43 protein-coding genes, 1 tRNA gene and 2 pseudogenes are annotated in these 43,106 nt (G+C 66.6%); 29 read left to right on the top strand and 17 right to left on the bottom strand.

The window, feature by feature from the left end; all coding sequences use genetic code 11:
• A pseudogene (locus tag ACTIMF_RS09430) lies at positions 1-382 on the top strand (dihydrolipoyl dehydrogenase); the annotation flags it as partial.
• Positions 383-573: 191 nt separating this feature from the next.
• Here the strand turns inward: ACTIMF_RS09430 and ACTIMF_RS09425 are convergent.
• Positions 574-1,812, bottom strand: a complete 1,239-nt coding sequence (locus ACTIMF_RS09425; protein WP_442350025.1) for an amidohydrolase family protein — start codon at positions 1,810-1,812, stop codon at positions 574-576.
• Between the two features lie 162 nt (positions 1,813-1,974).
• On the opposite strand from ACTIMF_RS09425, the gene ACTIMF_RS09420 reads away from it, so the two are divergent.
• The gene (locus ACTIMF_RS09420; RefSeq protein WP_442350024.1) at positions 1,975-2,808 is read left to right on the top strand and encodes a DNA-3-methyladenine glycosylase family protein; all 834 of its coding nucleotides are present in this window, start codon (positions 1,975-1,977) and stop codon (positions 2,806-2,808) included.
• Positions 2,809-2,833: 25 nt separating this feature from the next.
• Here the strand turns inward: ACTIMF_RS09420 and ACTIMF_RS09415 are convergent, their stop codons facing one another.
• Genes ACTIMF_RS09415 through ramB form a run of 3 tightly spaced genes read right to left on the bottom strand, consistent with a single transcriptional unit; the run spans position 2,834 to position 5,495 of the window.
• Complete coding sequence (locus ACTIMF_RS09415) at positions 2,834-3,460, bottom strand: class I SAM-dependent methyltransferase (protein ID WP_442350029.1); 627 nt, start codon at positions 3,458-3,460, stop codon at positions 2,834-2,836.
• A 23-nt stretch (positions 3,461-3,483) separates the two neighbouring features.
• Entirely contained in the window at positions 3,484-4,029 is a 546-nt protein-coding gene (locus tag ACTIMF_RS09410; RefSeq protein ID WP_442350023.1) for a carboxymuconolactone decarboxylase family protein, read from the bottom strand.
• 41 nt (positions 4,030-4,070) lie between these two features.
• Entirely contained in the window at positions 4,071-5,495 is a 1,425-nt protein-coding gene (ramB, locus tag ACTIMF_RS09405; protein WP_442350022.1) for an acetate metabolism transcriptional regulator RamB, read from the bottom strand.
• A 99-nt stretch (positions 5,496-5,594) separates the two neighbouring features.
• Here ramB and ACTIMF_RS09400 point away from each other — a divergent pair, with 99 nt between their 5' ends.
• The 4 genes from ACTIMF_RS09400 to ACTIMF_RS09385 all read left to right on the top strand — a co-directional run bounded on the left by ACTIMF_RS09400 (position 5,595) and on the right by ACTIMF_RS09385 (position 10,007).
• Entirely contained in the window at positions 5,595-6,341 is a 747-nt protein-coding gene (locus ACTIMF_RS09400; protein WP_442350021.1) for a hypothetical protein, read from the top strand.
• A gap of 359 nt (positions 6,342-6,700) precedes the next feature.
• Complete coding sequence (gene aceA, locus ACTIMF_RS09395) at positions 6,701-7,993, top strand: isocitrate lyase (protein ID WP_442350020.1); 1,293 nt, start codon at positions 6,701-6,703, stop codon at positions 7,991-7,993.
• Positions 7,994-8,158: 165 nt separating this feature from the next.
• Complete coding sequence (locus tag ACTIMF_RS09390; protein WP_442350019.1) at positions 8,159-9,043, top strand: 3-hydroxybutyryl-CoA dehydrogenase; 885 nt, start codon at positions 8,159-8,161, stop codon at positions 9,041-9,043.
• Positions 9,044-9,263: 220 nt separating this feature from the next.
• Positions 9,264-10,007, top strand: a complete 744-nt coding sequence (locus tag ACTIMF_RS09385) for a heparin-binding hemagglutinin (protein ID WP_442350018.1) — start codon at positions 9,264-9,266, stop codon at positions 10,005-10,007.
• A gap of 86 nt (positions 10,008-10,093) precedes the next feature.
• Here the strand turns inward: ACTIMF_RS09385 and ACTIMF_RS09380 are convergent, their stop codons facing one another.
• Positions 10,094-10,945 carry a polyphosphate kinase 2 family protein gene (locus ACTIMF_RS09380; RefSeq protein WP_442350017.1) on the bottom strand — a complete coding sequence of 284 codons (852 nt, stop codon included), beginning with the start codon at positions 10,943-10,945 and terminating at the stop codon, positions 10,094-10,096.
• Complete coding sequence (locus ACTIMF_RS09375; protein WP_442350016.1) at positions 10,942-11,715, bottom strand: TetR/AcrR family transcriptional regulator; 774 nt, start codon at positions 11,713-11,715, stop codon at positions 10,942-10,944. Before ACTIMF_RS09375 ends, ACTIMF_RS09380 begins: the two co-directional genes overlap by 4 nt.
• A 139-nt stretch (positions 11,716-11,854) precedes the next feature.
• On the opposite strand from ACTIMF_RS09375, the gene ACTIMF_RS09370 reads away from it, so the two are divergent.
• From ACTIMF_RS09370 to ACTIMF_RS09350, 5 genes are all read left to right on the top strand, one after another.
• A complete protein-coding gene (locus ACTIMF_RS09370; RefSeq protein WP_442350028.1) occupies positions 11,855-13,072 on the top strand; it encodes a DUF445 domain-containing protein in 1,218 nt (405 codons plus the stop codon).
• An 86-nt stretch (positions 13,073-13,158) separates the two neighbouring features.
• Entirely contained in the window at positions 13,159-13,569 is a 411-nt protein-coding gene (locus ACTIMF_RS09365) for a helix-turn-helix domain-containing protein (protein ID WP_442350015.1), read from the top strand.
• 25 nt (positions 13,570-13,594) lie between these two features.
• Positions 13,595-13,921, top strand: coding sequence for a DUF2516 family protein (locus ACTIMF_RS09360; RefSeq protein ID WP_442350014.1), 327 nt, complete (start codon positions 13,595-13,597; stop codon positions 13,919-13,921).
• 13 nt (positions 13,922-13,934) lie between these two features.
• Positions 13,935-14,684 (top strand): MerR family transcriptional regulator, encoded by a 750-nt coding sequence (locus ACTIMF_RS09355; RefSeq protein ID WP_442350013.1) that lies wholly within the window; start codon positions 13,935-13,937, stop codon positions 14,682-14,684.
• Positions 14,685-14,697: 13 nt separating this feature from the next.
• Positions 14,698-15,777: an alpha/beta fold hydrolase gene (locus tag ACTIMF_RS09350; protein WP_442350012.1), complete on the top strand. Its 1,080-nt coding sequence runs from the start codon at positions 14,698-14,700 to the stop codon at positions 15,775-15,777.
• On the opposite strand, the gene ACTIMF_RS09345 is transcribed toward ACTIMF_RS09350, so the two are convergent.
• Positions 15,755-16,822 carry a UDP-N-acetylmuramate dehydrogenase gene (locus tag ACTIMF_RS09345; RefSeq protein WP_442350011.1) on the bottom strand — a complete coding sequence of 356 codons (1,068 nt, stop codon included), beginning with the start codon at positions 16,820-16,822 and terminating at the stop codon, positions 15,755-15,757. The two genes, ACTIMF_RS09350 and ACTIMF_RS09345, sit on opposite strands and share 23 nt — an antisense overlap.
• Positions 16,823-16,846: 24 nt before the next feature.
• On the opposite strand from ACTIMF_RS09345, the gene ACTIMF_RS09340 reads away from it, so the two are divergent.
• The 5 genes from ACTIMF_RS09340 to ACTIMF_RS09320 are packed head-to-tail and all read left to right on the top strand — an operon-like array spanning position 16,847 to position 20,547.
• Positions 16,847-17,335: a DUF2505 domain-containing protein gene (locus ACTIMF_RS09340; RefSeq protein WP_442350010.1), complete on the top strand. Its 489-nt coding sequence runs from the start codon at positions 16,847-16,849 to the stop codon at positions 17,333-17,335.
• 22 nt (positions 17,336-17,357) lie between these two features.
• Positions 17,358-17,870, top strand: a complete 513-nt coding sequence (locus ACTIMF_RS09335; RefSeq protein ID WP_442350009.1) for a DUF2505 domain-containing protein — start codon at positions 17,358-17,360, stop codon at positions 17,868-17,870.
• 47 nt (positions 17,871-17,917) lie between these two features.
• Positions 17,918-18,559 (top strand): hypothetical protein, encoded by a 642-nt coding sequence (locus tag ACTIMF_RS09330; protein WP_442350008.1) that lies wholly within the window; start codon positions 17,918-17,920, stop codon positions 18,557-18,559.
• 30 nt (positions 18,560-18,589) lie between these two features.
• Positions 18,590-19,411 carry a carbon-nitrogen hydrolase family protein gene (locus tag ACTIMF_RS09325; protein WP_442350007.1) on the top strand — a complete coding sequence of 274 codons (822 nt, stop codon included), beginning with the start codon at positions 18,590-18,592 and terminating at the stop codon, positions 19,409-19,411.
• Positions 19,408-20,547, top strand: coding sequence for an LmeA family phospholipid-binding protein (locus ACTIMF_RS09320; RefSeq protein WP_442350006.1), 1,140 nt, complete (start codon positions 19,408-19,410; stop codon positions 20,545-20,547). The genes ACTIMF_RS09325 and ACTIMF_RS09320 overlap by 4 nt, the downstream gene beginning before the upstream one ends.
• A 19-nt stretch (positions 20,548-20,566) precedes the next feature.
• Here ACTIMF_RS09320 and purU read toward each other — a convergent pair whose 3' ends face one another.
• On the bottom strand, positions 20,567-21,481 hold the full coding sequence (purU, locus tag ACTIMF_RS09315; protein ID WP_442350005.1) for a formyltetrahydrofolate deformylase: 915 nt from the start codon (positions 21,479-21,481) through the stop codon (positions 20,567-20,569).
• A 28-nt stretch (positions 21,482-21,509) separates the two neighbouring features.
• Here purU and deoC point away from each other — a divergent pair, with 28 nt between their 5' ends.
• The gene (gene deoC, locus ACTIMF_RS09310; RefSeq protein ID WP_442350004.1) at positions 21,510-22,187 is read left to right on the top strand and encodes a deoxyribose-phosphate aldolase; all 678 of its coding nucleotides are present in this window, start codon (positions 21,510-21,512) and stop codon (positions 22,185-22,187) included.
• Between the two features lie 26 nt (positions 22,188-22,213).
• On the opposite strand, the gene ACTIMF_RS09305 is transcribed toward deoC, so the two are convergent.
• A complete protein-coding gene (locus ACTIMF_RS09305; RefSeq protein ID WP_442350003.1) occupies positions 22,214-23,314 on the bottom strand; it encodes an ROK family transcriptional regulator in 1,101 nt (366 codons plus the stop codon).
• Positions 23,315-23,370: 56 nt separating this feature from the next.
• Between ACTIMF_RS09305 and ACTIMF_RS09300 the strand changes: the two genes are divergently transcribed.
• Positions 23,371-24,135, top strand: a complete 765-nt coding sequence (locus ACTIMF_RS09300) for an SDR family oxidoreductase (RefSeq protein ID WP_442350002.1) — start codon at positions 23,371-23,373, stop codon at positions 24,133-24,135.
• Here the strand turns inward: ACTIMF_RS09300 and otsB are convergent.
• Genes otsB through ACTIMF_RS09275 form a run of 5 tightly spaced genes read right to left on the bottom strand, consistent with a single transcriptional unit; the run spans position 24,122 to position 28,815 of the window.
• Positions 24,122-24,904, bottom strand: a complete 783-nt coding sequence (gene otsB, locus ACTIMF_RS09295) for a trehalose-phosphatase (protein ID WP_442350001.1) — start codon at positions 24,902-24,904, stop codon at positions 24,122-24,124. The genes ACTIMF_RS09300 and otsB overlap by 14 nt on opposite strands.
• Positions 24,901-26,337 (bottom strand): alpha,alpha-trehalose-phosphate synthase (UDP-forming), encoded by a 1,437-nt coding sequence (locus ACTIMF_RS09290; RefSeq protein ID WP_442350000.1) that lies wholly within the window; start codon positions 26,335-26,337, stop codon positions 24,901-24,903. The genes otsB and ACTIMF_RS09290 overlap by 4 nt, the downstream gene beginning before the upstream one ends.
• A gap of 6 nt (positions 26,338-26,343) precedes the next feature.
• Complete coding sequence (locus ACTIMF_RS09285; protein WP_442349999.1) at positions 26,344-26,511, bottom strand: hypothetical protein; 168 nt, start codon at positions 26,509-26,511, stop codon at positions 26,344-26,346.
• A gap of 26 nt (positions 26,512-26,537) precedes the next feature.
• Positions 26,538-27,308 (bottom strand): MerR family transcriptional regulator, encoded by a 771-nt coding sequence (locus ACTIMF_RS09280; protein ID WP_442349998.1) that lies wholly within the window; start codon positions 27,306-27,308, stop codon positions 26,538-26,540.
• A gap of 40 nt (positions 27,309-27,348) precedes the next feature.
• Positions 27,349-28,815, bottom strand: a complete 1,467-nt coding sequence (locus ACTIMF_RS09275) for a threonine/serine ThrE exporter family protein (protein ID WP_442349997.1) — start codon at positions 28,813-28,815, stop codon at positions 27,349-27,351.
• Positions 28,816-28,924: 109 nt separating this feature from the next.
• On the opposite strand from ACTIMF_RS09275, the gene ACTIMF_RS09270 reads away from it, so the two are divergent.
• Positions 28,925-28,999, top strand: a tRNA-Thr gene (locus ACTIMF_RS09270).
• Positions 29,000-29,136: 137 nt separating this feature from the next.
• Positions 29,137-30,567, top strand: a complete 1,431-nt coding sequence (locus ACTIMF_RS09265; RefSeq protein WP_442349996.1) for an FAD-binding protein — start codon at positions 29,137-29,139, stop codon at positions 30,565-30,567.
• A gap of 18 nt (positions 30,568-30,585) precedes the next feature.
• On the opposite strand, the gene ACTIMF_RS09260 is transcribed toward ACTIMF_RS09265, so the two are convergent.
• Entirely contained in the window at positions 30,586-31,065 is a 480-nt protein-coding gene (locus ACTIMF_RS09260; RefSeq protein WP_442349995.1) for a GyrI-like domain-containing protein, read from the bottom strand.
• Between the two features lie 63 nt (positions 31,066-31,128).
• On the opposite strand from ACTIMF_RS09260, the gene ACTIMF_RS09255 reads away from it, so the two are divergent.
• The 6 genes and pseudogenes from ACTIMF_RS09255 to ACTIMF_RS09230 form a co-directional block, all read left to right on the top strand.
• Positions 31,129-32,718 (top strand): carboxylesterase/lipase family protein, encoded by a 1,590-nt coding sequence (locus ACTIMF_RS09255; protein WP_442349994.1) that lies wholly within the window; start codon positions 31,129-31,131, stop codon positions 32,716-32,718.
• Positions 32,715-33,131 (top strand): RidA family protein, encoded by a 417-nt coding sequence (locus tag ACTIMF_RS09250; protein WP_442349993.1) that lies wholly within the window; start codon positions 32,715-32,717, stop codon positions 33,129-33,131. The genes ACTIMF_RS09255 and ACTIMF_RS09250 overlap by 4 nt, the downstream gene beginning before the upstream one ends.
• Positions 33,128-34,342, top strand: a complete 1,215-nt coding sequence (locus ACTIMF_RS09245) for a winged helix DNA-binding domain-containing protein (RefSeq protein ID WP_442349992.1) — start codon at positions 33,128-33,130, stop codon at positions 34,340-34,342. Before ACTIMF_RS09250 ends, ACTIMF_RS09245 begins: the two co-directional genes overlap by 4 nt.
• 41 nt (positions 34,343-34,383) lie before the next feature.
• Positions 34,384-35,088: a response regulator transcription factor gene (locus ACTIMF_RS09240; protein ID WP_442349991.1), complete on the top strand. Its 705-nt coding sequence runs from the start codon at positions 34,384-34,386 to the stop codon at positions 35,086-35,088.
• Entirely contained in the window at positions 35,085-36,512 is a 1,428-nt protein-coding gene (locus ACTIMF_RS09235) for a sensor histidine kinase (RefSeq protein WP_442349990.1), read from the top strand. Before ACTIMF_RS09240 ends, ACTIMF_RS09235 begins: the two co-directional genes overlap by 4 nt.
• A gap of 12 nt (positions 36,513-36,524) precedes the next feature.
• Positions 36,525-36,947 (top strand): annotated as a pseudogene (locus ACTIMF_RS09230) (HIT family protein); the annotation flags it as partial.
• A gap of 14 nt (positions 36,948-36,961) precedes the next feature.
• Here the strand turns inward: ACTIMF_RS09230 and ACTIMF_RS09225 are convergent.
• Positions 36,962-39,058 carry a RecQ family ATP-dependent DNA helicase gene (locus ACTIMF_RS09225; RefSeq protein ID WP_442349989.1) on the bottom strand — a complete coding sequence of 699 codons (2,097 nt, stop codon included), beginning with the start codon at positions 39,056-39,058 and terminating at the stop codon, positions 36,962-36,964.
• Positions 39,059-39,156: 98 nt separating this feature from the next.
• Here ACTIMF_RS09225 and ACTIMF_RS09220 point away from each other — a divergent pair, with 98 nt between their 5' ends.
• The 3 genes from ACTIMF_RS09220 to ACTIMF_RS09210 all read left to right on the top strand — a co-directional run bounded on the left by ACTIMF_RS09220 (position 39,157) and on the right by ACTIMF_RS09210 (position 41,265).
• Positions 39,157-39,594: a MerR family transcriptional regulator gene (locus ACTIMF_RS09220; protein WP_442349988.1), complete on the top strand. Its 438-nt coding sequence runs from the start codon at positions 39,157-39,159 to the stop codon at positions 39,592-39,594.
• A 24-nt stretch (positions 39,595-39,618) separates the two neighbouring features.
• Entirely contained in the window at positions 39,619-40,638 is a 1,020-nt protein-coding gene (locus ACTIMF_RS09215; protein WP_442349987.1) for an aldo/keto reductase, read from the top strand.
• Positions 40,639-40,719: 81 nt separating this feature from the next.
• The gene (locus ACTIMF_RS09210) at positions 40,720-41,265 is read left to right on the top strand and encodes a dihydrofolate reductase family protein (RefSeq protein ID WP_442349986.1); all 546 of its coding nucleotides are present in this window, start codon (positions 40,720-40,722) and stop codon (positions 41,263-41,265) included.
• A 3-nt stretch (positions 41,266-41,268) separates the two neighbouring features.
• On the opposite strand, the gene ACTIMF_RS09205 is transcribed toward ACTIMF_RS09210, so the two are convergent.
• The gene (locus ACTIMF_RS09205) at positions 41,269-42,753 is read right to left on the bottom strand and encodes a DUF222 domain-containing protein (RefSeq protein ID WP_442349985.1); all 1,485 of its coding nucleotides are present in this window, start codon (positions 42,751-42,753) and stop codon (positions 41,269-41,271) included.
• Positions 42,754-43,106 lie beyond the last annotated feature (353 nt).

The raw sequence follows: 43,106 nt of genomic DNA, 5'->3' as shown, positions 1-43,106 counted from the left end.
GCTCGGCGACTACCGCATGATGCCGCGCGCGACGTTCTGCCAGCCGCAGGTCGCGTCGTTCGGTCTCACCGAGGAGCAGGCGAAGGCCGAAGGTTACGACGTCAAGGTCACTAAGTTCCCGTTCACCGCGAACGGCAAGGCGCAGGGTCTCGGCGCTCCGGCCGGTTTCGTCAAGCTGATCACCGACGGGACTCACGACGAGTTGATCGGCGGCCACCTGGTGGGCGACAACGTCTCCGAGATGCTCCCAGAGCTGACCCTCGCGCAGAAGTGGGACCTGACCGCCAACGAGTTGGCGCGCAACGTTCACACCCATCCGACCATGAGCGAAGCGCTCCAAGAGACCTTCCACGGCGCGATCGGTCACATGATCAACCTGTAGGGGCGCACCACTTAGGCTGCAGGATCCCGCGCAGCGAGGTCGCCTCTGGTGCCCGCTGCGCGGGATCCTGTGTGCCGGCTATCTGCGAATCTGCGGTGCCCGTCGGGTGATCAGGAGATCCTGGTGGAAGTCCATGTTTCGGCCGACGGTCACCGTGCCGTCGGCGTCCGGCCACAAGACACGTGTGCACCTCAGAGCGCGTATCCTCCGCGATTGCTGGCCGTCTTTCCTTCCTGGAGGACGAGCAGGATGTTGTCCTTGTCGGCGAGGCAGTCGATGTCGGCGAGCGGATCGCCCTTCACGACGACGATGTCGGCGAGCTTGCCCGCCTCGAGAGTGCCGACGGTGTCGGCGACGTCGCACAGTTCGGCGGACGTCTTGGTGCCTGCGACGATGGCCTGCATAGGGGTCATGCCACCGAACTTCACGAGGCAGCCGAGCTCGGCGAGGGTGTCCCCGTGGTCGGGGACCAGCCCGGCGTCCGTGCCGACGGCGACCTTGATCCCGGCGTCGACGGACGCCTGAATCGATTCGTGGGCGAGTGCATGCCACTTGGTGCTCTTGGCGACGGCCTGCGGGGTCGCGGTGTCGGGTTTGAGTGTCTCGATCAGCGTCGGCACCAAGAACTGGCCTCGCTGGACCATCTCGGTACGCAGTTCGTCGTTGAGTGCGTAGCCGTGCTCGACACTGTGCACACCGCCCTGCACCGCGGCCTGGATACCGGCCAGACCGATGGCGTGCGCGGCGACCTTGCGGCCACCGTAGTTGTTCGCTTCCTCGACGAGGGCGGCGACGATCTCGGTGCGTGCACCGAGCCAGTCGGGATCGTCGGACGGCGAGGTCACACCACCGCTCGATGCGATCTTGAGTACGTCGACGCCCTCGCGCAGCAGGGTGCGTGCCTCTTTGCGCGCTTCGTCGACGCTGTCGACGATGACACCGCCGATCAGCCCCGAGCCGTCGAGACCGGATGGGATGTGGAAGTCGGCGTGCCCACCGGTCTGGCTGAACATCTTGTCTGCGACCAGAAGTCGCGGACCTTCGACGAGACCGTGCTTGACGGCGTCGCGTACACCGACGTCGACGCCCATGAGGTCCCGCACGGTGGTGACGCCTGCGGAGACCGTTGTCTTCAAACGTCCGATGAGCTCGAAGAAGCGGTATGACTCGGGCACCATCGCCGCCATGATGGGCGATCCCTTGGTGCCCGGCAACGACAGGTGGACGTGGCAGTCGAAGAATCCGGGCGTCACGGTGCTGCCGCCGACGTCGACGCGGACGGGATTCGTCGACTCGTCGATCTGCGGGGCACCGGCGGACGCGCCCGCATAGGTGATCTTCCCGTCGTCGATCACGATGACAGCGTCGGCTACGGCGTCGGCGCCGGTGCCGTCGATGAGTCGGGCATTGTGCACAATTGTTGTCGTCACGGAGCCATTCTGTTCGACAGATCGACCACGTCCCCGGATTCAACGCATTCGTGGCATGAAAACGACGCCGTCTGGCGCAAGTCGACGCCTCACCCCGCAGATCTGCACAATGGCAGAGTGAGAGCCGCAGACCGTCGGTGGACCTGCCCCGAGGCGACCCGCATGAGCGCTGTCCTCGGGGTGCACCGGCGCGGCAGCCGGGACCGGGCGTACCGGGTCGCGCCGGACGGCTCGATCTGGCGCGCCGTCCACACCCCGGACGGTCCCGGCACCGTGACGTTCGCCCGTGCAGGCGAACAGATCACTGCTCGCGCGTGGGGCGCGGGTGCGCAATGGCTCCTGGAGCGGGCGCCCGACATGCTCGGCACTGCCGACCGGCCGGCTGATCTGGTCGCCGACGACCCGGTGCTCGCACGCCTCGTCGCCCGCGCTCCCGGTCTGCGGATCGGGCGCACGGACCGGGTGTGGGAGGCGCTCGTCGCGTCGATCCTGGAACAGAAGGTGACCGGTACCGAGGCCTACCGGGGCTGGCGATATCTACTCGGTCGTTATGGCGAACCCGCGCCTGGGCCGGTGCCGCCCGATATGCGAGTGCCGCCGCCGCGCGAGGTGTGGCGAGAGATCGCCGAATCCGATTGGCACCGAAGCGGTATCGAGCCGGTTCGGATGAGGACCGTTCGGGCTGCGGCGCTCGTCGACGTCGAGTCGAAGGCCGACGTGCTGACCGCACTGCGCGGCGTAGGAGAATGGACGGCCGCGCACACTCGGATCCGAGCTCTCGGCGACCCGGACGCGGTTCCGGTCGGCGACTACCACACGCCGTCGGTGGTGGGGACCGCACTGATCGGACAGCGGATCGACGATACGCGCATGCTCGAACTGCTCGAGCCCTATCGCGGTCAGCGATACCGGGTGATCCGACTGTGCGAGGTGGCGAGCGGAATGCCGGAGCGCCGCGGCCCGCGGATGTCGACTCGGGACTACCGGGACTTCTAGGAACGGTTGCGCGGCAAGGTATTCGTCATGATGCGATCCTCGGTGTTCGCGCGTGGACGTACTGGCCGACGCCGGTGACGGTCTGTTCGAGGTGCTCCATCCCGAGCGAGCGCAGCCGGTCGACCACCTCGTCGAGGTCGAAGATCCGGAGGCCGACGAGTCCGGCCGCAAGCGTTCCGCCGGGCAGTGCCGCCACCGAGGTCCGCGCCGACGTAAAGACGATGATCTCCCCGCCGGGGGCGCAGACTCGTGCCATCTCGTCGAGAACCGGCAGCGGGCCCGGAATCAGATAGAGGGCGGCCAGGCACAGAACGGTGTCGAAGGAACCGTCGGCGAACGGGAGACGATGGGCGTCCCCCCGCACGAAGGTCACCCGCTCGTCCCCGTGGTCGCGGCCGGCGCGCGCGAGCATGGCGGCGGAGAAGTCGATGCCGACGTACCGGCCGTCGCCGGTCAGGCCGCCCGCCGCGTCGTCGCTGTAATTGCCGGGGCCGCAGGCCACGTCGAGGACGCGCCGGTCGCCGGGACGCGCGAGGTAGGCGCGCAACGCGTGATCGTAGTCGGCGGTGCCCGATCCGCCGAGGCTGAAACCGCGGGTGAAGATCGGTCGCCACGCCTTCTCATAGACGAGCGAGAACGCCGGGTTGCCCATCAGGTGCTGGGCGATGGTCGTCCTCACCGGTTCGAGGCGAACTCGTCGCGTTGGACACGCAGGACGCCGATCGTGGTGGCGAGGGAGTCGTACTGGCCGACGAGGAGGACGAGCGCGATCGCCTGACGTTCGGTGAGATGCCTGCGGAGCGAGTTCCACGTCGCATCCGACACGTCTCGGTCGGCGACGAGCTCGCCGACCGCACGCAAAAGCACCCGTTCGCGGTCGCCCCACCCCGCGTCCGGGCCGCCGACGATATCGGCGAACGCTGCGTCGTCGATCCCGGCTTTCGCTCCGAGACGACGGTGGTGGTCGAGTTCGTAGTCGCACCCGCGCAGGTGCGCGACGCGGATGATAATCATCTCCGTCTCGCGACGGGACAGCTCCCCGAACGGCATCATGCGTGAGGAGTAGTGGAGCCAGCCGCGGAACAGGCCCTTGCTGCGGCCGAGAGTGGCGAAGATGTGGGCGTTGTCGGTGCCGGTCGCAATCGACATGGCCCGCACCACCAGCCAATTGATCGGACCCAGATCGCCGAACGTACCGGGTGAGACGCGAGGTGTGCTCATACCTCGACCGTAGACCAGAAAGCGGATCGGCAGATCCAGCCTCAGGACATCGTGTAGGGCGAGACCGTGCTGCGGTGCTCGTCGATGTTGAGCGTCGAGCCCAGGGGAGGGAAGGCGCGCTGCGGACAGTTACGCCGATCGCAGACACGACAGCCCGCACCGATCGGCGTCGTCGCCGCGTCGGCCCCGATCTCGACGCCGTCCGAGTAGATGACTCGATTGGCATGTCGCAGTTCGCAACCCATGCCGATCGCGAAGGTCTTTCCGGGTTGTCCGTACCGCGCGGCACGGCGCTCGACGGTCCGGGACACCCAGAAGTAGTCACGTCCGTCGGGCATCTCGGTGATCTGGGTGAGTATCTTTCCGGGCGAGGTGAACGACTCGTACACGTTCCACAGCGGACAGGTGCCGCCGCTGGAGGAGAAGTTGAAGCCCGTCGCCGACTGCCGCTTGGACATGTTGCCTGCGCGGTCGACCCGGACGAACGTCCACGGGACACCGCGCAGGTTGGGCCGTTGCAGCGTCGACAGTCGATGACAGATGGTCTCGTAGGAGACCGCGTAGAACGCCGACAGCCGTTCGATGTCGTAGCGGAACTCCTCGGCGGCCCCGTGGAACTGTGTGTACGGCAGCACCGCGGCCGCGGCGAAGTAGTTCGCCAGTCCCTGGCGCGCCAACGCTGCCGCGTCGTCGCTCGAGAACCCGCCGTCGTCGACGAGTTCGGTGATGAGGTCGTCGAACTCCAGATAGGCGAGTTCGGCGGCCACCTTGAATCCGCGTTGACCGGCGCCCAGCGCGGCCGAGAACTCGAGTTGGCGACGCTCGGGATCGAAGCGGTGCAGCACGTTGTCGCCGAGGTCGACCCGTCGCACGATGCGGACGCCGTGCACGTCTTCCAGGCGCGCGGTGAGCTCTGCGCGCAGATCCGCCGAGTGCATCCGCATGCGTGAGGTCAGGTTCTCGGCGGCTTCGTCGAGTTCGTACACGTAGTTGCGTCGTTGATAGAAGAAGTTGCGGACCTCCTCGTGGGGCGCCGAGATGGTGCCGCGTCCGCTGTGGTCGCCGCGTCCGGCGGTCGCGGCGGCCAACTGCTCGGACACCACTCGGTATCGGCTGTACATCCCGACGAGAGCCTCGGCGATCACGCGGTGGGAGCTGACCATCGTCGAGACCTCGTTGGCGTCGCTCGCGGCCGGATCGAAGTCGAGGTCCTCGTCCAGGAGCGCCTCCCGCAGTTCGGCGACGAGGCGAACGTCGTCCTGGGGATCGAAGAAGCCGATGTCGATGCCGAAGATCTCGGTGATCCGTGCCAGCACCGGTGCGGTCAGCGGCCGGGTGTCGTGTTCGATCTGATTCAGGTACGACGCCGAGATGCCGAGCGTGGACGCCATCGTCAACTGGGAGAGGCCGCGTTCGGCGCGGAGTCTGCGCAGTCGTGCACCGACGTACATCTTGTTGCCACTCATGCCGGGACGCTTCCCACCTGTCTGCCCATCTGGCTACTCGTGTGTCCTGCTTCGCTTCTGTCTGCTCGTCGTGTCGCTCGCACCCGGTACCGTGACCGCGTGCGCAGCAGATCCCCGAACACGTCCACCATCATGGCGGTAGTCGTCGCCGGTGTCGCGGCGACGCTTCTCGCCGGATGCGGCGCGGGCGAGCCAGAGGCAGTCGGAACGACTCTCGCTGGTCGCCTCCTGCCGGGCGACCAGTTGCCCACCGGCTTCGCCGCGGTGCCGTACCAGGTGGACGACATGATCGCCGCGAATCGGTCGACGCTCGAGCAGGCGACGAAGGTGGGTTTCGAGCCCGCGCAGTGTCGCCCGACGGCCGACGCCGCGTTCAACCCGCACCTGACTGAGGACAACACAGTTCTGCTCGCGGCGCAGGCTGACGGCGGCACGATGACCGAACTCGTCAGCACGGTGCGTCGCAACGTCGACGCCGATCGTCGCGACACGAGCGGCCCGTGCCGGGTCGTGACGTCGAGGCCGACGACCGGTGTTCTCGCCGGTGCGCGCATCGTCAACACGGCGACGGAGCTTCCCGCTCCGTACGACGACTCGCTGCGCGAGGCGGTGGAGCAGTCGTATCTCCTGCGCACCGATTCGGTGACCACGCTGGCCGACGGCTCGGTCCGGGCACGTAGCTCATACCTGGCGAATGTGCTCGTGAAGGCTCCGGGAGAGGTCGTGACCGTGCAGTTGGGGGTGGGCTCGAACGACGCGACCGCTGCGCGGAGCGAGCCGCCGATGACCGAGGACGTGTTCGCGGGACTCGTGCGGTCGGCCGTAGAACGGGCATCTCGTCGGTAAAGAACTACCGGCAAGTAGGTGATATCCATCACAGTCCAGTAAGGTTGTGGCGGATGTCCGAGGCGGGTAGACGAAGCTCTGCCGACGTGGCCGCGGGGGCGGGCTGGATCGTTTTCCCAGTACGCGCGTACTTTTTTATTCGACAGGGCGGCGTGGTGCACCAATCGATCTTTGCAAGATTTGCAAAATCTGACAACCGAATGCCTCAACTTAACAGCGGAATGGTCTGGACCAGTACGTTTCGTCTGTGGCAACCTCGTGTCAGGCATCGCCTCAAGGTGTGAGTCGGTTCGCAACCGATGATCGCCAAGACCGAAAGCAGCCACTGCGAAGTCGCAGTTCTAACGAAAGCGAAGGCTATGAGCAACGTCGGAAAGCCGCGTACCGCCGCCGAGATCCAGCAGGACTGGGACACCAACCCCCGCTGGAAGGGCATCAAGCGCGAGTACACCGCAGAGCAGGTCGTCGAGCTCCAGGGCTCGGTCGTCGAAGAGAACACCCTCGCCAAGCGCGGCGCCGAGATCCTGTGGGACGGCGTCACCAAGGGCGACGGCAGCTACATCAACGCACTCGGCGCCCTCACCGGAAACATGGCCGTTCAGCAGGTTCGCGCCGGTCTGAAGGCCATCTACCTCTCCGGCTGGCAGGTCGCAGGCGACGCGAACCTCTCGGGTCACACCTACCCGGACCAGTCGCTCTACCCGGCCAACTCGGTCCCGAGCGTCGTGCGTCGCATCAACAACGCCATGCTGCGCGCCGATGAGATCGCCGCAGTCGAGGGCGACAACTCGGTCGACAACTGGGTCGTTCCGATCGTGGCCGACGGTGAGGCCGGCTTCGGTGGCGCCCTCAACGTCTACGAGCTGCAGAAGTCCATGATCGCAGCGGGCGCCGCAGGCACCCACTGGGAGGACCAGCTCGCTTCGGAGAAGAAGTGCGGCCACCTCGGCGGCAAGGTGCTGATCCCGACCCAGCAGCACATCCGCACCCTGACCTCGGCTCGTCTCGCTGCCGACGTCGCCGACACTCCGACGGTCGTCATCGCCCGCACCGACGCCGAGGCCGCCACGCTGCTCACCTCGGATGTCGATGAGCGCGACCAGCCGTTCCTGGACGGCACCCGCACCGCGGAGGGCTTCTACGGCATCAAGAACGGCATCGAGCCCTGCATCGCTCGCGCCAAGGCTTACGCTCCGTACGCGGACCTGATTTGGATGGAGACCGGTAAGCCCGATCTGGAGCTCGCCAAGAAGTTCGCGGAGTCGGTCAAGGCCGAGTTCCCGGACCAGCTCCTGGCCTACAACTGCTCGCCGTCCTTCAACTGGAAGGCGCACCTGGACGATGAGACCATCGCCAAGTTCCAGAACGAGCTCGGCGCGATGGGCTTCACCTTCCAGTTCATCACCCTGGCTGGCTTCCACGCCCTCAACTACTCGATGTTCGATCTGGCTCACGGCTACGCCCGCAACCAGATGGCGGCGTACGTCGATCTGCAGGAGCGCGAGTTCGCTGCCGAGGAGCGCGGTTACACCGCTACCAAGCACCAGCGTGAGGTCGGCGCGGGCTACTTCGACCGGATCGCCACCACCGTCGATCCGAACACCTCGACCGCAGCTCTCAAGGGCTCGACCGAAGAGGGCCAGTTCCACTAGGGACTAGTCCACTGGGGACTAGTTCACTAGGGACTAGTTCACTAGGGACTAGTTCACTAGGAGCTAGTCGAAAGCCATGACGATCCCGGGTCGGACGAGGGCACTGCCCCGCTCGACCCGGGATCGCGTGCATTCGCACGTTCTTCGACACGTCAGGATCCCCACATGGCAGGCGGGTACATCACTCGCGTCGGCATCGTCGGCGCGGGACGGATGGGCGCGGGCATCGCCGAGGTGTGCGCCCGCGCGCACTGCGACGTCCTCGTCCACGAGCGAGCTCGCGATCTCGTCGTCTCCGGCCGGGCGCGCATTCTCGACTCGCTCGATCAGGCGGTGTCCAGCGGGACGCTGACCGGACGCGAGCGTGACCATGTCTCGAGCAGGCTTCGATTCACCACCGATCTCGCCGACTTCGACGGCCGGGACCTCATCATCGAGGCGATCGTTGAAGACGAGGCCGCCAAGGTCGCCCTGCTCGGCAGGCTCGACGCGGCGGTCGGGTCGGCGACGATCCTGGCGTCGAACACGTCGTCGATCCCGATCGCGTCATTGAGTGCGGCCACCTCCAGACCGTGGAACGTGGTCGGCATGCACTTCTTCCATCCAGTGCCCGCGTTGCCGTTGATGGAACTCGTCACGACCGACCGCACTGACGACGATGTCACGCGCCGGGTGCGCGAGTTCGCCCACGACGTACTCGGCAAGCACGTGATCTGTTCGTCGGACCGCTCGGGTTTCGTCGTCAACGCGCTCCTCATGCCGTACCTGCTGTCGGCGATGCGGATGGTCGAGAACGGATTCGCAGGCGTCGACGACATCGACACCGCGATGGTCCTCGGCGTCGCACACCCGATGGGTCCGCTGCGTCTGGCCGACCTCGTCGGACTCGACACCGTCGTCGCGATCGCCGAACGGATGCACTCCGAGTTCGACGAGCCGATGTACTCGCCGCCCGCTCTGCTGCTTCGGATGGTTGCGCAAGGGCGACTGGGGAAGAAGGCAGGTCACGGCTTCTACCGGTACGGAGACCGGGTCATACCCGATATCTGAGCCGCCGTCGAGTGGCCGTTGCTAGCACTTGGCGCCATGCTCGGCTTGATCGACCGATCATGTCGATCGCGATAACAACGCAGGTCCATGAGGTTTCCGGAGTGCCGATTTGCGGCAATGAATGGTGACTTCAACCACGTTAGCTAGCAAAACGCTTGCATTTGCTAGCAGGTGGGACGACACTCGGAGTGTCAGTTAAAACCTGTGAACAGGAGGCTCCATGAGCACCGTCGAACGCACCCTCCCCACCCCGATCTTCGCCGTCGTCGGCGCCGGTGACGCCGCAGTCCAGGAAGTCAAGGACGCCGTCGCCGATCTGCGCACCCGCGCAGAGGCACGCCGCGACGCAGCCCAGACTCGCATCGACAACACTCGCACCCGTATCAGCGAGCTGCCCGACGAGGTCCCGAGCCTCGACGAGCTGCGCGGCAGGCTCACCACTGAGGAGCTCCGCAAGCTCGCCGACCCCTACATCGAGACTGCGACCGGCCTGTACAACTCGCTCGCCGAGCGTGGCGAGAGCGCCCTCGCGCGTCTGCGGGAGAACACCGTCGTCGACGAGAACTTCAACCGCGTCGAGAAGGCCTACAACGACGCCGTCGATCTCACCGAAGACGCGCTCGGTGTCGTCTCCTCGCAGACTCGCGCGGTCGGCGACCGCGCAGCCGGACTCGTCGGCCGCGCAGCCGACGAGGTCGAGGGCGCAGCTGTCGAACTCTCCGAGGCATCCGACAAGGCCCAGGCCGTCGCTGCCAAGGTCGAGGACACCGCGACCAAGGTGAAGACCGACAGCACCACCGCAGCCCAGAAGGTCGCAGGCGCCGCCGGAACCGTCGAGGCCAAGGCTCGCCCCGCAGCCAAGAAGGCCGCCCCGACCAAGACCACCGCGACCAAGACGACCGCGACCAAAACGACGCCGGCCGCCAAGAAGGCTCCGGCCGCCAAGCCCGCTGCAGGCAAGTAAGACTCTCTGCACCTGCCCGACTCACGCCGATCGCATCGCTACGATGCGGTCGGCGTCAGTCGTTTGGGGGTCGGGCGTCTGGTGGATCAGTCTGCGAGGTCCGCTACCCGCTTCTTCTCGGCCTTGACGTCGAAGTCGGCAGGCGGCCACGACAGATCGAGGGATTCCAGAGTCTCGGCGAGAAGGCGGGCCACAGCGAGGCGGGCGAACCATTTGCGGTCGGCCGGGATCAGGTGCCATGGCGCGGCATCGGTGTCCGTACGGTCGAACACCTCCTGGTACGCCTCGAGGTACTCGTCCCACAGCGCACGTTCGGCGAGATCGTTGGGGTCGTACTTCCAGAACTTGTCCGGCCGTTCCAGTCGTTCGGCCAGCCGTGCCTTCTGTTCGGCTTTGGACACCACGAGTGCGCATTTGACGATCGAGGTTCCCGACGCAGCCAACTCCGCTTCGAAGGCGTTGATCTCGTCGTAGCGGCCGCGCCACACGGACTCCGGAACCAATGAATGCACGCGCACCGGCAGCACGTCCTCGTAGTGCGACCGATCGAAGATGCCGATCCTCCCCGGTGCGGGCAGTGCGTTACGGATGCGCCACAGGAAATCGTGCTCGGCCTCGGACTGGGTCGGCTTCCCGAACCCGGTCACCATCACGCCCTGCGGATCCATCAGTCCCCCGACGTGGCGGACGATGCCGCCTTTGCCTGCAGTGTCCATGCCCTGCAACACAAGGAGAACCGAACGGTCACCGCCGCTGCGGCCCTCGGCGTACAACTTCTCCTGCAACTCGGTCAGCGTCTCGCCTGCGTCGGCGAGGTCGTCTGCACCCGATTTCTTGTCGCCGTCGTAACCAGGCGTCGACTCCGGATCGACGTCGGCCATCAGGCCGACAGTGCGCGCCCGGAGTACCGTGTGCGGACTCGCGAACCAGCCGCTCATGAAGGGTCTCCCGGCATCGGCGGCATCGTCAGCGGGTCCGCGGCGAATGCCTCCGGATCGCCGTTCCGGGTGACGATCCCGACCAGTGCGCCCCACACCAGCATCGTCAGTTCGTCGACCAGTTGTTTCGTCGGCTGGTCGCGAGTCACCAGCCAGGCGTCGACGGCGCGGATGATCGCGCCGACGATGGCGGCGGCCCATGTCTTTGCGCCGTCGGACTTCGCGCCGCGCGCAGAAAGGCGTTGCTCGATCGTCGACCGCACCGCACCGGTGAAGATCCGCTCCGTATAGGCGGCGGAATTGCTGCCTGACGATCGACCGGTCGTGAACACGTAGACGTTCGGATCAGCCGCGACCGTGTCCACATAGACGTCGATGACGGTGCGGACCAAGTCGTAGTCGGCGAGGTCGTCGGTCAACACGTCGGTCAGCAGCGGAAGCAGCGTCGACTCCATGTAGGTGACGGTCACCGCCGCCGCGAGATCGCTCTTATCGGTGAAGTACCGGTACAGCACCGTCTTCGACACCCCGATGTGCGCGGCGATCTCATCCATGCCGGTGGCCGGACCCAGGACGCGGATCGCGTCGAGCGTTCCCGCAGTCAACTCGGCGCGTCGCGTCTGCTTGTGGTGTTCCCACCGTTGTTTGCGTCCGTCGCCCGCAACGGCCTCGACGGCGGTGGTGAGGATTCGCTGCTCGAGTTCACGAGTCAGCGTTCGGGCGGCGTTCACGGCGACCGAAGCGGTCGACAGCGGGTTCAAGGAGGGCATCACCTAGCAACAGTAGTAGGTGTTCGGGAACACTGTGTACGTGTCGACAACCTTGGGATCCCCGCAGCAGTCGCCGCGTTCGACTCCGACCGGATTCGGTGTGGCAGGCGACGAACAGCGCGCGCGCGACTTGCGCAAGATGAAGATCGTGGCCACCGGCCTGCTCGTGGGGGCGGCGGCGATCTACTTCCTGATGCGCTGGATCGAGCATCGTGACGGTTCCGATACCGCAGCCTGGGTCGGGTTCGTGCGGGCGGCGGCCGAGGCCGGCATGGTCGGTGCGCTCGCCGACTGGTTCGCGGTCACGGCGCTGTTCCGGCAACCACTCGGCCTTCCGATCCCGCACACCGCGCTCATCCCGAGGAAGAAGGACCAGATCGGCGACCAGCTCGGTGAATTCGTCGAACAGAACTTCATGACCCCCGAAGTCGTCGTCGAACGCGCCGTCGACCTGGACATGCCGCGTCGTGTGTCCGGGTGGCTCGCCGATCCAGACAACGCGCCTCGCGTCAACGACGAAGTGTCGCGAGCTATTCGCCTCGGCTCGGAGATGCTCCGCGACGAAGACGTCGAGAAGTTCATCCAGGCGGTCCTGACCTGGGCGGCCGAACCGCTGTGGGCTCCACCCCTCGGCCGGGTCCTGGAACAACTCGTCGACGAGAACCGGGTGGAGCCGATCATTCAAATGCTGTGCGAACGCGCCCACGCGTGGGCCCTCGACAGCCAGGACCTCATCGACCGGGTCGTCGACCGGGACGGTCCGGCCTGGGTGCCGGGCTTCGTCAACAGTCTTGTCGGCGACCGGATCCACCGTGAGCTCACCGACTTCACGTACAAAGTCCGCGGCGATCCGAACCACGAGTTGCGGCGTGCCATGCACGACTTCGTGAAGGACTTCGCCCAGGAGTTGCAGCACGACGACGAGACGATCGCCAAGTTCGAGGGGATCAAAGCCGAGCTCCTCGGGCGCGACGAGGTGACCGGCGCGGCGTCCACCGCCTGGCAGGCGGGCAAGGACGTCATCGAGCAGATGCTCGACGACCCGTCGTCCACCCTGAGGACGTCGATCTCCGACGCCGTCGTCCGCCTCGGCGTGCGGATCCGGGACGATCAGCCGTTGCAAGCCAAGATGAACACCTGGGTCGCGCGGATCGCCCGACACGTCGCCGACAATTACTCGACCGAGATCATCTCGGTCATCACCGACACCGTTCGCGGATGGGATGCCGAGGAGACCAGCCGCAAGATCGAGTTGCAGGTGGGTCGCGACCTCCAGTTCATCCGGATCAACGGCACCGTCGTCGGTTCGCTGGCCGGCCTCGCCATCTACACGGTGTCGGTGCTCGTCTTCGGGTGACAAGCCCCACCACCGGTTGTGCTTGCATCTGCTAGCACGGCTTCGGCACACTGGTGTCCGGGCGAGAAGAGAAGGTAGATCCGAACGTGAGCAGCTCCACAGATAAGTCCGACGACGCGGTAGGCGATTCGGGGCCGGCAGAAGCGGTCGCGGCCGCCGCCCAGGATATCGGCGGTTTCATCCGCGCGCAGCGGTTGACCGCGCAGGTCTCTCTGCGCCAGCTCGCTGAGCGCGCCGGCGTCAGCAATCCGTACCTCTCGCAGATCGAGCGTGGACTCCGCAAACCGTCAGCCGATGTTCTCGCTCAGATCGCCAAGGGGCTCCGCGTCTCGGCCGAAGTCCTGTACGTGCGCGCCGGAATCCTCGAAGAGCGGCCCGCGAGCCCGGTCAGGGACGCCCTCCTCGTCGACGACTCGATCAGCGAACGGCAGAAGCAGATGCTGCTCGAAATCTACGATTCGTTCCGGCGCGAGAACGGTCAGGCTGACGATCAGTGACAACGCGCATGGGTAAGGTGGCAGCGTGACCGTTCAATCTGTGGTTCTCGACGCCCGGTTCTACATCCTGCTCGCGCTGGGTGTCATCGCAGGCCTGTCGGGCGTCGCCGCGCTCGTGCACGCGGCGATCACCCGGCCTGACGCCTTCACCGCGGTCGATGCGCAGTCGAAGACTTTCTGGGTCGCGCTGCTCGCCGTCGCCAACCTCCTCATCTGGCTGTTCGTGGTCGGCGGGATGTCGGTGCTCGTTCTGTTCCTGGTCGGCGTCATCGCTGTGATGGTGTACATCGTGGACGTTCGCGTGCGGATCGACGAGATCCTCAAACGCAGTTGGTTCCGGAAGCTCGGATGATCCGTCGTCGACAATGACCGAATATCGCATCAACGACCTCGCCGAGGTGTCCGGCGTCAGCGTCCGTAACATCCGCGTCTATCAAGATCGCGGCCTGCTACCGGCTCCCGCGATCCGCGGGCGCACCGGTTGGTACTCCGGCGAGCACCTCGTCCGGCTCAACTTGATCTCCCGCATGCTCGAACGCGGTTACACGTTCGCCACTATCAGCGAACTCCTGCATGCCGCGCATTACGGGATGAAGGTCGAGCATGTGCTGCGGGAGTCGCCGAAGAACAACCGTTTCAAGAACATCAAGCGCGCGGCGACGATCACCCTCACCGAGCTCCGCAAGTCGCTCGGTGCGACCGACCGGTCGATCGCGGTCAGCCAGAAGCTAGGACTCCTGGCCAAGGACGGGGCGCACTACGCGGTACGCAACCCCGAGGTCCTCGCCGGTGCCGAGGCACTCGTCAAAGCCGGTATCGACATCGACGTCCTGCTGGACATGTGGGTTCGGGTTGAGCAGGACCTCGAAGACGTCGCGCACAGCTTCGTCTCGCTGATCACCGACAAGTACTTCGACGAGAACCTGCCGGGGCTCGGCGACCAGACGTTCACCCGCATCGCCGAGCTTATCCAGACTGTTCGCCCGATGGCGCACGAGATCGTCGAGTCCGCGTTCAGCAAGGCGCTCGACGACGAGATATCGAGGGCCGTCGGCCAGGCGGGCGAATACTTCGAGAACCCGCGCGATCCGAGCTCGGACGCCGCGGCGGAATAGATAGGGGCAAGACATGGCTGACTCACGACGAGGATGGCGCCGGGGAATGCAGGCGTTGGCCGTCGCAGGCGGCATCGGAGCGGGGGTCGTCGGCGGTGGGCTTGCCGTGATCGCGGGCTCCCTCCTGCGCGAGGCGTACCGCTACCCGAAGCCGGTGCAGGACGGGCCGGACCCGTTGCTCGAGGAGCCGTCGAACACCAAATCGTCTGTGGTCGCGGCCCCCGACGGGACGTTGCTGCACGTCGTCACGTCCGGGGACGTCGAGGCGGCCGACGAGATACTCGTCTTCGTCCACGGATGGACCTGCAATACCGGCTTCTGGAACGCCCAGATAGGGCACTTCGGGGGCCGCCGCGCAATAGTGGCCTATGACCAGCGTGGACACGGGCTCTCCGAACTCGGCCGGACCAAGCTGAGCCCGGATCTCCTCGGTCAAGACCTGCAGGCCGTCCTTGACGAAATGGTTCCTGAGGGGAAGCGCGCGGTCCTCGTCGGGCACAGCATGGGCGGCATGTCGATCATGTCGTGGGCCGCGCAGTTCGGTGCAGGCATGGAGGAGAAGGTCTCGGCGATCGTCCTCACCTCGACCGGAGCTTTCACCGTCGTCCAACGACAGTTGCTGGTCCCTGAGGATCTGCCCGCGGTGGTCCGGCCGCTGGAACCGTATGTCGAGCGCGCATTCGTCTCGACGCCGCTGCCGCTGCCCACGAGTCCGCTGAGCGAACGGCTCACTCACTACATCGCGCTCGGTCCGGTCGCCCGCCAAGCCCACGTCGACTTCTGTAACGAACAGATCGCAGCCTGCTCGCCGACGGCGCGCGGCGCGTGGGGTGCGACCATGTATGACCTGGACGTGCGTCCGGGGCTCGGCAAGATCAGCGTTCCGACGGCCGTTGTCGTCGGTAGCCAAGACCGGTTGACCAGCCCTATTCACGCCGAGGAGTTGGCGGACGTGCTGCGCGCCAATGGTGTGCTCCACTCGCTCACCGAGTTCCCGGGTGCCGGGCACATGCTGCCGGTCGAGCGTGCCGCCGGGTACAACCGACTGCTCGACACCGTTCTCGGCGACGTCAGCGAGGCAAAGAGCAGTTGACGAACACCGGCTCGGGGTGCAGTTCGACGCCGAAGCGTTCGAGCACGCCGTCCCGGATCGTCCCCGCCAGAGCCAGGAGGTCGGCGGTCGTGGCTGTCCCGCGATTGGTCAATGCGAGCGTGTGTTTGGTCGACAGTCGCGCGGCGGCCTCGTCCGACGGGTAGCCGCGCGTGAAACCGGCGCGCTCGATGAGCCAACCGGCAGACAGCTTCGATCCGCCGTCCGCCGGGAACCGCGGGATCGCGACGTCGTCGCCGACCCTCGCCCGGATACCCTCCAGCACGCGATCGATCGCGTCGTCACCGACGACCGGGTTGGTGAAGAACGATCCGGCGCTCCACGTGTCGTGGTCGTCCGCGTCGAGGACCATGCCTTTTCCGCGCCGCAGCTCGAGCACTGTCGCACGGATGTCGGCGGCGGGCACGGTGGCGCCCTCCTCGACGCCTGCCCGCCGAGCCAACTCGTGGTAGGCGATCGGCTGCGACATTCCGCCGTCGTTGAGGCGGAAGCTCACGGCCAGGACGACGTGGTCGTCGCGGCCTTTCAGGTTCGACGTCCGGTATCCCAACGCGAGTTCTTCCGGGGCGACCCAGCGGGTGTGGCCGGTCGCCCGGTCGAGGAGGCGGACGGCGCGCAGCAGGTCGCCGACCTCCACTCCGTACGCTCCGACGTTCTGCACCGGGGTGGTTCCGGCGGCGCCGGGGATGCCCGACAGGCACTCGAGGCCGCCGAACCCGGCGTCGATGGTCGCGGCGACCAGCGAGTCCCAGTCGGCCCCCGCCTGCGCCGTGACGTAGGAGCCGATGTCGTCGGAGCCGAACTCGATTCCGTCGGTCGCGATCACGACGGCTGTTCCAGCGAAACCGTCGTCACCGATCACCAGGTTCGATCCGCCCGCGATGAGCAGCACGGGAGTCCCTGCTCGGTCGAGAGCGGTCACCTCCTCGACCAACGCCTCCGTGTCGGTGCACTCCACGACGGCATCGGCTGGGCCGCCGAGGCGCAACGTGGTGAACGCCGACAGCGGCTGTGTATGAGTCGTCATGCCGGTAACGGTAACCTCTCACCCATGTCGAGCAACTTCGAGCACTCGGTCTCCTACCCGTTCTCCGCCACGGACTATTGGGCGCTGATCACGACCGAGCAGTACTGGCGTGATCTGTTGGCCGCCACAAACTCCGATCACGGCTCGCTCGAGTCGTTCGAGATCGATGGGGACGCGGTGACGGTCGCCACGAAGCAGGGCGTCGACGAGTCGAACCTGCCCAAAGCCGTCACCTCGATCCGCCCCGGCGACCTGGAGATTCCGCGCACGTGTGTCTTCCGGCTCTCCGGCGAGACCGTGATCGGGCGGATGGAGGCGTCGGTGACGGGAGCGCCGGCCAAGATCTTCGGCGACATCGTGATCAGCGGTGCGCAGGCAACTGCGCAGTACACGGGTGTCGTCGACGTGTCGATCCCGTTTGTCGGCGGACGAGTGGAGAAAGCCGTGATCGAGCAGGTCGTTCACCTCCTCGATGCGGAGCACGACGCCACCGTCGATTTTCACCAGGGTTAGCCAGACGGTTACTCTGAGCGGCATGGCACGACGGCTCAGTTACTCCGCCCGCTACGAGCACTCGGCGGAAAAGCTCTACCAGGCGCAGATGAAGCGGCAGTACTGGGACGATCTCATGGACGGATTCCGGGAACTGACACCGGTCTCGAACGTCGAGGAGTTCGAGACCGGCTCCGGCGGAATGCGGGTCGTCCTCAAGCAGACGCTCACCCGTGACATGCTGCCGCCGATCGCGCAGACGGTGATGATGAAGGACATGGTCATCACCCGCGTCGAGACGCTCGGCGCATTCGACGCCGTAAGCACCCCCGGCACGTACACGGCGTCTATCCCGGCAGGCCCCGGTTCGTTGGCCGGCGAGCAGGAACTGTTCGACACCGAGACGGGCTGCACGGTCCGCAAGACCACCGAGGTCAAGGTCTATCTGCCGTTCGTCAGCGGAAAACTCGAACAGCTCATGCTCGTGAACCTCGTCGACCTGTTCCGCGGGGAAGCGGAGTTTACTGCGGAGTGGGTCGGCAAGAACCTGGCCTGATCGGCCGACACGGCCGTACCCGGCCGCCGTGTGTCTACTATGAGCGCATGTCGAGGCCAGATCACGGTCAGCCGCCGTACGGCCAGTATCCCTACGGTCAGCCGCCGGGGAATTCGAACGTCGCCCGCGGCATCGTGATCGGCCTGGCGATCGCATGCGTCCTCGCCCTGATCGTCGCCGCTGTGGTGATCTGGGTGAAAGTCGCCAACACCGACGATCGAGGCGACCCGGCGATCGCGGTCGAGACCGTCGAGGCGCAGCAGAGCGCAGATCCGCAACCGGCGACGGTCGTCGCCGACCCGGAGGCGGATGCGGCATCGACGCTCGCATCGCAGTCGCAGACCGACACGGCAGCTGTCCGTGCAGGCTATGACGGCCGCTGGGTCGCCCAAGTCAGCGCCAAATGGCCTGGTGTCGTGGCAGAGGGTCGGACCTGGGACAATCAGTCGATCCTCGCCGAGTACGAGAGAATGAAGGCCCGCTACCCGAATGTGAAGTTGCTCCGGTCGTCGGACTGGCCGGTGTTCTCCAGTCCGAACTGGTGGATCATCGTGTCGGCGCAGCCGTTCGCGGATTCCGAGCATGCGTTGTCGTGGTGCGTCAGCCAGTCCCTCGACAAGGATCATTGTCTCGCCAAGCTGGTGAGTTCGACGAGCGGGCCCGAAGGCTCCACGCGCTACCAGCACTGACCGACTGACGTTTCTCGAGGAGGAGTTCGCGTGCGACTCGCGATGGCCCAGATTTCCACCGGCACCGATACGCAGGAGAACCTGGCCAGGATCGTCGACGAGACGCGGCGCGCGGCATCCGAGGGCGCCGAGTTGATCGTGTTCCCCGAGGCTGCGATGTGCCGGTTCGGTGTCTCGTTGCGCGACGTGGCACAGCCCCTGGACGGTCCGTGGGCGTCCGCGGTGTCCGGTGTCGCAGACGAGACTGGTGTCGCCGTGATCGCCGGAATGTTCACGCCGTCCGACGGGGGTCGGATCCGCAACACTCTCCTGGTCGCGCGGCCAGGTCTTGAGCGCCTGGCCTACCACAAGATCCACTTGTTCGACGCATTCGGATTCCGGGAGTCCGACACGATCGCGGCAGGCGATGATCCGCTCGTCTTCGACCTCGGCGGGAGCCGGATCGGGGTGGCCACGTGCTACGACATCCGCTTCCCGGAGCTGTTCACCGAACTAGCCCGACGCGGTGCGCAACTCATCGTGGTGCCGGCCTCGTGGGGGGCCGGGCCCGGCAAGCTCGCGCAGTGGCAGTTGTTGGCGTCGGCGCGTGCGCTGGATTCGACGTCGTACCTGGCGGCGGTCGGTCAGGCGTTGCCGAGCGATGCCGCGGTTCGAGAATCCTCAGCCCCCACGGGGATAGGGCATAGCCGAATCTCAGATCCGTTGGGTAGCGTTGTCGCCGACTACGATTCCGGCGAGCGGGTGGATCTGCACGATCTCGACCTGTCCCGGACCGAGAAGGCGCGTGCGGCGCTGGCGACGCTCGCCAACCGCCGGGATATTCCCCGCCTGGATGGGACGGATGCGAAGTGACAGATCACGATAAGAACGAGACAGGCCAGGACAAGAACGAGCAGGGCCCGAACCCGGAGCCCGAAGAGAACCCGACTCCCGAAGTGACCCCGACGTCGGAAGTAGCCTCGACGCCGGACGAGGCCCCGACGGGCGAAGTCGTCACCGGCCCGATCGACCAGGGGCGTGTTCCGCCGCAGGTGCAGCCTCCGCACACACCCCAAACCCCAACACCCCAAGCCCACACCCCCCAGCCCAGGCAACAACCAGAGCCGCCGACGCACGCGTATTCGCAGGCGCATCCGTCGACCAAGCAGATGGAGGCACAGGGGACCGGCGAGTTCGGACCGGCAGGCGGGCCGCCGACGGGACCGCCGCCTCCACCGGTCACCCGTTCTGCGCCCGCGGGCAACAAGAAGCGCCGTCGTCGCACGTATTCGCTCGTCGCGGTTGCACTGGTCTTGGTCCTGATCATCGCGGGTGTCGGCACCGAGTTGTACATGCGCAACAAGGTGACCGGGTGCATCGAGAACGCTTTCGGCGATCTGACGGGTGCGTCGACGGAGGTCTCCGTCTCGCGTAAGCCGATGCTGTTATCGGTGTTCGGCAGTGACGTCCCGTGGGTTCAGGTCGATACGAGCGACGGCGACGCCGCCGACATGCGCCTGCACGCGCGGGCCGAAGGCATCAGCACCGACGGCGGAACGGTTAAGCATCTCGAGGGCAATGGAATCCTGCCGTACAACCGGATCACCGAACTGAGCAATCAGTCGGAGAGCCAGGGCAGCGCGAAGATCACCGGTATCACCGCCGACGAGAACGCAGGGACGATCAAGGTCGCCACTGAAGTGCCTATCGCGATCATCTCGGTTCCCGCTACCGTGACCCTCAAACCTAAGCTGGCCGACGGCGCCGTCTCCTTCGAGGTGACCGACGCTACCGCGCTCATGTTCGGTCTGCCGCCGGACTTCGCGCAACCCATCGTCGACCAGGTGACAGAGTCGATGTTCGGTCCACTGTTCAAGCAGATCAAGGTCGACAAGTTCACGGTCGGCAAGACCGGTGTCGACTTCAGTTTCGCCGGTGACGACGTGAACATGAAGGCCGCGTCCGAGTCGAATTCGTCGGGCGAATCGTCGGGCGGCTGCTCGATCTAGAGCCTGGTTCGACAGCCGGTCAGGTGAAGACCACCGTCTTGCGCCCGTGGACGAGGACACGGTCCTCGAGGTGCCACCGGACTCCGCGCGACAGGACGAGGGCTTCGATGTCGCGACCTTGACGGACCATGTCGGCGGTCGAGTAGTCGTGGTTGATGCGGCTGACGTCCTGCTCGATGATCGGGCCCGCGTCGAGGTCGGCGGTCACGTAGTGGCAGGTGGCGCCGATCAGTTTGACGCCGCGATCGAACGCCTGGTGGTACGGGCGTGCACCGATGAAGCTCGGCAGGAAGCTGTGGTGGATGTTGACGGCCCGCCCGGCCCACGCCTTGCACAGATCGGCGGGCAGGATCTGCATGAACCGCGCGAGGACGATCGCGTCCGGCGAGTACCCGTCGACCAGTTCCTGCAGTCGGACGAACGCCGCAGCCTTACCGTCGGCCGGGAACGGTACGTGGTGGAACGGTACACCGAACCGTGTGGTCAACTCCTCGAGGTCTCGGTGGTTGCCGATCACGGCGCGGATGGTGGCCGGGAACTCGCCGCGCTCGGCCCGACCGAGCAGATCGATGAGGCAGTGGCTGTCCCGGCTGACGAGTAGGACGACGGACTTCTCGGTACCGGTGTCGGTCAGCGACCATTCGGCGTTCGGTCCGATCCTCCCGGCCACGTCGGCGAAGCGTCGCCTGAGCTCGTCGACGTCGAGAGCGACGCTGTCGGCGCGGATCGCCTGCCGGGTGAAGAACCAGCCGGACTGCTCGTCCGAGTGGTACCTGGCCTCGGTGATCCAGCCGCCGATCTCGGCGATGAATCCGGAGATCGCCGCGACGATGCCGGTGCGGTCGGGGCAGCCGAGGGTCAGGACCAGCCGTCGGTCGTCGTCCTGGGGCGCGGGCGAGGCGGGTGCGGGAGAGGAGGGTGTGGAGGTGCTCACCCAGTCAAGTGTGCCAAGCTCGTATCTTGTGACGAAAAGCAACCTGAACAGGGCGGCGGTCGCGGCCCTCGTCGACCACACGCTCCTACGTCCCGAAGCGACTCGTGCCGATGCCGAGACGACCGTCGCCGAAGCGGCCGACCTCGGCGTCTACTCGGTGTGTCTGTCGCCGTCGATGCTGCCGATCGAGACGGGGTCGGTGACGACCTGCGTCGTCGCGGGCTTTCCGTCTGGCAAGCACCATTCGTTGGTGAAGGCCGCCGAGGCGCGTTTCGCCGTTGAGAACGGCGCGCAGGAGATCGACATGGTGATCGACGTCGGCGCAGCCGTCGCCGGGAGCTACGACGAGGTATTCGCCGACGTTCTGACCGTTCGAGAGGGCGCCGGAGCCGACACCGTGCTCAAAGTGATCGTCGAGTCGGCGATCCTGTTGGAGACGATCGGCGACGACGGGCTGGCCGAGGTGTGCCGTAAGGCCGTCGCGGGCGGAGCCGATTTCGTGAAGACGTCGACCGGGTTCCACCCGTCCGGTGGTGCGAGCGTCCATGCGGTACAGGTGATGCGCGAAGCGGTCGGGCCGTCGGTCGGAGTCAAGGCGAGCGGTGGAATCCGGTCGGCCGAGCTCGCTGCGGAACTGATCGAGGCGGGTGCTACCCGCCTGGGTCTGTCCGGCTCGCGTGCCGTTCTGGCGGGTTTCCCCGAATAGTCGCCCCGAGGGGGAGGCCGACCGTCTCAGACGACGGCCAGCGGATCGACGTAGACCGCCGACAGAGCGACGGCAACGGCCGCCGCCTCGGGGACGTGGATGCCGAAACACGTCGGGACGATCTCCAGAGGTCGCTCGATCAGGGTGGCGGCGTCGAAGGCGGCCTGGACGGGGGCGAGCCCTTGCGGGTGGGCGGCGAACGCGTCACCCGCGACAACGATCTCGTCGGGGTTCACCACGTCGCGCATCGCCGCGACGGACTGTCCGAGGATTCGCGCCCGTTCGTCGGCGAGCCGATTGGCCCCGGGCTCGATGCCGAGACGTTCGGCGGCGTCGTGCAGCGATTGCGTGCCGATCACCGCCTGCAGCGGCGCGACGGGGGTGTCGGCGAGTGCTCCGGGGACCACGGTGAGGCCGGCGATCGTCCCTGCGCCCCGGGCAGGCTGATAGACCTGCCCGCTGAATGTCATCGCCATGCCGACGGTCTCGCGAGCATAGAAGAACAGGCCCGATGGCCCCCGGGCGGTCGCGCCGGACAGGATGAGTTCGGCGGCGGCCATCGCCTGGACGTGTTCGGACACCGACACAGGCACATCGAGGGCCGCGGTCAGTTCGTCGCCGAGCGGTTGGCGCCGCCACCCGAGAATGGGATGGTCGACGACGCCCGACTCGGTGTCGACCGCTCCGCCGATCGCGACGCCGCCCCAGAGGACGCGTCGGCCAGAGAAGCGATTCGCGAGGACCCTCAACTGGGCGCACAGATCGGTGATGTCGGTCGTCCGCACGGCGTGCGAATACAGGGTGCGTCCGCGCAGGTCGGCGATCACAAGAACGGTGCGGCGAGCGCCGACGTGCATACCGACGACGCAGAAGTGGTCGCGGTCGATGGTCAGCGGTAGTTTCGGCCTGCCGATGGCCCCCGGATCCACGAGGTCGGCGCGTTCGGTGACGAGCCGCGCGTCGAGCAATGCGTTGACCTGGCGGTTGACGGTTGCCGGAGACAGGTCGACGGCGGCAACGATCTGGTCGCGGGTGACCGGACCGTGCACCCGGATCGCGTGCAAGACGGCGGCGGTCGGTCCGGTCCCGATGCGCAGACTCGCCGGGACCACTCCACTACCGATCATGGCGTCGAATCTAGCAGCCCCGCAACGAACGGACGCGTCTCTTAGACTTAAGAACCATGGCTACTTCAACTGAGTCCGACGGCAGGCCGCAGCGCAGAGTCGCAGTGGTGACCGGCGCGAGTTCGGGTATCGGCGAGTCGACGGCTCGCGCGTTGGCAGACGACGGCTACCACGTCGTCGTCGGTGCGCGGCGGACGGACCGGATCGAATCACTGGCGACCGAGATCGGTGGCCGCGCACAACATCTCGATGTCACGGACGCCGAGTCGGTCGAGACCTTCGTCGCGTCGCTCGACCGAGTGGACGTGCTGGTCAACAATGCGGGCGGCGCCAAGGGGTTGGCCACGGTCGCCGACGCCGACCTCGATGACTGGCGATGGATGTGGGAGACCAACGTCATCGGCACTCTTCGAGTCACGAAGGCGATGCTGCCGTTGTTGGAGGCGTCCGGGGACGGTCTGATCGTGACGATCACGTCGATCGCCGCGATCGAAGCCTACGACAACGGTTCCGGGTACACGGCAGCCAAACACGGCCAGTCGGTTCTGCACCGGACGTTGCGGCCCGAGCTGCTGGGAAAGCCGATCCGGCTCACCGAGATTTTGCCAGGCATGGTCGAGACCGAATTCTCGCTCGTCCGGTTCGACGGAGACGCCCAGCGCGCCGATGCCGTCTACGACGGGCTCACCCCGTTGAGCGCAGCCGACGTCGCCGAGGTGATCGCGTTCGCGGCCTCCCGTCCACCGCATGTGAATCTCGACCGGATCGTGCTGATGCCGCGCGATCAGGCGAGCGCGCGCCGCAATATCAAGACCGGGTAGTCGCGGCCCGCAGCTCGACGGCCGCAGTCAGCACTTCTGCGACCTCTGCGGTGCCTGCGATACGGAATTTCGCGGCGGTCGCGCCGTCGCCGACCTTGATGCCGACGTCGCCTGGCAGATTCAGGTGAGCGAATGCCTTCTCATCGGTGATGTCGTCTCCGAGATACAGGACCGCCTGGGCGTGGACGCGGTCGCGGAGCCTGTCTAAGGCATGACCCTTGCTCGTCTCGATGACGGCGAGTTCGATGACGGACTTGCCGTGTGTCACGTGGACTCCGGACCACGACGCGGGGCCTTCGACGGCGAGCGTGAGTGCGGCACGGGCATCGTCGTCGGATGCGTTCCGGACATGCAGTGTGGTGCTCACTGGCTTCGTCTCGACGCTGGTGTCGGGGAATCGTGCTGTGATGGACTCGAATTCGTCGACGACGGCGGCCAGGAGCGCCTTCTGCTCGGCGGTGAGCGGCTCGTCGAATCCAGATTCGAACTCGGCACCGTGACTGCCGACGAGAGTAACCGGATCACCCAGGCCGGACAGCGTCGCCAGGTCCTCACGCGCCCGCCCGGACACGAGTGCAGACCATGTGCCGGGGAGTTCGGCCGCGGCGGCCAACGCAGCCGTCGACGCCGGGTCGGCCGCCGCGTCTTCGGGACGGGACACGATCGGGGCGACACAGCCGTCGTAATCGGAGGCGATGAGCACGCGGTCGAGCGAGGCGAACTCGGCGAGCGCGTAACCCAGCGGAGTCGCTCGCCCCGCCACACTCACCGCCCGGCCTCGTTGTCGACGGCCTCGTTGGCGGCCGCCGCCCCCGATAGACACTGCAGGAAGCTCCGCGACCACAGGTCGACGTCGAAGTCGAGGACCTGCTGGTGCAGGGCCGACATCCGCGCCCGCCGAGACTCCGGGTCGTCGGTCACCGCGCGAGCGACGACGTCCTGCACACTCTGGGGGTCGTACGGATTCACCAGGTACGCCCGGTCCATCTCGGTGGCGGCCCCCGTGAACTCGCTGAGAACCAGCGCCCCGCCGAGATCGGCGCGGCAGGCCGCGTACTCCTTGGCGACGAGATTCATGCCATCCCTCAGCGGGGTCACGAGCATGACGTCGGCGGCCAGGAAATAGGCGAGTAACTCGTCTCGGGGCACAGGTTTCAGCAGGTATCGGACCGGCGGATTCATCACTGTCCCGTGGGTGCCGTTGATGTGGGCGACGGACTGCTCGATTCGGTTGCGCACCTTGATATAGCTGTCGACGTTCTCCCGGCTCGGACTGGCCAACTGGACGAGGACGGTGCTGGCGGGATCGAGGCGTCCGTCGCGGAACAGGGCGTCGAGCGCATTGAGGCGGACGTCGATGCCCTTCGTGTAATCGAGACGGTCGACGCCGAGCAGGATGGTCGTCGGATCGCCGAGCTCGGCGCGGATCTCGGCGGCGCGTTCGGTCATCGCCGAGGCCTGCTCGGCGACGGCCGCGGCGTCCACCGAGATCGGAAACGATCCGACGCGCACCGTCCGAGCCCCGTCGCGAATCGTGCCGAGACCGTCCCGGACTCCGACTGGGTCGCAGGACGCCTCGAGACGCAGCACTCGGCGCACGAGCGTCAGGAAGTTCTCGGCTCCGCCGGGAAGGTGGAACCCGATGAGATCGGCGCCGAGGAGGCCGCGGAGCAGTTCCGCACGCCAGGGCAGACGCGCGAACAGCTCGTACGACGGGAAAGGGATGTGCAGGAAGAAGCCGATGCGCAGGTCGGGACGGAGTTCGCGGAGCAGCGCCGGGACGAGTTGAAGCTGATAGTCGTGCACCCACACGGTCGCTCCGGTGTCGGCGGCCTCTGCGGCGGCCTGCGCGAACCTCTTGTTGACGTCGACGTAGGTCGTCCACCAGTCGTGGTCGAAGACCGGCTCCACGAGGAGATCGTGGTAGAGCGGCCAGAGGGTCGAGTTGGCGAAACCCTCGTAGTAGTCGGCGATCTCGTCGCTCGACAGCGGAACCGAGCGGATGTCGATTCCGTCGATCTGCGGGTTGTCGGACGAGTCCGGCGCCCCGCTCCAGCCGACCCACGCGCCCGAATGAGAGGCGAGGGTCGGGGTCAATGCCGTGACGAGCCCGCCGGGTGCACGCTTCCACGTGGTGGACCCGTCGGGCTCGACGCGTTTGTCGACCGGCAGACGATTGGCGACTACGACGAAGTCAGCCATACCGGATCAGACTGCCGGTTCGTCCGGTGCGATTCCGAGCATCGAGAGGAGCATCCGGCATTCGTCGGCGTCGGTGGCGTACGCAGCGACGACGCGACGCGCAGAGAGCGCGGTCTCGTCGGCGATGGTTACCAGTTCCTCGTCTGTCGCGATCTCAGTGGTCTTAGCAGGCATGAGACCGATTCTACCGTGTGCCCGTTTCAGAGGTGTCGGTCGGCGTTGGCGACGATCGCGTCCCGAACGTATTGCGCCAGCCCCGGCTCGAGGTCGTCGTAGGTGGCGGTGAAACGCGGATCACTCACATACATCTCGCCGAGACACCGATGGAACTCGTGGTCGCAGTCGTAGAAGCGGTCGTTCATGGCCAGCCGCGCACGTTCGGCGACAGCGACGGCGACGTCGCCGTCCGCGGGCTCGCCCGCCCGTTTGGCCGCGATGAACGCGGCGTTCGTCGCGTCCTGCTCGTCCTTGATCTGCGCCCAGTCGGCCTTCGTGTACTGCGCGGTCCGTGCCTGCGACTGCGCCCACCTGTCGGTGTCGCCCCACCGTCGCTCCGCTTCGGCCTGGTACTCGTCGGAGAACCCGTAGCCGAACAGCTCGCGCATGTCCTCGTCGGTCGCCGGTCGATTGTTCATTTCTCGCTCCAATGCTTGATCGATCGCGTCGACGAGCGTGTCGAGCTCGTCACGCCTGGCGGTGACGGTGGCACGCTGCCTGCGAAGATGGTCGACGGCATCGTCGGACCCGTCGAGCAGGTCGGCGATCTCGTCGAGAGGCATCTCGAGCCTGCGGTACACCACGATCTGCTGCAGCCGCAGCAGATCCGCCTCGGTGTAGAGCCGGTATCCGGCGCCGCTCCGTTCGGTGGGGCGCAGCAGTCCGATCTCGTCGTAGTGGTGCAGAGTCCGCACCGTGACGCCCGAGAGCTCGGCGAGCCGTCCCACCGTCCAGGTGGTGTCCTTGCGTGTCATCATCACGCCTTCGATCGTCGGGCCTCACGTCGCGTGAGGGTCAAGCGTTGGCGCCGTTGCTCTTCCCGTGCGGCTTTCGGATAACAGGTTTTCGCAGTTCAGGGCGCTGTGGAATCCGAATGAGTCCGCTGGGGATGTGGGGCCGGCGTAGCGACCGGGCGATGAATTCACCGAGGGTGACGCCGGCGGCGAGCGCGCAACCGGTCGTCAACGCGGCAGCCACTTGGCTGAACCCGGTCAGTGATTGGTCGCTCATGATCCCGTACAGACCTCGGTAGATCGCCAGACCCGGCAGCAGGGGGGTGATGCCTGCGACGGCGACGACGAGCGGGGGAGTGAGGGCGCGGCGGGCGGCGAGACCACCGACGAGGCCGACCACGACGGCGGCCGTCGCCGAACTCAGGATGGTGCCGGTGTCGGTGAGGGCCAGGCCGAACGCGACCGCGGACGCGACGGCGCCCGCACCGAGAGCGACGGGGATGGCGCGCCGCTCGGCATAGCTGCCGACGGCGAATGCTCCCGCCGCTACCGCCCCGCCGACGATGCGGGCAGCGAGATCAGCTGGACCGAAGGGCATCTCGGTTCCCAGACCGGGTAGGACGACGCCGGCGCCCTCGACGATCCGCAGCCCGAGTGCGACACCCGCGAGAATCCCGCCGGTCAGCAGGACGACTTCGGAGAACCGGGCCGTGCCGGTGATCGGGGCTCCGGTGATCGCGTCCTGCACCGAGCCGACCAAGGAGAGGCCGGATAGGAGCACGACAATGCCTGCCGCGATGATCTGCGACGGCATGAACGACGGACCGAGGCTTAACTCCTCACGCCAGTGAAACAGGAGCGCTGCAGGCACGATGGCGATGAAGCCGCCCGCGAACTGCTGGAAGAAGATCGGTGTCCCTGCTCGCGCCAGCCGCCGGTTGAGGCTGACGATGATGATCGTCGTGATGAATGCGGTGAACCAGACGACCCAGGTGCCGCCGAGCAGGATCGAGATACCCGAGGCCATCACGCCCCACCCCGCGGTCGCGATCCAGTACGGATAGGGGTGGGGAGCGCGGGTGATCTCGTCGACGATGCCGTGCGCGGTCGCCGGGCTGATCGCGAGGTGCCGGATGCGGCGGACCAGTCGGTCGACGTGGGCCAGGCGGGTGAAGTCGAGAGACCTCGCGTAGACGGTGCGGACGCACGTCACGGGAGGAAGATTGTTTCCGCGCTGGGCGCACACGATGATCGTGTTGAACGTGACGTCGATATCGACGTCCTCGAGGCCGTAGATACCTGCGACGAACTCGATCTGTCGTCGAGTATCGATCGCGCCGGTCCCCGAATCGAGGAGGACGGCCCCGATCTTCGCAGCGAGGTCGAGGACCTCGGTGATCGCAGCTTCGTCGTCGATCGCGATCGGTTTGCGCGGCGCGACGAAGATGCTGCCCGGCTCGATCGTGTCGATCGTCGCCTGAGCTGTTCCGAGAACCCTGTTGAGCCCTCGGCGGATGAACGCACGCACGTGCGCTGCCCCCTCTCGGTTATTTCGGTCGGTGCGTGGTGCCGCGACTACTACAGAGACGATGCTAGTCCCGGACACATGAGGGGCGACCGTTATACTTTGGCCGCACGCCTCCTTAGCTCAGTGGTAGAGCACTCGCCTTGTAAGCGAGCGGTCGTCAGTTCAATCCTGACAGGGGGCTCCACCACGTCTCCTCCGGTTACTTCGCCGGGGGAGACGTGTGCGTTGCAGAGTGTGATCGAGCTAGCCCTGTCATCGACGGAGTAACCCTCTCATCTGATTCGCACGATCTTCTCAGTGACCGTCTGTACGTTCGCGACCGTGACTTCAACAGCTGACAATGTCGTACAGACCCGCTATCTGGACGGGTGGTCGCGGACCAACGGGGTCCACGCGGCGGTACTGGCGACTCGCGACGTGGACGCCATCGCTCGTGCCGTCTCGCGAGTCGCCGACGACGCGGCCGACGACCCTCGGTACCTGCGGCACGGGGTGATCGCGCGGGGGCTCGGGCGCTCCTATAACGAGTCCGCGCAGAACCGTGCGGGTCTCACCATCGACATGACGGCTCTCGATTCGATTCACCGGATCGACAGCGAGGAGCTGTTCGTCGACGTCGACGCCGGTGTCAGCCTGGACACGCTGCTTCGCGCTTTGGTCCCGCGTGGATTGTGGCTTCCGGTTCTACCCGGAACCAGGCAGGTCACCGTCGGCGGGGCCATCGCCCACGATGTCCACGGCAAGAGCCACCACAGCACCGGCAGCTTCGGCGACCAGGTTGTCGACCTCGACCTGCTCGTCGCCGACGGCCGCGTCCTCACCGTGGCGCCCGACGGGACACCCGACGACCCGGACGGATCGCTGTACTGGGCGACCGTCGCGGGCCTCGGACTCACCGGCATCGTGCTCAGGGCACGCCTCCGGGTTCAGCCCACCACGACCGCCTACTTTCTCGCCGACGGCGTCGTCACCCATAGCGTCGAGGAGACGATCGAGCTGCACCGCGGCCAATGGTGCAACCCGACCGATCAGGACGTCGACTACAGCGCGGGCTGGTTCGACGCCGTGAGCAAGGGACCGAGGCTCGGGCGCGGCTACTTCACTCGGGGCAGGCTGGCGACCGTCGACGAACTGCCCGCGAAACTGCGGAAGGACCCGTTGAAATTCGACGCCCCGAAATACCTGACGGTGCCGGACGTCTTTCCGAGCGGGTTGGGCAACCGATACACGTTCGGGGCGATGAGCGAGGCGTACTTCCGCACCGGCTCGGACTACACCGGGAAGATCCACAACATCACCGGCTTCCTGCACCCGCTCGACGTCATGGGCGAATGGAACCGGTTCTACGGGCGGCGAGGATTCCTGCAGTACCAGTTCGTGATCCCGCCGGAGAATATCGACGCGTTCGCGCCGCTGCTGCGGGCTGTTCGGCGTTCGGGACACGCGAGTTTCCTCAACGTCCTGAAGATGTTCGGCCAGGGGAACCGCGCCCCGCTGTCGTTTCCGACGGCGGGACTGACGGCGACGTTCGACTTCGGGATCTCCCGAGGCCTCGACCGGCTCGTCGCCGACCTGGACCGCCGCGTCCTCGACGCAGGCGGGCGTCTTTACACGGCGAAGGACTCGGTGACCTCACCCGCGACGTTCGCCGCGATGTATCCGCGGTTGGACGAGTGGATCGAGGTCCGGCGACGCATCGACCCGACCGGGGTGTTCGTCTCCGACATGGCGAAGCGTCTGGGACTGGTGTGAGAGCTCGTGGTACGCGGTTCAGTAGAGGGCCAGAAGATCGGTGCGCAGATCTTCTTGCGGCGTCGTCGACGGGTCGTTGACGTAGATCTCGATCATCGCGCGGGGCGTCCCGCCGCCGTTGACCTTGTGGACCTCCAGCAATGAGTCCCATGCCGACCCCAGGCCGTCGAAGCCGCCGATATGACTCATGATCAGTGCGGGGCCGGAGGGAAAGACCTCGTTGGCGATGTCGCCGAAGTCGTCGACCTCGACCGGGCCCGCGACCGGGAAGCCGATCGTGAGGTCGAAGACGTCGGTCGGGTCGCCTTCGTACATCGCGTACGGCGGGCCGGCGGGCCGAGTCTGCGCGAGGGTGTGGAACGACTCGTCGAAGATGTCCCGAAGGTCGTCGAGCCGTACGTCGTAGAAGCGTTGGGTGACGACGTCGATCCCATCGGGCAGCGTCAGCTCCATCGGCTGAAGAAAGGAGTCTTCGCGGAAGAACAGCGGGATGCTCATGTCAGTGAGCGTACGGACGCGTGGAGGCGCTCGCACTGCGAGACCGGGACCTCTGACGGCACAATGGTCCTCGTGCACTCCGATGATCTGGTCGTCGACACCTCCTATGGACCGATCCGAGGCGTCTCGGGCGATTCCATCGACGTCTGGAAGGGCATCGCCTATGCGCGACCGCCGGTCGGCGAACTGCGGTGGCGACATGCGGAGGAACCCGCGTATCACGCCGACGTCGTCCCGGCCGATGCCTTCGGGCCCGTCTGCCCGCAGCCGGTGATGCAGGTGATCGAACTCGCCGACGGCGCCCGCCAGGAGGAGGACTGTCTCTACCTGAACGTCGCGACACCGCGGGGAGCCGCCGCGAGCGACGCGGAGCTCCCGGTCATGGTGTGGATCCACGGCGGTGCATACCTGTGCGGGGCGGGGTCGCAACCGATGTACAACCCGGTCTCCCTGATCACCACGGGCAACAGCGCTGGCACGCCGACGGTGATCGTCACCGTGAACTATCGGATGGGTGCGTTCGGTTTCACCGATCTGTCCGCGTGGTCGACGGCCGACCAGACGTACGAGGCCAACTGCGGAATGTCCGACGTGCTCGCCGCACTGCGGTGGGTGCACCGCAACATCGCGGGTTTCGGCGGCGACCCGTCGAACGTCACCGTGTTCGGCGAGTCCGCGGGCGGCGGCATCGTCACCACCCTCCTGACGATGCCCGACGCAGAAGGTCTGGTGCACCGGGCGATCGCCCAGAGCTCACCCGCCACGAGCGTCTACGGACGCGAACGGGCCGAGAAGCACGCCGAGATCATGCTCGCCCCGATGCCACAGGAGAAGGTCCGGCCCGGGATGCTCCGCAACGTGCCGGTCGGCGCGCTCGTCGCCGGGTCGCAGCGGGCGTTCCTGACGGTGCCGCGCGACTTCCCCGGCACCATCGCGCACACTCCCGTCATCGACGGCGACCTGATCCCCGACGATCCGCTGCGCGTGTACGACGCCGACGCCTCATTGCCCGTGCCGCTGTTGATCGGCACCAACCGGCACGAGACGTCCCTGTTCAAGTGGATGTCGTCGCCGTTGATGCCGGTGAAGTCCGAGCACGTGGACGCGATGTTCGCGCACATCGGCACCGAGCAGCCCGACCTCCCGTTGCCCGAGCCCGACTACCTCGACGAGACATACCAGCATGTGAAGGCGCGCGTGCGGAGCATGGCGATCTCCCGCGACATCGGGTTCCGGATGCCTGCGCTGTGGATCGCCGAAGCCCAGCACCGGCAGGCATCGGTGCATCTCTACCGCTTCGACTGGGCGACGCCGTTGCTGCGCTTCATCGGATTCGGCGCCGCCCACGCCACCGAACTGCCGTACGTGTGGGGCAATCCGGCGTCCACCAAGCGTGATCCGATGTACCGGCTCGGTGGTCGCCAGACCGGAGACGAGGTGTGTCGTCGTGTGCAGCGTCGCTGGCTGAACTTCGCCGCGTCGGGGGATCCGCAGGTGGGGAACGGCCGCAACGACGGGGAACGCGTGCGGTGGGAGTCGTACACCGACGACCGGCATGCGTCGCTGCGGATCGGTGCCGACGACGTCGCTGTGGTCGGGCTCGACGACGCGATGCTGCAGGCGTGGGGCGAGGAGGCGTTGAGTTTCCGATGAGCCGTCCACGCGTGCGCAGGCACGGATCGCAGAAGCTGTTCGACGGCGGGTTCGCCTACAGTGCGGAGGTCTCCGGTGCGTCGGTGCTCCACACGGCGGGGGTGTCGCCGCTCGACTCGCACGGGGACATCGTCGGGCCCGACGACCCCATCGCGCAGGTCCGATACGCGTTCGGACTCCTGCTCGTGTTGCTCGACGAGCGGGGAGCCGCGATCGACGACATCGTCAAGCTGACGGTCTACGTCGCGACATCCGATCGCACCGATCTCGCCGCTGTCTGGGAGGCGTTGGCACCCGAGTTCGGCGGCGACATCCCGCCGGCCGTGATCGTCGCGGTCACCGTGTTGCCGTATCCGGGGCAGCGTGTGGAATTCGACGCCGTCGCGGCACTGCCTGGCGCGGTGCTGGCATGACCCGCCCGTTCGTGGACGACGCTCAGCGCCGCAACCGGTTCCAGCGACGTCACTTGCTGGCAGGCGAATCGCCGGACGCGACCGAGGTAGCCGACATCGCCGACGCCATGGTCGGACTCCACGCGACCACCGCCTCGAGCGTGCACCTGTCGGCGTGGGCGCGCAGCCCCGGCATCCGACCGGAGACCGTCGACGCCGCACTCTACGCCGAGCGAAGTGTGGTCAAGCAACTCGCGATGCGGCGGACGCTGTTCGTGATGAGCCGCCCGATCCTCGCCGATGCCGTCGGCGCGGTCGGCAGTCGCGTGGCCGCGTCCGAACGGACCAACATGCTGCGAGATCTGCGGCGTGAGGACGGCCCGCCGGACCCGGAAGCGTGGATCGCGGACGCCCGTGCCGCGGTGCTCGGACTGTTGGACGGTGCCGAACTGACCGCAGCGCAAGTGCGGAAGGCGTTGCCCGACTTCGATATCGCGATCATGCGGGATGCCGGGAAGAAATACGGCGGTCCGTCGGCGATGCTGCCGCGACTGCTCAATCACCTGGCCGCCGCGGGCGAGGTCGTCCGCGGATCCAACCGTGGCGACTGGGTGGTGTCCCGGCCGGGTTGGACGTCCATGGAGTCGTGGCTCGGCGAGCCGCTCCCGGCGGTGACCGTTGCCGACGGTCACCGGGATCTGGTTGCCCGCTGGCTGCGATCGTTCGGCCCCGGTACCGAGACCGATCTCGTCTGGTGGCTCGGGTCCACCAAGACGGCAGTCCGTGCCGCGCTCGCCGCTCTCGACGTCGTGGAGGTCGACCTGTCGTCCGGCGACATCGGTTATCTACTGGCCGACGATGTCGAACCCGTCGATCCGGTCGAGCCGTGCGCGATGCTGCTGCCCGGACTCGATCCGACGACGATGGGGTGGAAGAAGCGCACGTTCTATCTCGACGACGGCCACGTCGAGCACCTCTTCGACACCAACGGCAACGGTGGGCAGACCGCGTGGTGGGACGGCCGGATCGTCGGCGGGTGGGTTCAGCAGGACGAGCCGGGAGACGGCGCTGTTCGCATTCAGCTACTGGAAGAGGTTCCCTCTGAAGGTGTTCGGGCGCTGGAGGCGAAGGCGGACGAGCTCGCCGAATGGCTGGGCGATGTCCGGCTCACTCAAGGCGTGTTCGCCTCCCCGATGATGAAGAACTCGGTTCACAGGAATCTCCCAGCGTAAGGACAGCACTAACGGAGACGCGACGTGCATCATTGACTGCTATGAGCCAGACCCCTGCCGCCAGAGTTCTCGTCGTCGACGACGAGGAGAACATCCGTGAACTGCTGTCGGTGTCATTGAAATTCCAAGGCCACGAAGTGCGGACCGCCGCGGACGGTCCGGCGGCCATCGACATCGCTCGTACCTACCGGCCCGGCGTGCTGATCCTCGACGTGATGATGCCGGGCATGGACGGATTCGGGCTCTTGCGCAGGCTCCGGGCCGACGGGATCGACGCACCCGCCCTGTTCCTGTCCGCGCGGGACTCGGTGGAGGACAAGGTCAACGGGCTCACCATCGGCGGGGACGACTACGTGACCAAACCGTTCAGCCTCGAAGAGGTCGTCGCACGGATCGGAGTGTTGTTACGCCGTAACGGATACGGTGACAAGGCCACCGAACCGTCGCGGATCGTGTTCGCCGACATCGAGTTGAACGAGGACACGCACGAAGTGTTCAAGGACGGTGAACTCGTCTCATTGTCGCCGACCGAGTTCACGCTGCTGCGCTACTTCATGGTGAACGCCGGGACGGTTCTGTCCAAGCCACGCATCCTGGACCACGTGTGGAATTACGACTTCGGCGGCGACGTGAACGTCGTCGAGTCGTATGTCTCATATCTGCGCCGGAAGGTCGACACCGGTCCGCAACGCCTCATCCACACGCTGCGCGGCGTCGGCTACGTGCTGCGCGAGCCACGCACATGAACGCGATAAGCGCACGGATGCGAGCGATGCCGTTGCGGGTGACGCTCGTTCTGTTGACGGTGATCCTGGTGCTCGTCGGACTGGGAGCCTCCGGCGTCGCGGTGACGTCGGCGATGCGGGCGGACCTCGTCTCGCGTGTCGACGAGGGGCTCAACGACGCCGTCAACGGCTGGGCGCAGCCGCACGGCCCGCGCAACGACGACGCACCCGGCCCGCCCGGTCTGCGTCGTCCGCCGTCCCAGTACTTCGTCGCGTCGACGCTCCCGAACGGCTTGCAGATTCAGTTCAACGACTTCGACTCGGCTCCGGACCTGTCCTCGCTGCCCGACGGAGACGTATCGCCGCGCACCGTCCATTCGCAGGGGAGCGGTCCGAGTTGGCGGGTGGTGAAGCGGACGTCGAACGGGATATCGAGCATCGTCGCGATTCCGTTGAGCGACGTGAACGCCACCATGACTCGGCTGATCTGGCTGCAAGTGGGCGTCGGATGCATCGTGCTGATCGCCATCGGCGTCCTCAGCTATCTGCTGGTCCGCACCAGTCTGCGGCCACTGCGGCGGGTCGAGGAGACCGCGCACGCGATTGCCGGCGGCGACCTGCATCGGCGAGTCCCGGCGCGACCCGCGAACACCGAGGTCGGCAGCCTCGGCGAGTCGGTCAACGCGATGCTCGTTCAGATCCAGGGCGCCTTCGCGGCCACCGAGGCCTCCGAACAGCAGGCGCGTGCATCGGAGGAGAAGATGCGGCGCTTCGTCGCCGACGCGTCGCACGAACTGCGCACGCCGCTGACGTCGATCAAGGGTTTCGCCGATCTCATGTCGATCGGTGGGGCGTCCGATCCCGAAGATGCCGTGCGCCGCATCTCCGGGGAGGCCGACCGGATGACGATGCTCGTCGAGGACCTGCTGGTACTGGCGCGATTGGATGCGCAGCGGCCGTTGTCCCTCAGTCCCGTCGACGTCCTGCCGCTGATCGTCGACTCGGTCGAGGCGGCGCGTGCCTCGGCGCCGGATCGGGCCATCGACATCGACCTGACGGCGTTCGACCCGGCGACGATGGTGTCCGGGGACCGGCTGCGCCTGCGTCAGGTTCTCGGCAACCTCATCGGCAACGCCATCTCGCACACCGACGGGTCGATCACGGTGTCCGCGCGGATCGCCGGCCCCGAGGTCGTCGTCGAGGTCGTCGATGAGGGGCCCGGTCTCACCCCGCACGAATGCGACCACGTCTTCGAACGCTTCTACCGCGGCGATCCGTCACGGCACCGCGATGATTCGGGGTCGGGAAGCGGCCTCGGCCTGTCGATCGTCGCAGCGTTGGTGCACGCGCATTCCGGACGTGTCGGTGTGTGGTCCGAACCGGGCCACGGCGCTCGCTTCTGGTTCGCGTTGCCACGCGCGGACGAAAGCACATCTGCGCAGTAGGGTCGGAGGAGGGCTTCGGTATTCACGCACATCATCAACGGAGACCTGCCGGGACGTTTCGTCTGGAAGGACGGACTGTCCGTCGGGTTCATGACGATCAACCCGGTGACGCCCGGCCACGTGCTCGTGGTGCCGCGCAAGGAGATCGACCACTGGGAGCAGATCGACACCCCGACGTTCACACATCTGACAGATGTGTCGCAGAAGGTCGGTCGCGCAGTGAAGGACGCGTTCGACGCGCCTCGCATGGGTCTGCTGATCGCCGGACTGGAAGTGCCGCATCTGCACATCCACGTGTTTCCGGCGAACACGCTCGAGGTGTTCGACCTCTCGCAGGCCGACCCGGATCCGTCTCCGGAATCGCTCGACGATGCTGCGGCAAGAATCCGCGTGAGCCTGCGCGGCCTCGGCTACGGCGAGTACGTCGCAGACTGACTGCGTTCGACAGTTCACACCGTCTGGTGCGCGAGCATCGGGAGTACGGCGGTGGCTCCAGTCTCCCGCAGGGACGCAGCGGCCAACGTGATCGCCCACGCCGACGACGTCTCGTCGACGACGAGGAGCACAGCCAGTCCGGCCGCGTCGGCGGGCGCCTGCCCTAGGTGTTCGCGCCAGTAGGCGGCCTCGGTCGCACTGGTCGCGTCCCGACTCGGGATGGGGCCGGCGAGCACCGGAAAGTCGGTTCCCGGCCGTCGCCCGGCGGTGCGGAGGCGTTGCGCTAGGTCGGCGGCCAGGTCACCGCCCCGCAGATCGAGAGAGACGATCGTCTCCGGCCGGATGCCGCCGCGTCGTCCCCAGTCGGCGAGGACGGCGACCGCGGCCTCGGCGAGTCGTTCGCGCGCTGTCGTGTCGCCGTCCTTAGCGGCGTCGAGGACATCGCCCCACTGTGGTGCGTCGGCGAACGCGAGGACCCGACCCGCTTCGGCAGCGAGATCGGGCGAGATGCGACCGCGTCGCCCGAATGATCCGCCCGGCCACATCTTGCGGGGTGCGAGGATCTGCGCGTCCCGGCGAAGGACGGCCGACAGTGTCGCGACGGTCTCGTCGTCGGGGCGGTCGTTCAGTCCCGGCGTCAGTTCGCCCCGGCATACCGAGCAGCGACCGCAATCCTGTGCCGCAGGATCGTCGAGCGACTCGGTGAGCAGTCTCATCAGACAGCGTTCGCCGCGCACGAACGATCGCATGATGTCGGCTTCGCGTTGCCGCACGGCGACGACGCCTTCGTAGTGCGGTGCGTCGTAGACATATGGTCTGCCGGTGGCCGCCCACCCTTCCGAGGTACGTTCCACGACGCCGTCGACGGCCAACTGTTTGACGGCCAGTTCCACTTTGCCGCGTCGAATGCCCGTGGCGGACTCCAGATTCGGCACGCTCAACGGACCGCCCGCCTCGTTCATGGCTTCGAGGATGCGGTCCATCCGCTTGGGGTCGGGGATGGTCGCGGTCGCGAAATAGTCCCAGATCGAGTCGTCGAGCCGGGATGCGAGCAGGACGACGACCGCCTCGTCGAGGGCACGTCCGGCACGACCGACCTGCTGGTAGTACGCCACCGGCGACGGCGGAGCGCCGACGTGCACGACGAACCCGAGGTCGGGCTTGTCGAAACCCATGCCGAGTGCCGAGGTGGCGACCAAGGCCTTCACTCGGTTGCCGAGGAGTGCGTCTTCGAGTCCGTGTCGTTCGTCGGCGGGCAGTTGGCCGGTGTACGCGGCCACCGGAGTCTCGTCGCCGCACACAGTGCGGATGGCGGTGACCAGTCGGTCGGCGTCGGCGACCGTCAGCACGTAGATGATGCCCGAGCCGGGGAGGAACGGAAGCTCTTGTGCGACCCAGCCGTACCGCTGAATCGGCGACAGCCCGTCGACCACGTTGAGGTGCAACGACTTCCGAGCCAGTGGGCCGCGGAGGACGAGAGTGGCCTCGCCCAACTGGTCGGCGATGTCGTCGGTGACCCGCTGGTTGGCGGTCGCTGTGGTCGCGAGCACTGAGGTCTGCGGATTCAGGTTCCGCAGCACGTCGGAAACACGGCGGTAGTCGGGTCGAAAGTCGTGTCCCCAGTCGGAGATCGCATGCGCTTCGTCGATGACGACGAGGCCGAGTCGTCCCGCGAGTGCGTCGAGCACGCGGGCGCCGAATCCGGGGTTGGCGAGACGTTCGGGGGAGACCAACAGAACGTCGAGGCTTCCGGCCAGCAGGTCGCTCTCGACAGCGGACCATTCGTCGATGTTGCTGGAGTTGAGGGTGGCGGCGGACAGCCCCGCTCGGCCCGCGGCGGCCACCTGGTCACGCATGAGCGACAAGAGCGGCGACACGATCAGCGTCGGCCCGCCGCCCGCCGATCGGAGTACCGCGGTGGCCGCCCAGTAGACGGCCGATTTTCCCCAACCGGTGGCCTGCACGACCAGCGCGCGCGACCCGGGAGTCGCGAGCGTTGCGACTGCGGTCTCCTGGTCGTCGCGGAGCCGGGCGTCGGGGCCGGCGAGCGAGGTGATGACGCGGCCGGCGACGGAGCGCTGTGCGTCGGTCAGAACCGGTGGAGTGTTCATGGGAACAACGTATAGGCGACGTGCGACGAGATCGAACGCGTTGTCCACAGGCCGGCGTTCCTTGCGTTGGAGTGCACTCCAAGCTCTACCGTTTCTTCATGACGTCCAACGAGCTCTCGATAGCCGACGTGTCCGCTCGGACCGGCCTCACGCGCGACACTCTGCGCTGGTACGAGTCCGAAGGGCTGATACCGGCAGTACCGCGAAACTCGGCAGGCGTTCGGCGGTACGACGAAGCAGGCGTCCGCATGATCGACCTGCTGGTCCGGCTGCGTCGCACCGGTATGCCAGTTGCGGCGATGCGCGATTTCGTGACCATGGTCGGTCAGGGCGCGCGGACCCACGGTCGGCGGATGCGGCTGCTGCAGGATCATCGCGAGGAGATCGAGTCGCGGATCCGCGAGCTCGCAGACGACCTGGACGCGGTGGACGTCAAGATCGGCCACTACCGGGACCTCATCGACGCCGGTCAGGACTGTGCGGAGCAGCCGATCATCGATCCCGACGAGCTCGACGAGCAGCGTCGGCCCCACTGAACGAACGTGAAGGAGACCATTTTCATGGACAGGATCACTCTCGGCGACGGCCTCAGGACCTCGCCGATCGGCTTCGGCGGGATGGCGTTGACACCCGTCTACGGCGGAATCGAGGAGAACGCAGCGCTGGACGTCTTGAACGCCGCCGTCGATTCGGGCGTCACCCTCATTGACACCGCCGACGTCTACGGGCAGCCGAAGCCGGGCGCCGTCGGGCCGGCCGGAACAAATGAGGAACTCGTCGCCAGACTGCTCGCGAGCAGACGCGATGAGGTGACGCTTGCGACGAAGTTCGGCATAACCGGGCTCGGCTCGACATCGGACGCCAAGGCCACTCGAGGCGACGCAGCCTACGTCCGCGAGTGTTGCGACGCGTCGCTTCGACGGCTCGGTACCGACGTGATCGACCTCTGGTACCTGCATCGCCGCGATCCGGAGATCCCGGTCGACGAGACGGTCGGTGTGATGTCTGAGCTCGTCACCGCGGGCAAAGTCCGTCACCTCGGATTATCTGAGGTGACGGCGGCGGAACTACGTGCGGCGCACGCAGTTCACCCGATCGCCGCGGTCCAGAGTGAGTGGAGCGTGTGGTCGAGGGACGTCGAGGCGCACGTCGTTCCGGCGTGCGCCGAGCTCGGAGTCGGGTTCGTTCCGTACTCGCCGCTCGGTCGCGGGTTCCTAACTGGAACGCTCAGTCGCGAACAAGTCTCGTCAGATGTGCGAGGCCGGACGACGCGGATGGGTGAGTACTGGGACGTCAACCAGCGGGCACTCGCTGTCGTGTCCGAGGTCGCCTCCCGTCTCGACGTCACGAATGCGCAGGCGGTCCTCGCCTGGCTGTACGCAGCGGGGCGTCGAGCGGGTGTCGCCGTCGCGCCGATTCCAGGAACGCGTTCGACGACACGGCTGGCGGAGAATGCTGCGGCGGTCGACGTCGTCCTCGACGACGATGCCGTTGCCGCCCTCGACTCGGTCGCGTCGCTCGTCGCGGGTGGCCGGAACATCGTCGCGGATCCGACGTGGATCTCTGCGGGCCGCGAGTGAATTCTGCGTGCACCGATCAGTTTCGTCGATGGGTGCGGTCCATACAGGTGTAAGCATGTGAGCGAGACGGAAGGCACCACCATGACCCGCAAGATCACCGCGCATCTGTTCCACTCCCTCGACGGAGTGGCGGAGAGTCCGGACAAATGGCAGTTCGGGGCGTTCGGGCCCGAAGAAGGCCAGATGATGGGGGATTCGACCGGATCAGTGACTGACGCTGTCATCGGCCGAAAGCTGTGGCAGGAGTGGTCGGAGTACTGGCCGACTGCCGAGGACCCGTTCGGTGAATGGATCAACCCGGTCCGTAAGCACGTCGTCTCGACGACGCTCTCCGGCGACCTGCAGTGGAACAGTGTCGTCGTCGACGGTGATCCGATCGCATATGTACGCGATCTCCGGAAGCGGGGAGAGGGCGACATCTCGGTCGTCGGAGGTGTCGAGACGGTGCGTTCGCTGTTCCTTGCAGGCCTCATCGACGAACTTACGTTGACGACCCATCCGGTGCTCGCGGGCGAGGGACGGAGGTTGTTCGACGACACGGTGCCGCTGACTCGGTTGCGGTTGATCCGGGCGACTCAGACGAGCGCGGGGAACGCGATCCTGACGTACGGCCTACGCCAGGACTAGACCTCAGAACGGTGGCGGGCCGTCCTCGACGAACTCCGTGTGATGCGCGGCCGCGGCGCATGCCTGCTCGTAGCGGCGCTGCGACCGGATCCGCATCCGGTAGGCGTGCTTGGCCTGGGTGCGGGTCCGGGACCGCTCCGGCTGGGCACTCGTCTCGACTGTCCCGCGAGTGACCTGCTCGCCGTGTCGGCAGGGCACCAGCCCGAGGCCGGGCAGCAGCCACTGATTACGTGCACGCGATCGCACGCTGTAGCCGCTCGGGGCGGTGACCTCGGTCCAGATCACCCCGTTGGCGTCGACGATCTGATCGTCGACCCATCCCTCGCCGAATGTCTTGCAAAGGTGGTGATAGCGGCACTTCGGATTCAGGTTGCACACGCACGTCGCGCCGCCTGCCTGTGGACGTGCGTGGTCGAACTCGCACACATGGTCCAGGTCGCATCGCCACGCCGGGCGCGCACACCCCGGCTCGCTGCACGTGCCGAACACTGCCCGGACCGCGGTGTCGCAGGCGGTGGTCGGGCGGTACGGATCGCCTGCTCGAGCGGTCCGATCGGCGAGGCCCGCGATGTCGAGCGGGCGGATGACCGCATCGGAGCGAGCGGCTATCTCACGGACGTGGTGAGCATCGAGAACACCGAAACCGTCGAGCCAGCCGGCCTTCTCCGACTCGCCGGAGAGCGTCGAGGCGTCGGCGACAACGTGCACCACGACGCTCGTAAACCGATCGGCGACGACACTGGCGGGTGCGGTCGCCGTGCACTCGGGATTGCCGCAGCTGCAACCGAACTCGCTGCGGGTGAGGAGCGCTACGGCGGCATCGTGGCGGCGGATGCCGCGGGTGCGGGTGTCATCTGCGCACACCGAGCCTGCGACCGCGTCGATACTCGCATCGATCACCGCCGCATCTTCGACGGTCGTTGCGATCAGGACGTCTGCGCCGTCGACATCGGTCGACACGGTCACGCCCTTGCCACGAGCCTCACGACGTGCACGTAGACCGTCGGGATCGAGCTCTGCGACCGCACGACGCGCGGCATCGCTCGCGTCCTTTCGCGATACTCCGCCGAACTCACGCAGATCGACCGCGGTCGCCGCATCGACCGCTGCGATCAGGTCGGCGTCTTCGACGCCGGTGGTCTGCAACACGATCTCACCAAACGCGGCCACCGAGATCACGCCGTCGCGCATCAACCGAGCCACTTGCGGGAGTCGTTCGAACGCTTCGACCGCGAGGTGGGCCTGTCGGTCAGCGGTCGACGCTGCGACCCGCAGTGCGATCGCGACCTCGCGCGAGACACTCGCGAACACGTCGACGATGCGGCGATCGACCGAGTCCAACGCCACCCTCGAGTGTCCCGCCGCAGTGGTCAACATCGCGTAGATCGCCTGCCAGCGCAGGAACATCAACAGCCCTTCGCCTGCCTGCAACGCATTGATCAACGCGCCGCCCGACTGCCGACCGACGACAGGTCGACCTTGGACCACATGCTGTCCATCGTCACCACCCCTTCCGTGTGGGCTCCGGGAGTCGAAGCTGTTCGAACCGTTGTCTTAATTATAAGCGACGCTAGTGATGGATTAAACACTAAGTACGAACATATGTTCTATACCTGTTGATCGAGTTCGGTCCCCGCCGATTGAGTGAAGTCGAGATCTTCCTCCCCGGCCTGCTCGAGCTCCCGTCGCGCGAAGCTTCCGCGTGCTCGTCCACTGCTGCTGAAGCCCGCTGCCGCCGCTGATCGAGCGAAGTCGAGGGATCTCGACTTCGCTCGATCAGCAGGGCGGATCTCGACTTCGCTCGATCAGCAGGGCGGATCTCGACTTCGCTCGATCAGCAG

This window comes from Gordonia sp. (in: high G+C Gram-positive bacteria) (assembly GCF_052106715.1).
In the GTDB taxonomy this organism is placed as follows: domain Bacteria; phylum Actinomycetota; class Actinomycetes; order Mycobacteriales; family Mycobacteriaceae; genus Gordonia.
Note: the sequence above shows the minus strand (reverse complement) of the source record. Positions and strands in the feature narration are given on the sequence as shown.

Bases quoted from the DNA above. Each gene is read 5' to 3' on its own strand.
- ACTIMF_RS09420 (WP_442350024.1), top strand. From the start codon at position 1,975: ATGAGCGCTGTCCTCGGGGTGCACCGGCGCGGCAGCCGGGACCGGGCG.
- ACTIMF_RS09415 (WP_442350029.1), bottom strand. From the start codon at position 3,460: ATGGGCAACCCGGCGTTCTCGCTCGTCTATGAGAAGGCGTGGCGACCG.
- ACTIMF_RS09410 (WP_442350023.1), bottom strand. From the start codon at position 4,029: ATGAGCACACCTCGCGTCTCACCCGGTACGTTCGGCGATCTGGGTCCG.
- ramB (WP_442350022.1), bottom strand. From the start codon at position 5,495: ATGAGTGGCAACAAGATGTACGTCGGTGCACGACTGCGCAGACTCCGC.
- aceA (WP_442350020.1), top strand. From the start codon at position 6,701: ATGAGCAACGTCGGAAAGCCGCGTACCGCCGCCGAGATCCAGCAGGAC.
- ACTIMF_RS09390 (WP_442350019.1), top strand. From the start codon at position 8,159: ATGGCAGGCGGGTACATCACTCGCGTCGGCATCGTCGGCGCGGGACGG.
- ACTIMF_RS09385 (WP_442350018.1), top strand. From the start codon at position 9,264: ATGAGCACCGTCGAACGCACCCTCCCCACCCCGATCTTCGCCGTCGTC.
- ACTIMF_RS09380 (WP_442350017.1), bottom strand. From the start codon at position 10,945: ATGAGCGGCTGGTTCGCGAGTCCGCACACGGTACTCCGGGCGCGCACT.
- ACTIMF_RS09375 (WP_442350016.1), bottom strand. From the start codon at position 11,715: ATGCCCTCCTTGAACCCGCTGTCGACCGCTTCGGTCGCCGTGAACGCC.
- ACTIMF_RS09370 (WP_442350028.1), top strand. From the start codon at position 11,855: ATGAAGATCGTGGCCACCGGCCTGCTCGTGGGGGCGGCGGCGATCTAC.
- ACTIMF_RS09355 (WP_442350013.1), top strand. From the start codon at position 13,935: ATGACCGAATATCGCATCAACGACCTCGCCGAGGTGTCCGGCGTCAGC.
- ACTIMF_RS09350 (WP_442350012.1), top strand. From the start codon at position 14,698: ATGGCTGACTCACGACGAGGATGGCGCCGGGGAATGCAGGCGTTGGCC.
- ACTIMF_RS09345 (WP_442350011.1), bottom strand. From the start codon at position 16,822: ATGACGACTCATACACAGCCGCTGTCGGCGTTCACCACGTTGCGCCTC.
- ACTIMF_RS09340 (WP_442350010.1), top strand. From the start codon at position 16,847: ATGTCGAGCAACTTCGAGCACTCGGTCTCCTACCCGTTCTCCGCCACG.
- ACTIMF_RS09335 (WP_442350009.1), top strand. From the start codon at position 17,358: ATGGCACGACGGCTCAGTTACTCCGCCCGCTACGAGCACTCGGCGGAA.
- ACTIMF_RS09330 (WP_442350008.1), top strand. From the start codon at position 17,918: ATGTCGAGGCCAGATCACGGTCAGCCGCCGTACGGCCAGTATCCCTAC.
- ACTIMF_RS09305 (WP_442350003.1), bottom strand. From the start codon at position 23,314: ATGATCGGTAGTGGAGTGGTCCCGGCGAGTCTGCGCATCGGGACCGGA.
- ACTIMF_RS09300 (WP_442350002.1), top strand. From the start codon at position 23,371: ATGGCTACTTCAACTGAGTCCGACGGCAGGCCGCAGCGCAGAGTCGCA.
- ACTIMF_RS09290 (WP_442350000.1), bottom strand. From the start codon at position 26,337: ATGGCTGACTTCGTCGTAGTCGCCAATCGTCTGCCGGTCGACAAACGC.
- ACTIMF_RS09285 (WP_442349999.1), bottom strand. From the start codon at position 26,511: ATGCCTGCTAAGACCACTGAGATCGCGACAGACGAGGAACTGGTAACC.
- ACTIMF_RS09280 (WP_442349998.1), bottom strand. From the start codon at position 27,308: ATGACACGCAAGGACACCACCTGGACGGTGGGACGGCTCGCCGAGCTC.
- ACTIMF_RS09260 (WP_442349995.1), bottom strand. From the start codon at position 31,065: ATGAGCATCCCGCTGTTCTTCCGCGAAGACTCCTTTCTTCAGCCGATG.
- ACTIMF_RS09255 (WP_442349994.1), top strand. From the start codon at position 31,129: ATGGTCCTCGTGCACTCCGATGATCTGGTCGTCGACACCTCCTATGGA.
- ACTIMF_RS09250 (WP_442349993.1), top strand. From the start codon at position 32,715: ATGAGCCGTCCACGCGTGCGCAGGCACGGATCGCAGAAGCTGTTCGAC.
- ACTIMF_RS09245 (WP_442349992.1), top strand. From the start codon at position 33,128: ATGACCCGCCCGTTCGTGGACGACGCTCAGCGCCGCAACCGGTTCCAG.
- ACTIMF_RS09240 (WP_442349991.1), top strand. From the start codon at position 34,384: ATGAGCCAGACCCCTGCCGCCAGAGTTCTCGTCGTCGACGACGAGGAG.
- ACTIMF_RS09235 (WP_442349990.1), top strand. From the start codon at position 35,085: ATGAACGCGATAAGCGCACGGATGCGAGCGATGCCGTTGCGGGTGACG.
- ACTIMF_RS09225 (WP_442349989.1), bottom strand. From the start codon at position 39,058: ATGAACACTCCACCGGTTCTGACCGACGCACAGCGCTCCGTCGCCGGC.
- ACTIMF_RS09220 (WP_442349988.1), top strand. From the start codon at position 39,157: ATGACGTCCAACGAGCTCTCGATAGCCGACGTGTCCGCTCGGACCGGC.
- ACTIMF_RS09215 (WP_442349987.1), top strand. From the start codon at position 39,619: ATGGACAGGATCACTCTCGGCGACGGCCTCAGGACCTCGCCGATCGGC.
- ACTIMF_RS09210 (WP_442349986.1), top strand. From the start codon at position 40,720: ATGACCCGCAAGATCACCGCGCATCTGTTCCACTCCCTCGACGGAGTG.